The sequence below is a fragment of the Pseudomonas sp. B19125 genome, from assembly GCF_044218855.1.
GTDB classification, from domain to species: Bacteria; Pseudomonadota; Gammaproteobacteria; order Pseudomonadales; family Pseudomonadaceae; genus Aquipseudomonas; species Aquipseudomonas edaphica.
On sequence record NZ_CP162589.1, the window covers coordinates 5,321,098 to 5,376,911 of the forward strand.

Genomic DNA, 55,814 nt, shown 5'->3' on the forward strand with positions numbered 1-55,814 from the left:
TCATCGAAGAGGCTAATGGGTGTTGGGTGCTGGCGCCCAAACCGCCTAACAGCAACGCCAATAGCAGCATGATCAGCCCAGTGGCCTGCCCCACCAACAAATAAGCGACGCCAGCAAGCGCCGTGCCGCCCACCAGCATCGGCATGCGCCCCCATCGTCGGGCGGCGCGGCTGGCCATCAGCTGAAACACGGCCATCATCCCGGAATAGGCACCGCGCAACAGCCCGATCTGCGCGTAGGAAAGAGCGAACTGTGCCTGCCAGATCGGCAGCAGCACGTAGATCACATCCGTGAGGCCATCGTGTACGGCATGGGCGCCGCACCCGGCGATCAGCGAGCGGCGGCGGTTTGAGGTTTCGCGGGCAGGCACAGCGCTGGTGTCGGTCATGATGCTTGGATCAACTCAGGTTTAAGGGGCTTCCAGCCCGTCAGGGCGATCAGCAACGTCAGCAGTTGAAAGCCGATAATCAGCGCTACACACCCAGCCCAGCCCCAGCGCTCCCACATCAAGGCGGGGACGATGGCACCACAACTGCCGCCCAGGTAATAACAGGTGAGGTAAACGCCCACGGCGCCTGCCTTGTTGGCCTGCGCGGTGGCACTGATGAACGCGTTGGCGGCGGCCTGGGCGAGAAAGACACCGGTCGAACTGAGCGCCAGGCCCGCCACGATGCACCCCAGCGACGGCGCCAGGGTCAGTGCCGAGCCACTGATGCCCAGCACGGCAGCCACAGCCAGCAGCTCGGCGTGGGGCCGCGCTTTGCTGAGGCGGCCGGCGATAGGGATCACGATCAAGGCCAGCAGAAACACCATGTACAGCGTGCCCAAGGCCGCAGGCCCGAGGTTGAAAGGCGGTAGGCCAAGGTAGAGTCCCGCGTAGGTAAATGCCGCAACCTGGGAGAACAACACACAAAACCCTACGGCGTAGGCAGCTACCAATGGCTTGCGAAAAACGCCTGACGAAGCAGCCTTGACCGGTGCGACTCGCGGCGGGTTATCGGGCAGCAAAAACTGAATGAACCCACCGACCATCAAACTCAATACGGCCAACAATTCAAAGGCCTCGCGCCAGCCGACATATTCGGTCATCACGCCGGTGACGAAGCGCCCGGCGAACCCGCCCAGTACGGTGCCCGCCACATAGAGGCTGGTGACTTCGGTCACCGTGGCGCCGTGCCAGCGGTCGCCGATGTAAGCCACGCTGGTGGCAAACACCACCGGGATCAACATGCCTTCCACAAAGCGCCACACCAACACTTCGGCAAAGCTGCCGGCGTAGGCGGTCATCAGCGCGGGCAAGGCCAGTAACAGCGCGGTCACAGCGATGACCGTACGCTGCTGGAAACGCCCGGTCAGCCGGCCGACAAATGGCGCGGTCACTGCCACGGCCAGGGTGGTGACCGTGATACTCCAGCCCGCCGCCTTGGCGCTGATATGAAACTGCTCGGCGAACGTGGTCAGGATGCTCTGGGTGGCATACAGGTTTAGAAACGCCGCGCAGCCACACAGGAACAGGGCAAGACGGGCACAATGCAGGCGCGGTTTCATGAAACCTCTCGTTTTATTTTGTGAGGTCTTTATAGAATGGCCAGCGGGTCTTAAACCAATACCGAATTCGAACCGATCAATACCCAGGGATCAGGATGCTCGACCTACGCAAGCTGCGTTACTTTCTGACGGTCGCCGAAGAACTGCACTTCGGCCGCGCAGCCCTTCGCCTGCACCTGGCCCAGCCGCCGTTGACCCGGCAGATCTCGGCGCTGGAAACGGAGTTGGGCTTCAAGTTGTTTGATCGCACCAGCCGCACGGTTTCCCTCACCGCTCAGGGCCGTTCGTTCTTGCCCTATGCGCGTGGCGTGTTGGAACAGGTGGAGCTGGCACAGGTAATCGCCGGTAAATTGGCCGCCGGGACCGCTGGGCAACTGACCTTGGGTTACGTCAGTTCGATCGCGCTGTCGGACCTGTTTAGCCAGGCGATCCAGGCCTTCGCCCAGGGTTTTCCCGATGTGCAGTTGACCTTGGTGGAGTGCGCTTCCGGCAGCCTGGGCGCACAGGTGGCAGATGGGCGCCTGGATGTCGGCCTGAGTCGTCTGCTGCCGCAAAGCCAGGCCGTGCAAGCGCTGTCGCTGGGTGAGGAGCGCTTGTGGGCGGCGGTTTCCAGTGAAAGTCCGTTAGCCGACCAAACGCAGGTGAGCCTGGCGCAGCTCAGTGCTTACCCGCTGATTCTGTTTCCGCCCGATTACGGGTCGGGGTTGAACCAGTCGATCGAGCAGTTGTACCGACATCACGGCGTGCCCCTGCGCGCCGGGCCGACCGGGCGGCAGATCACTTCGATCATTGCGTTGGTGGCCGCCGGGCAAGGCGTGGCATTGGTACCCGAATGCACCCGGAGCTTGATGAACAAGGGTATCACCTATAAGCCCATGGTCGAGGTGGATGCCTGTGCGCAGCTGTTGGTGCTGACGCCTGCGACCAGAAAAAGCCTGTTGGCTGACGCATTTCTCGCCGTTCTCGCCCATGTCTTAAACAACGAGTAACACTTCGAAAATCCCCGCAATACCTCTCTAAGACGCCGTTTTCAAAGGCTCATACACTTCATTCAGCACTTACCGAAACGCCGGTCGTCAGCCGTCGGTAGGTAGAGTGTTGATAATTTATTTTCAGTGGTTATAGTCACCACCAACACACACCACAAGGAGGTGCTGTGGATAGCCGATATTTGATAGGTCACATTGTTGCGGATGGCTGGTACCTGGTACGCACCCGAGGCAGTCACCACCACTTCAAACACCCGACCAAACCGGGGCTGGTGACGATTCCTCATCCAAAGAAAGACCTGTTGGACAAGACCGCCAAGAGTATTTTGAAACAGGCGCTGCTGAGCTGAGCGCCCCTGGAGAGCAATAGACATGCTTTACCCCATCGCAATTTCAACCGGTGACGAGGACCACGCCTGGGGTGTGGAAGTGCCGGATATTCCTGGCTGCTACTCCGCCGGCGACGACCTGGACGACGCCATGGCCATGGCCCGCGAAGCGATCGAAGGGCACTTTGAAATCCTTGCAGAGGATGGCGCGCCGATTCCCACCGCTCAGAAAGTCACCCTGCACGCGGCCAACCAGGCATATGCCGGCTGCATTTGGGCCGTGGTTGATATTGATGTCACTAAATATCTGGGCAAAGCGCAGAAGCTCAATATCACCCTGCCGGGTTACCTGCTGAATCGAATTGATGAATACGTGTTGCATCATCCTGAAGAAAAAAGCCGTTCCGGCTTTCTGGCATCGGCAGCACTAAAGGTTCTGCAGCAGGAACATTGACTTAAGCAAATTCCTAAAGCGACGAAGACGACCTTCGTTAAAAATGCGCACATATCTTACCCATGAGCAGAGCCAATGCGCGTGCCTGTACAAAAAACTGAGAGCCAAGTCGTTAGAAAGGTGGTGGGGCTGGTATTGATCATTCCACTGCTGTTACCGCTGACGCCAATCCCTTTCGGCCTGAGGAGCCTGGCGTCGATAGCGGCTCTGGCGGGATCCATCTATGGCGTCTGGTATTCAAGGCAGAACGCCAGCCGAGGCATCACACTCTGCGCAACCGCACTTGCGCTACTTAACCTCGGTTCATGGGTAGCACTGTCGACGCCCTCGATCGTCTGGTTCATCTATTTCGTCGCTTGGGCCTATGGTTCCGGTAACTGGATTCACTGGAGCATTTAGTCCCAGTAGAATTTGACCGCAAGAAACTGGGTTTCCCAACCGCCCACAAGGTGGATAGTGGCCCCCTACATCTTCAAGGAGCCCGCTCATGCCCTACCAATACAAGCTCATGCCTTCCCCCGTCGGCCAGCTCACCCTGGTGGCGCGCAACGGCAAACTCAGCGCCATCCTGTGGGAAAAAGAACGCGCCAATCGCGTGCGTCTGGGCGAGTTGCATCTAGCCGACGACAGCCCGGTGTTATTGGAAGCCGAGCGCCAGCTACGGGAATACTTTACCGGCACCCGCAATCAGTTCGATCTGGCGTTGGACTTCGACGGCACCGATTTCCAAAAACAAGTCTGGCAGGCACTGCTGACCATCCCCTTCGGCGAAACCCGCAGCTACAGCCAGATTGCCCAGCAGATCGGCAACCCCAAGGCCGTGCGCGCGGTAGGCGCAGCCAATGGCCGCAACCCCATCTCGATCGTCGCGCCCTGCCACCGGGTGATCGGTGCTTCGGGCGGGCTGACCGGGTTTGCCGGTGGGCTTGAGGCCAAGCAGTATTTGCTGGCGCTTGAGGATCGCGGCCAGGCAAAGCTGGCCCTCTGATTACGCGTCTGCAAGGGCGTCACGGGTAAAGGCCTGGCACTCGTACAAAGGTTCGAAACCTAGTTGCCGGTACAGCGCGAAGGCACCCTGCGAGGCTTCTAGAAAGCATCGCAGGGCCCCGAGGCTCGACGCGTGCAGCAGAGCGGCATGGATCAATCGAGTGGCGTACCCTCTGCCACGCAAGCCCATGAGTGTGCCGATATCGCTAAGCCGGGCCTCACCATCACACAGGGACAGCACCAGCGAAGACCTTACCTGCCCCTCATCGGACAAGATGAAGTGGTAAAGCGCCTCACCCGCGTCCAGGGCCCGCTGGTGGCGGACCTGATAACGCGCAACCTCCTCGGGCAGCCTCATGAACGCACTGCCAAAGGGCTCAGCCCAATCGTTCATGTTCCGCGTGAGCTGGACCTGCACACCGCTCTCGCCCACCCATGGCGCCAGGCACGCCAGGTCACCCACCATCGCGGTGGTCTTTTCGACCGGCTTAAAGCCGTGTGCCAAAAACACCTCACCCAGCGCTTCGACCTGTTCCTCATGGATCACCACGCGTATTGCCTGCGTGGTACGCCGGATAAGCTCCAGCGGTGCGGCCAAAGCGTTATCCAGCAAAGTGCTGCCAACCCGGATAAACAACAAATTGAACGGGCTGAAATACTCATCCGTGAAATAAGCATTGATGCCGCCGCTGTATCGACGATGCGTTGGGCACACCGCGGCAAAAAAATGCTCTTCGGTTTTACCGTAGAGCGTGGGCAAATCGCAGGCGGCGTTAGCGTGCATGGGAGAACATCCGGATAAAAAAACCAGTCTTGCTCCCGCCACTCAAAGGCGCAGTAGGCCAATTCCTAAGATAGCCGGAGGAAAAAGCACGACATTGTTCTAACCCTAAAATGTAAAAAGAAATTTCGAAGCGGGCCTGCGGTCCATAATTTCATCACCCTCCGGTCAAGGAAAAACGGTCATGAAATTCTCTGCAGTCTCCCAATCTCTGTCCCGCTGGGCAGGCAGTGCCCGCACGTTCTACGTGGCTGTCGCACTGATTTTCCTGTGGAGCCTCAGCGGGCCATATTTCCACTACAACGACACCTGGCAACTGATCATCAATACCTCGACCACCATCATCACCTTCCTGATGGTGTTCCTGATCCAGAACACGCAAAACCGCGACAACGACATCCTGCATATCAAGATCGACGAGTTGCTGCGCGTCTCCAAGGATGCGCAAAACGCCGTGCTGAGCCTCGATGGCCTGGACCGTAAGGAACTGGAAAAACTGCGCAGCGAATACCGCAGCATCGGCGCCGCAGGCAATGTCAGCCTCAACAGCAGTTGCGGCGAAGTAGTCGACGATGCGGTGACCAACAAAACCGATCTGAACCAGGCATAAAAAAACGGCGGTTGGAGAAAAACCAACCGCCGTTTTCTATCTCAAGTGACGGACTCAACCGTCGCCTTGATGACCTTTGCCATAGGTCGACGCCAAGGCACGGGCCTTTTGCAGGCGCTCTTCCAGCTTGGGCAGCGTTTCATCCACCAGCGCTTTGATTTCCGGCACATCCGACGCCGTGCCTTCCTGTTTGAACAGGGCAATGGCGTCTTCGTTTTCCTTGACCTGTTGCGCGGTGTAGGCCGCGTCGAAGGAGTCGCCGTCCTTGAGTTCGGGCATCAAGGTTTCGGCTTTATCGACGATCTTCTCGCGCGGGGCCACCGGCAAGTCAAGTTTCTTGGCGATGGCTGCCAGGTGCTGGTTGGCCTGGGTGCGTTCGTTGATCACCTCGATGGTGTAGTCCTTGATTTCCTGGGACGAGGTTCTGGCGTGGGCCATGCGACTGGTTTCGATATCGGCCATCCCTTTGGCCGAAGCCTGCTCGATGAATTCAGCAGGCGACTGGGCGAAAGCATTGCTGGCGCCGAGGCCCAGCAGCATCGCGAAACTGGCGGTGCGTAACCGGATAGCCATGCGGCTCATGATGGGTTCCTCCAGGTCAAAAATAGGTGCGGGAACAGACGCCCCGCCCTGAATTCGAATTTTCAGGGCAGCAAAGGTTTAGAAAAAACTCGCCAGTGCGACGAACGGTCGTCGCTGTATCAGGCCGGTTTGCTGCCAAACAGGCCCGGCAACGCATGCGCCAGGGCATTGATGGCGAAGCCGATAAACATCACGCCACAGAGTTTGGTGATAAGGATTTCATGGCGCTGATACACGGTGCGCACACGTCGGGCGCCGACCACGCCGATCAGAATGGCATAGGCCAGCAGGCCACCGATAAAGCTCAGGAAGATCAACGACGGCAGCATCGCCCACGTCAGCAACTCGGCACGGCTGGACAACAACGCGGTGAAGGTCGCCACGGCCACCGGGTAAGCCTTGGGGTTGGTGAGACCGAACACAATGCCGTGCCAGAACGGGTGCCGCGCCGCGCCCTGAGGTACATCGCTGCTGCGCCGCTGGGTACGGATCGCACGCCAGCCGAGCCAGAACAGGTATAAACCGCTGAGCACGCCCAGTGCATCAAAGGCTGTGCTGCCCACTTCCCGCGCGCCCACGATGGCAATCAGCGCCGTGCTGCACCACACCACGTCACCCAGCAAATGCCCGCACAAAAAACCCGCCCCGGCACGGCGACCACGGGCAGCGCCGATACCGAATACGGCGAGCACGCCCGGACCGGGCGTAATGCCATAGATAAAACCCGAAGCAAGCACGGCGAACAGCAGGGATAGGGTCATGGGCGCGACTCAGATAGACGGTGATGAGGTGGATCGATTCTGCACGTTCCGCCGCTACGGGTAAAACTTCATTCCTGCATAAGGTTTGGCGCGACAGGCTTGCAAACGTGAGGCCAGATCGCCGACGTGGGCTTCGAGCTTGTGGCCATCGGGGTCGAGAAAGTAGAACGACGCGCCTTCACTGCGGTTGTCGCGCCATTCCCGCACCTGCGCAGCGCGTAGGCGCGCCACCAGCGCCGCAAAATCACCGGTATCGGCGGTAAACGCGTAGTGCGTGTAATCAGCCGCAGGCTCTGGCGAGCGCAATGGGTCGAGGGACAAGCACAGCCATAAACCGGGTAGGGACAAATAGGCGCCGCCGTCCCAGGTCGCATCAAGCCGAAGTTGCAACAATTGATGGTAGAAGCTGATGCTGCGGTGCAGGTCGGTGACGGCAAGGGTCAGGTGGTTAAGGCTGCAGAGCATGGAATGTCCTTTTATCTATTCACCCAGTGACGAACGGGGCAAACCGTTTTTGCGATGACGATGTAGTATGTTGCACTACACATCACTACATCGAGGCTCTTATGTCTGTTATGTCTCTACGCATACCGGAAGACGTCGCCGACACGCTTGCCAGTCTCGCCAAGGCGACAGGGCGCAGCAAATCCTTTCTAGCCGTAGATGCATTACGCGAATACCTGACGCGTGAGGCCTGGCAAATAGAGGAAATTCAAAAAGCATTGAAAGAAGCTGATGCGGGCGACTTTGCGACAGCGGCCGAAGTAAAAGCAGTCGCCGATAAATGGCGTAACAATGCAGGTTGATTGGCTGAGGGCTGCCCTCAGGAATCTTGACGATGAAGCGGCCTACATTGCCGAAGAAAACCCGAAAGCTGCCCATGAGTTCGTGCAGGCGATCTTGACCGGGCTTGAACATGTCGCTGAATTTCCGGCAATGGGCAAAGAAGGCAGAGTGCCCGGCACGCGCGAATGGGTAGTGCCCCGATGGCCCTATATCGTTCCCTACCGTATTCGAGATGGCCGGTTACAGGTGATGCGAATTTTTCATACACGCCGCCAGCCACCCGCTTCCTGGTAGCCACGGTTCAGACGGACAATACACCCTGCACCTGCCCAATCAACCACTGCAACCCCGAATCCCCGCCCCGCCGCGCATGCCACGCCAACTCAAACGCAAACGAAGGGATATGAAACGGCGGCGGCACAGCCAGCAGGTGCTGCTGATCGATGTTGAGCAAGCCTCTGGATGACACCGTCAAAACCAGGTCTGTGCCCTGGATCAACTGCGGCGCCACGCCCCAGTGCGGCAGACTGATCGCCACATGCCGGCGCTCACGAATCGCCGTCAACGCCCGTTCGATTTCCGGGGTGCCGCTGCCGCGCATTTCCAGCAACACATGCGGACGCGACAGGTAAGCGGGCAGGTCGAGCACGCCGTTTTTCGGCAGGCTTTCGCGGTCAATCAGGCAGGTGTAATGCTCTTCGAATAACGGCGTGGTGCGCAGTTCGGCGGGCATGTCGGGGAACACCCCGGCGGCCAGGTCGAGGTCACCATTGAGCACGCCGTCGACCATGCCTTCGCGGCTGGCCTGGACGATTTGCAGGTCGATGCCAGGCGCTTCACGGCGCAAGGTGCGGACCAGCCCCGGCAGGAAAATCGCCGCGCTGTAGTCCGACATCGCCACACGAAACCGGCGCTTGGCCGATGCCGGATCAAACCGGTTGGGCGCCAGCAACGCCTGCACCTGGGCCAGGGCTTCGGCCAGTGGCGCGGCCAGCTCCAGGGCGCGGGCGGTCGGCACCAAGGCACCGCCCTGGCGCACCAGCAATGGGTCACCAAGCAGATCACGCAAGCGCGCCAGCGCATGGCTGACCGCCGGCTGGCTCAGGTGCAGGCGCTCGGCGGCGCGGGTGACGTGTTGCTCGCTGAGCAAGGCGTCGAGGATCACCAGCAGGTTGAGGTCGATGCGACGCAGGTCATTCATCAGCTGCATGCTCAGCATAAGAACTTGGAATTTAAATTTGCGCGACGAATAGCCTAGAGTCCAGCAAAACCTCTGGGAGAACTGAGATGACGACGTTGCATTGGGCTGGTCTGTTGGCACTGGCGGTGATCGCCGGCGCGGTAGTGCCGTTTCAAAGTGCGATCAACGCAAGCCTCGGGCGTGGGCTGGGGCACCCGTTGTGGGCCACGCTGGCGTCACTGCTGGTGAGCATTATTGTGTTGCTGCCGGTCATCATCGCGCTGCGCCTGCCCTTGCCGAGCCTGGCCTTTATCACCAAGGCGCCGCTGTGGATATGGGCCGGAGGCGCGTTTGGCGTGTGCTTTATTTCGCTGGCGCTGATGTTGCTGCCCAAGCTCGGCGCGTCGGGGTTTATTGCGCTGGCCATGGCCGGGCAGATTCTCGCTTCGCTGCTGCTCGATCACTTTGGCCTGTTCGGCCTGATGGAACGCCAACTGACAACGCCCCGCGTGCTGGGGGCGTTGTTGTTGATTGGCGGGGTGGTGTTGATTCAGTTCAGCGCCACACCGGCCCGCGCCCTTGCCACGGCAGGCTGATCAGCCCTTGTCGAGCGTGCGCAGTTTTTGTGGCAAGCCCCACAACAGCAGCGCCGCCGCCAACAGCGCACACACGCCGATCACATACAGCGCCGGCGTGGTGCTGCCGGTGAGGTCCTTGATGCGCCCCACCATCACCGGGCTGACAATACCGCCGAACTGCCCGAGGGTGTTGATCACCGCAATGCCACCGGCCGCACCCGCACCGGCGCCAGCCAGCAATTTGGGCGGCAGCGTCCAGAAGGTGGGGATCGAGGCAATGATGCCCGCGCCCAACAGGCCCAGGGCGATGATCAGGAAGGTGGTGTGGTCGGCAAAGATCCCGGCGCAGAAGAAGCCAATGGCGCCCAGTACCACCAGGCCGCAGACAAACTTGCGGCGCTCACCGGTGGCGTCCGACAGTCGCCCGATCACCACCATGCTGATCGCCCCGCACACATAGGGAATGGCGGTGAGCAGGCCGATCATCACCGGGCTCTGGGTGCCGGCACTGCGGATCAACTGTGGCGCCCAGAAGTTGAGGCCGTAAGACGCCACCTGGATCAGAAAGTAGATAAACCCAAGCATCAAAAACCCTGGAATGCGGATCGCCGAGAGCAACGAGCCACCGTGCGCGTTCGGCTCATGCTTGGCGATGCGGCTCGACAGCAGGGTTTTCTCGGCAGGCGTCAGCCAATGCGCGTCTTCAATGCGGTCCTTGAGCAAGGTCAGCACCAGAAAACCCAGGCCGATGCAGGGCAAGCCGCCGAGCAGGAACAGCCAGTGCCAGCCGCGCATTTGCAGTACGCCGTCGAGGTGTTCCAGCACCAGGCCGGAAAATGGCGCGCCGACTAAACCGGCGAAGGCCGAGGCCAGGAACAGCATCGAGGTGATGCGCCCACGAAAGTGCTGCGGGAACCACAGCGTCAGGTAATACAGCACGCCAGGCGCAAACCCCGCCTCCATTGCGCCGATGATGAAGCGCAGGCCATAGAACTGCCATTCGGCGGTGACAAACACCATGGCCGCCGTGGCCAGGCCCCACGACATCATGATGCGCGCGATCCAACGGCGGGCACCGACCTTGTAGAGCATCATGTTGCTCGGCACTTCGAACAGCACATAACCCACCACAAACAAGCCGGCGCCCAGGCCATAGGCGGTGTCGCTCAGGCTCAGGTCGGTTTGCAGCTGGAACTTGGCGAAGCTGATGTTGATGCGGTCAAAAAACGCGAACAGGTAGCACACCATGATCAGCGGCATCAGGCGCCAGGCGACCTTGCTGACCAGGGCTTTTTCGGCATCGATTTCAGCGGCCGGGCGCACGCCGGCCTCTAACGTATTAGTGCTCATGGTTTCTCTCCAGCGGGCTGCTCACAGGCGCCCGATTGTTTTTGTTGTCTGGTAGCGCGTTACTGCGTGGCGATGTAAGCCGGTGGCGGGTGCAGGTCGCCATTGCGCCCGGCCTTGGCCACTTGGCCGGGCAGTTCATGCCCAAGCAAGGCCGGCAAGCGACGGGACATTTGCAACAGGTGCGGCAGGTCGATGCCGGTGTGAATGCCGACCTCTTCGCAGAGGTTGACCAAATCTTCGGTGCAGATATTGCCTGACGCGCCCGGTGCAAACGGGCAACCGCCGAGGCCACCCAATGCCGCGTCAAACCGGCGGGCTCCAGCCTCGTAAGCGGCCAGCACATTGCACAAACCCAGGCCACGGGTATTGTGAAAATGCAGGGTCAGATCGCTGGCCGGCACCTGTTGCAGCACGCGCTTGACCAAACGTTCGACCTGTCGCGGATTGGCCATGCCGGTGGTGTCGGCCAACGTGATGCCCTGAATGCCCAACTCGCGATAGGCGTCGACTATTTGCAGCACGCGGTCTTCATCGATCTTGCCTTCGAACGGGCAGCCAAAGGTGGTGGCAATGCTGCCGTTGAGCCGCACCGGGTGGTCGGCGGCAAAGCTGACGATATCGCCAAACGCCGCCAACGATGCCTCGCAACGCATGCGCATATTCGCCAGGTTGTGGGTCTGGCTGGCGGACATCACCAGGTTCAGCTCATCGGCGCGCGACTCGATGGCGCGCTGGGCGCCCTTGAGGTTGGGGATCAGCGCCACATAAATCACACCGGCCCGGCGCTCAATGCCCTGGAACACCTGCTCGCCATCACGCAACGCGGGAATGGCCTTGGGCGACACGAACGAGCCCGCCTCGATCCGCGAAAAACCGGCCTGCGCCAGCGCGTTGATCAGCGTGATCTTGTCGGCGGTTTCAACCCACGTCGGTTCGATCTGCAAGCCATCGCGCGGGGACACTTCCTGCACGATCAGCGCGTCAGAATAATCAGTGATCATTGCACCACTCCCGCGGTCTTCAGGCGTTGGATATCGGCGCCGGTGAGGCCCAGGCTGCCGAGGATGTCATCGGTATGCTGGCCCAGGGTCGGGCCTTGCCAGTTCACACCGCCAGGGGTTTCGGAAAGTTTGGGCACAATGCCAGGCATCTTCACCGACACGCCGCCGGGCAATTGGGCATTGAGCAGCATGTCACGCGCCTGGTAGTGCGGGTCGCTGACGATATCGGCCACCGAGTAAATGCGCCCGGCCGGCACCTCGGCGGCTTCGAGCGCGCTGAGCACCTGGTCGATAGGCAGGCTGCTGGTCCAGTGGGTAATGGCCGCATCGAGCAGGCCACTTTTGGCGGCGCGGCCGTCGTTGTGGGCAAACTCCGGCGCTTCAGCCAGGTCGGCACGGCCGATGGTGTGCATCAGACGCTTGTAGATCGGGTCACTGTTGCCGGCGATCACCACATAGGCGCCGTCGGCAGTCAGGTAGGTGTTGGACGGCGCAATACCCGGCAAGGCGCCGCCGCTGCGCTCACGCACATGGCCGAGCATGTCGTATTCGGGCACCAGGCTTTCCATCAGGTTGAACACACTTTCGGCCAGTGACACATCGACAACCTGCCCCTCGCCCTGCCCGGTCTTGACCCGCAGCAGCGACATCAGCGCGCCGATCACCGCGTGCAACGAGGCGAGAGAGTCACCCAGGCTGACGCCAACCCGCGCCGGCGGAGAGTCGGGGTTGCCGGTGGTGTAGCGAATGCCGCCCATGGCCTCACCGATCGCACCAAACCCTGGGCGATCGCGGTAAGGCCCGGTCTGGCCGTAGCCGGAGATACGCACCAGAGTCAGCTTGGGGTTCAGCGCATGCAGCACGTCCCAACCCAGGCCAAGTTTCTCCAGGCCGCCGGGGCGCAGGTTTTCGATCAGCACGTCGGCGTCGCCCAGCAATTGCTTGATCAACCCCAGGCCTTCCGGGGACTTGAGGTCCAGGGCGAGCGACTTTTTGTTACGCGATTGCAGGTACCACCACAGCGATGTGCCTTCGTGCAGCTTTCGCCATTTACGAAGCGGGTCGCCTTGGCCCATGGCTTCGATCTTGATCACCTCGGCGCCAAACTCGGCCAGCATCCGCGCGGCGAACGGCGCGGCAATCAGCGTGCCGATTTCAATCACCTTGATACCGCTCAATGGCGCTGTCATGGGATGGTCCTCTTGTTCTTGGAATATGCAGCCAAGGCTAGAGGACAGAGGGAAGATAAATCCAACCGTCAGTTGGCAAGGAGCGTTCGCGAAATGCGAACGGCTATTGGCTGCCGGCGTCAGTCAGATCGCTATCGCGGGCAAGCCCGGCTCCCACAGGAGGAATGCGGCCCCTTGTGGGAGCCGGGCTTGCCCGCGATGAGGCCCACAGGGTTTCCTCACGTCAGTGGCGTGCGCAGGTAGTCAAACAACAACCGGCTCACCGGCGACAACTGCGCTTCATCACGCACCACCACAATCAAGCTGCGATCCGACCACGTGTCGGTCAGCGGCACCGCATGCAACCCCAGCGCGCGACCAAACAGCTCATAGGCCTTTTGCGGCAGGATGCCGATGCCCATATTCGCCTGGACCATCCGGCACATCGCATCAAACCCCGGCACATGGATACGCAGGCGCAGCATCTTGCCGGCCTCACGCGCAGCGGCATGGGTACGCATGTTGATCGAACTGGCGGCGTGCAGGCCCACGTAATCGCTGCCCAGGGTTTCCTCGAAGGCCAGGGTTTGGCGTGCGGCCAAGAGATGCTCCGCCGGCATCAACACCACCAGCTTGTCATGGCGATACAGCACACTGGGCAAGCCTTTGGTGTCAGTGTCGCTGGAGCAGATGCCCAGGTCTGCCACCCCGTCCAGCACGCCCTGGACCACGCCGTTGCTGGGGCGCTCTTCCAGATCAGTCTTGACCTCGGGGTGCCGTTGGGAAAAGTCGCGCAGGTCTTCCGGAAGGAACTGAATGATCGCCGACAGATTCGCCAGCATGCGCACATAACCGCGCACACCGTGGCTGTGTTCACCCAGTTCAAGGCCCATTTTCTCGACGTTGAACAGCATCTGCCGCGCATGGTGCAGCAATGTTTCGCCCGCCGCAGTCAGGTCCATGCCCTTGGCACGGCGCACGAACAGGCTCACGCCCAATACCTGCTCCAGCTCCATCAGGCGCTTGCTGGCTGCCGACACGGCGATGGCCTCACGGGCCGCAGCACGGGTCAGCGTGCCTTCTTCAAACACTGCAACGAACAGTTGCAGAGTGATCAGGTCAAGGCGACGCACCAGGCTTTTGTGCAGCATCAGCGCGGCTCGCTGGCCAGGCGATTGATCTCGGCCTGCTCCACCACGGCTTGCGGCGCGCCATGACGCGCCGCCGCCAACATCGCCAGGCCGACGGTCTCGGTGCTCACCACCCAGCTCGGTTTGACCCGACGAAAAAACGACAACAGCGGCCCGAGCACGGTATAGAACGATTGATACAGCGGCGTTTTCGAGCGCACGCCATGCAACGGCTGAATCACCCCGGGCCGAAACAGGTACACCGCCTTGAACGGCAAGCGCAGCAAGGCGTTTTCGGTCTTGCCCTTGACCCGCGCCCACATCGACTTGCCCGCCTCGGAGCTGTTGGTGCCGGCGCCGGACACATAGATAAAGGTCATCTGCGGATTGAGCCGCGCCAAGGTGCTGGCGGCGACCAGGGTGAGGTCATAGGTGAGGTGGGTGTACTTGGCTTCATTCATGCCCGCCGACGACACGCCGAGGCAGAAGAAGCATGCATCAAAGCCTTGCAGCAGGTTTTCCAGCGGCTGGAAGTCCAGCATGTCGCTGTGCAACACCTGGTGCAGCTTGCCGTGTTCCTGGGTCAGCGGCGTGCGGCCCACGGCGACCACTTCCTGCACGTCAGCGGCCAGCAGGCACTCGCGCAGCACGCCTTGGCCGACCATGCCGGTGGCGCCGAATAATAGAACTCTCATCAGGTGACCTCAGCGGCAAGCCGCAAGCTTCATGCTCAAGTTAAATACCGTTCAACTTGTAGCTTAACGCTTGCGGCGTGCAGCTGCCGCCTTTAGAACGCGCTGCGAAATATCTCCTCAATTTGTCGCTGATCCGCCCGGCGCGGGTTGGTCAGACCGCAGGCATCCTTCAACGCATTGGTGGCCAGCAGCGGAATGTCCTGCAACTTGGCGCCCAATTCGCGCAAACCGGCCGGGATCTCAACGTCATGGGCCAAGGCGCGAATAGCGACGATGGCCGCCTGGGCGCCCTCTTCCGGGGTAATGCCCTTGATATCGGCGCCCAAGGCGCGCGCCACGTCGCTCAAGCGTTTGGCGCACACGCTGGCGTTGAAGCTTTGCACATGGGGCAGCAACACCGCGTTGCACACGCCGTGGGGCAGGTCGTAGAGGCCGCCGAGTTGGTGGGCCATGGCGTGCACAAACCCCAGCGAGGCATTGTTGAAGGCCATCCCGGCGAGGAACTGCGCATACGCCATGTTTTCCCGCGCGGCTTTGTCGCTGCCATCACGTACCGCCAGACGCAGGTTGGCGCTGATCAGCTCCATGGCCTTGATCGCACAGGCATCGGTGATTGGCGTGGCGGCCGTGGACACATAGGCTTCGATCGCATGGGTCAGCGCATCCATGCCAGTGGCCGCCGTCAGCCCCTTGGGCATGCCGACCATCAGCGTCGGGTCGTTGACCGACAGCAGCGGCGTGACATTGCGGTCGACGATGGCCATTTTCACATGGCGGGTTTCATCGGTGATGATGCAGAAACGGGTCATCTCGCTGGCCGTGCCGGCGGTGGTGTTGATCGCCACCAGCGGTAATTGCGGCTTGCTCGACTGATCGACACCTTCATAGTCGCCGATGTGCCCGCCGTTGGTGGCGCACAACGCGATGCCCTTGGCGCAGTCATGGGGCGAACCGCCGCCCAGGGACACCACAAAATCACAGGCGGTGGCCTCCAGCATCGCCAGGCCTTTCTCGACGTTCTCCACATTGGGGTTGGGCTTGGCGCCGTCGTAGATCACCGAGTCAATGTCCTGCATCGCCAGCTTTTCGGCGATCATGCTGGCCACGCCGGCCTTGGCCAGCCCGGCGTCGGTGACGATCAGCGCCTTGCGAAAACCGTAGTTGCGGATGGCTGTCATGGCTTCGTCGAGGCAGTCGGTGCCCATGATGTTGACGGCGGGAATAAAAAAGGTGCTGCTCATGGTCAATCCTCGGAGGCGGTATGCCGACAGAATCAACCGCTAACGCGTGGCGCATCTTGATCAGGATCAACGCCCGCTCATGATAAAGTCACCACCCAGCCGATTTCGAGTAGACCCGCCGCAATGAAGGATTTCCAGGATATTGACGCCCACCTTGAAGACTGGAGCGCACTGCGCAGCGCCATCGACTTCAATGGGATTCTGATCGGCAATGGCGCCAGCCGTGCGATTTGGGAAGACTTTGCCTACGACTCGCTGTTCGAAAACGCCCGCACCGTCGAAGAAAAGCCCCTGAGCCCATCCGAACTCAGCGTGTTCGACGCCCTGCAAACCCGCAGTTTCGAGCAAGCGCTGGGCGCCTTGAAGACCACCAGCCGGGTCAACAAGGCACTGGCGGTCAGCTCGGCGGCGCCGCGCAACCGCTACTACGCAATCAAGGAAGCGCTGATCAACACCATCCACGCCGTGCACATTCCGTGGCGCCTGGTGCAGCCGTCGACACTGGCGACGATCAACACTGAACTGAAGCGCTACGCGACGGTGTTCACCAGCAATTACGATTTGCTCAACTACTGGGCGATTTTGCACACGCCGGGCATCGATGACCTGTTCCGCAGCGCCGACGCCAGCTTCGACCTGCGCAACACCCGCACCGACGCCACGCGCATCCTCTACCTGCACGGCGGCCTGCACCTGGTGCGCAACCTCGACGGCACCGCGCGCAAATTGCCGACCACCGAGAGCACCTTGCTCAGCAGCTTTGCAATAAACAACACGATCAAGACGTTGGACGATGTGCCGTTGTTTGTCAGCGAGGGCAAGGTGGAGGAGAAGCTCAAGACCATTCGCAGCTCGGATTACTTGTCGTTCTGCTACGAGCAATTGCTGAGTCATGAAGGCGCGTTGTGCATCTTCGGCCATGACTTGGGGGCTCAGGACAGCCACTTGGTGGACGCGATTCGCCAGGCCAGACTGACGACACTGGCAATCTCGGTGTCGGGCCGCAGTGACGGGTTTATCCGCCAGCAGAAGCGCCGGTATTCGCAGTTGTTTGACGGCAGTGGCGTGGAGCTGAAGTTCTTTGCGGCGCGTACGCATCCGTTGGGTAATGCCGCGTTGTCTGTGCCGGTCGAACGCTGATCCACTGAACAACGAAGATCAACTGTGGGAGCTGGCTTGCCTGCGATAGCGGTGTGTCAGTTAAGGCAATACTGACTGGCCCACCGCAATCGCAGGCAAGCCAGCTCCCACAGTGACTGTGTTCCAACCTGGGAACACGGTCACTCGTCGCTGCTGTGCACCACCACCAGCAACTGCGCCTGCACCTCTCCCACCGAGCGAATTCGGTGAGGTTTCTGTGCATTGAAGTGCAGCGCGTCGCCCCGCTCCAGAATCACCCGCTCATTCAAGAAGTCCACTTCCACCTGGCCTTCGTGCACGAACAAAAACTCCTCGCCCAGATGCTCCTTGAAGGTCTTGTCGGTGAATTCTGCCGGCGGGTAGATGATGAACGGCAGCAGGCTGCGCTCGCTGACCTGATGAGCCAGCACGGCATAACCCGGCGCGGTGTCGGGACGTTCGTGGCTGCGCACCAGGCTGTAGCTGTCGAGGCTGACGTTGTCTTCGCTGAACAGTTCTTCGACCTTCACGTTCAACGCCTTGGCCAGTTTCAGCGCGGCAGCAATCGACGGTGTGTTGAGCCCACGCTCGACCTTGGACAGATAACTCTTGGTCATCCCGGACTTTTCGGCCAGGGATTCCAGGGTTACGCCAAGTTTTTTTCTCAATAGTTTCAAACGGATAGACATGTGCTGCGGTTAATCCCTGCAGAAAAGGCAGAATCACGCTTGCCAATGACACAAAGTGTCATATAGCATCTTTAGTGTCATTTGCTCTAACCCAAAGGACACCGATATGGCCAAGACATTAGCACTTCCCAAAGACCAACTGGTCAAGCAAGCACTGATCCAGATGCAAAACAGCCTGGCGGATAATACGTGGACCGACCGGCAAAAGCTGGCGCTCACTTGCCGCATCCTGTTCGAACACGGACACGACTTCGGCCTGGCCGGGCAGATCACCGCACGTGGACCAACGCCTGGCACCTATTACACTCAGCAACTGGGCCTGGGTTTCGATGAAATCACCGCCAGCAATCTGTTACTGGTCAACGAAGACCTTGAAGTACTCGAGGGGCATGGCATTCCCAACCCGGCCAACCGTTTTCACACCTGGGTCTACCGTGGGCGGCCGGATGTGAACTGCATCATCCATACGCATCCCACGCATATTGCCGCGCTGTCGATGCTCGAAGTGCCGCTGCAGGTGTCGCATATGGACCTGTGCCCGCTGTACGAAGATTGCGCCTTCCTGGAAGCCTGGCCGGGCGTGCCGGTGGGCAATGAAGAAGGCGAAATCATCACAGCAGCTTTGGGCGACAAGCGCGCAATTCTGCTCTCGCACCACGGTCAGCTGTCCACCGGCGCAAGCATCGAGGAAGCCTGCGTGATCGCGCAGTTGATCGAACGGGCGGCCAAGTTGCAGTTGCTGGCAATGTCGGCGGGCACTATCAAGCCGATCCTGCCGGAACTGGGTCGCGAGGCCCATGACTGGATCTCCAAGCCCAAGCGCCATGGCGCCGCATTCAACTACTACGCCCGGCAGAACCTGCGCAAACACGCCGATTGCCTGAACTGATTGCCCTTTTTCAAGCGGAGACCTCCCATGTCCAACCCCACTATTCACGGCATCATCGGCTACACCATCACCCCGTTCAGCGCCGACGGCCAGCGCATTGACCTCGACGCCCTCGGCCGTTCCATCGACCGCCTGATCGACAGCGGCGTACACGCCATCGCGCCTTTGGGCAGTACCGGTGAAGGCGCGTATTTGAGCGATGCGGAGTGGGATGAGGTCAGCGCCTACAGCCTTGCGAAAATCGCCAGGCGCGTACCCACTGTTGTCAGCGTGTCTGACTTGACCACCGCCAAGGCCGTGCGTCGCGCCCGTTATGCCGAAGCCAATGGCGCCGATGTGGTGATGGTGCTGCCGGCCTCGTACTGGAAACTCAGCGAAGCGGAAATCCTCGCCCACTACGCCGCGATTGGCGACAGCGTCGGCGTGCCGATCATGCTTTACAACAACCCGGCTACCAGTGGCACGGACATGTCGGTGGACTTGATCCTGCGCATCGTCAAGCAGGTGGCGAACGTGACCATGGTCAAGGAAAGCACCGGCGATATTCAGCGCATGCACCAGTTGCGCCGCCACAGCGACGTGCCGTTTTACAACGGCTGCAACCCGCTGGCGCTGGAAGCCTTCGCGGCGGGTGCCAAGGGGTGGTGCACGGCCGCGCCGAACCTGATCCCGCAGCTGAACCTGGAGTTGTATGACGCGGTGCTGGCCAATGACCTGACACTGGCGCGGGAGCTGTTCTATCGCCAGTTGCCGTTGCTGGAGTTCATCCTCAAGGGCGGTTTGCCGGCGACGATCAAGGCCGGGTTGCGGCTGACCGGCCTGGAGGCGGGCGATCCACGCTTGCCGGTGTTCCCGTTGGGTGAGGCTGGGATCGAACAGCTCAAAGCATTACTGCGCTAAAACCGCGGTCCTCTGTGGGAGCTGGCTTGCATCGCTATCGCAGGCAAGCCAGCTCCCACATTTTTGAACCCATGAACCCGTTACATAGAGACAAATGACAATAGTTCTCGATATCATTCGCGACTTATCTACGTCGTGCTTCCTCAAGAAGGATATCCATGTCTCGTCCCAAGCCCGACCCGTTGTCGGCCGATGCCTTTCGCGGGTTTTATGCAGATATCCTGCATTTCCTGCGCAAGCGCACGGACAACGCCAACGACGCGGCGGACATGACCCAGGATGTCTTCACCCAGTGGCTGGACTACCGCGACCGCGCCAAGGTCGAGCAGCCACGGGCGTTTCTGTTCCAGATGGCGCGCAACCTGTTGCGCGATCACTGGCGTAAACAGAAGGTACGCCAAAGCGCTCACTCCGACCCGGCCGACGCTGACACGGAGCCGGTCACCGACGCACAAAACGACCCCATGGCCGCCGCGCAGCGCCTGCAACGCCTGGAACAGTTGAAAGAAGTCCTTGCCGAACTCTCGCCCCGCAGGCGAGAAGCCCTTATGCTGCACCGCTTCGAAGGCTTGAGCCAGGCGCAGATCGCCGAACGCATGGGCATTTCGACCAGCATGGTCGAAAAGCACATCGCTTTTGCCCTGCTGCATTGCAAGCGACGCCTTCAACCAGAACCCGGCACGGAGCAGCCAGAATGAACCGCCTGAGCGACATCGACGCCCTGGACATCGAAGCGAGCGACTCCATCGATGCCCAAGCCGCCAGCTGGTTTGCCCGCAACCGTAATGGCGCAGCACGGGCCGAGCGCAAAGCCTTTGCCGCCTGGCAGGCAACGCCCGCCCACGCCCGTGCCTATGCCGAATTCGAACAACTGTGGGACGACCTCGCCCAGTTGCAGCAACTGAATAAACCCGTACCGCTGCCCAAGCGTAAACCCTCGATAATGCGCCCGGCTCTGGCCGTGGCCGCCGCACTGGTCTGCGCCGTGCTGACGACAAATATCGGTGCACCCCGCGCGCTGTTCCACAGCCAGATTGCCGGGCACGCCAAAGGCATGCGCACCCTCGCCTTGCCCGACGGCAGCACGCTGTATGTGAATGCCAACACCCACCTGCGCGTGGACTTCAATGCGCATCAACGCATCCTGCACCTGGACAAGGGCCAGGTCTTTATCGAAGTTGCCGCCGACAAAGAGCGCCCGCTCTACGTGCAAGCCGGCGAGGCCAATGTGCGGGTGGTCGGCACCGGGTTTGACGTGCGACGCAGCCAGCAACAACTGGTGGTCAGCGTCGCCCACGGCCAGGTCGCCTTCGAGCCGGACGCCAAAAGCCCGGTGGCGTTGCTTAGCGCCCAGCAACGTGCCACGTACAGCTACGCCAAGGGCACCGTGCAGCAACAGACACTCACCACCGAAGAAGTGGCCGACTGGCGCAGTGGGCACCTGTCGTTTCGCAATCGGGAGTTGGCCAGCCTGATCGATGAACTGAGCCTCTACCGGCCTCAAGCGCCCTTGCAGGTCAACAAAGCCGTGGCGCAACTGAAGGTCTCGGGCAATCTGGATGTGAATGACCCGGATGCCCTGCTCAGCGCCCTGCCCGCGCTGCTGCCGGTTAAAACCGTGGCCTCGGCCGATGGCATTGTCCGCATCGAACCACTCAAGTAAGGCCTGCAAGCATCACACTTGAGAATATTTTGCATTCGCATGTGTGGTTTTTTGCAGCTGCCCCGTCTTCCTCCCGACTGTGTTGGATACGCACACCTTTTGGCTATTTAGCCACCCCGGGGGATTTCATGTTTCGCGCGCCTTGCCACGCTCCGCACCTGTTTCTTCGACCGACCCTTATTGCCAGCTGCATGGCCTTGAGCCTCAACGCCCAGGCCGAGTCGCTCAGGCTGCAACTGCCCGCCCAATCGCTGGCCACGTCCCTGAGCTTTGTCGCGCAGCAGGCGAAAATCCAGCTGTTGTTCGATGAGACACTGCTCAAACATGTGCAGGCGCCGGCGCTCAACGGTGAATTCAGCCCGGAAGTGGCGATTCGCAGCCTGCTGAAAAACGGCGAGTTCACCCTGATCAAAGTCGGCAGCACCTACGTGGTGCGCCCCGACGAGGGCAAGACCACCCACAGCGGCGCCATCCAGCTGGATGCCCTCAGCGTGATCGGCACCGGTAACGAAGTCGACTCCAGCACCGTCAACCGCTCGACCATGACCCAGGCCGACATTGACCGCTACCAGTCCAACAACATCCCCAGCCTGTTGCAGACCTTGCCCGGCGTGAGCCAGGGCGGCTCACTGAAACCTGGTGGCCAGACCATCAATATTCGAGGTTTCGGCGATGCCGAAGACGTGCCGATGACCGTCGACGGCGCCACCAAAACCGGCTTTGAGCGCTACCAGCAAGGCACCGTGTTTATCGAGCCGGAGCTGATCAAGAGCATCGAGGTCGAGAAAGGCCCCAACTCACCGTTCACCGGCAACGGCGGTTTTGGCGGTACGGTCAACATGACCACCAAGGACGCCCCGGACCTGCTGCAAGACGGTCGCAACAGCGGCGCGATGCTCAAATACGGTTACTCCAGCAATGACCACGAACAGATCTACAGCAGTGCCGTGTACGGCCGCACCGACGACGGGCGTTTCGACGCGCTGGCCTACCTGACCCAGCGCGACGGCGGCGACATGAAGGTGGCCGCCAAACTGCCCAACGACAACAACGAATACCCGGTCAACCCGCAGCGCCTGCCCAACAGTGCCCAGGATGTGGACGGCAAACTGTTCAAGGTCAACGCCCACTTCACCGAGGAGCACAGCGTTGGTCTGTCTTACTCGCGCTCCCACAGCAACCGCTGGACACCATTCTCCGCCGCCAGCTACCCGACGCCGCCGACCCAGGCCAACATCGACCGCTACGGTTACGAAAACGCGCTGAAGCGTTTTTTAGCCCAGCGTGACACCACTGACACCACCTGGTCAGGCAAGTACGAATACACGCCGGTGAATAACCCGCTGATCGACCTGACCGTCAAATATTCCCAGTCCAATACCGACCAGACCGACGAACGCGACGCCACCGCGTTTTTCCAACTGGCCACCGGCGGGCGCAAGATGGACACCGCCTACACCGACAAGAACCTCGACATCCGCAACGTCAGCCTGTTTGACACCGGCCCCTTGCAGCATGCGGTGACCGTCGGCGGGCAAATCCGCAAGCACATCCGCGAAACCGAAATGTGGATGCCCGGCACCACCTACAACACCGCGCGCTACAACTACGGGCACTTCCAGCCGGGTTTCATGCCCCACGGCAAGGTCGACACCAACAGTTTCTTTGTCCAGGACGCAGTCACCGTGGGCGATTTGACCATCACCCCGTCGCTGCGCTACGACCATGTGCGCAACCGTGGCGAAGGCAATGACGCGCCGTACTACAACAACCCGAATCCGTCCTTCGGCCACGATTACAGCGACCGCACTTACACCGGCTGGTCGCCGCGCCTGGCGCTGTTCTGGAACGTCACGCCGAACCTGGGGCTGTTCGCCAACTGGAGCAAGACTTGGCGTGCGCCGGTGATCGACGAGCAATATGAAGTGCAAGGCCTGGGCAGCCGCACCGCCACCAGTGTCGACCTCGACCCGGAACGCATCACCTCGATCACGTTGGGCGGCGTCACCAGCTTCGACCACCTGATCGCCCAGAACGACAACCTGCAAGTGCGCGCCACACTGTTCCACAACAAAGTCGAAGACGAAATCTTCAAGGCCACTGGTGTTGGTTGCCAAAACCAGGCCATCAACGGCGGCACCATTGCCAACGCTTGCCCGCCTGGGGCGATGTCCAACTACCGCAACATCGGCGGCCTGACCATCAAGGGTTTTGAGCTGGAGTCTTTCTACAACTCCACCTACCTGTTCGGCTCGGTGTCGTTCGCCTACGCCAAGGGTGAACACGAAGGCGCGTACACCAACCCGTGGGGGCCGGATGTACCGGCACGTGACATTCCACCGACCAAATGGGTGCTGGTAGTGGGCACCAACATCCCGGCCTGGGATGCCCAGGTGGGCTGGATGGGCCAGTTCATTGGCGCGACCGATCGCTTGCCGAGTGACAAATATTCCGGCGGCCCGGGCAGCAGTTTGGGCGACCTGTTCTACGACCAGTACGGCAACAAGGCCTACAACACCCAAGGCCTGTTCGCCAAATGGAAACCGCAACAGGCCTACCTCAAAGGCACCGAGGTGAACTTCACCGTGGACAACCTGTTCAACAACAACTTCCGCCCGGCCTTGAGCGGTGATCGTGCCTACACCAAGGGCCGCGATGCGAAGGTCAGCATTACGCGGTTCTTCTAAAGACCAGGGTGACGCCATCGCAGGCAAGCCAGCTCCCACAGAAGATCTCGGTCAACCAGGCAATAGAGATCAACCCCAGGCAAGCCAGCTCCCACAGGAGATCTCGGTCCATCAGACGATAGAGATCAACTGTGGGAGCCGGGCTTGCCCGCGATGGCGCCGTGCCTGCCAGCTTAAAGATTGAAACTGTACGGATAAATCTGCGACCAGCTGTAGGCCCTTAATCAGCGAGGGTTGTGGCTAGATGGGCTTCCCTTGAAGCCCTCCAGATTCTGGTCCCCACTCATGAGCTCGCGCGAAAACACCGGCATGGCCCTCGGCCTGCTGGGCGTCGTCATCTTCAGCCTGACTTTGCCCTTCACCCGTATCGTGGTGCAGGAAATCCACCCCTTGCTCAATGGCCTCGGGCGCGCCTTGTTCGCGGCGATCCCGGCAGCAGCGCTGTTGTTGTGGCGACGCGAGCGCTGGCCAACCTGGCGCCAGGTGCGCGGACTGTGCCTGGTGATTGCCGGGGTGATCCTGGGTTTCCCGGTGTTGTCGGCCTGGGCCATGCAAACCTTGCCGGCGTCCCATGGCGCGCTGGTCAACGGTTTGCAACCGCTGTGCGTGGCACTGTATGCGGCGTGGCTGTCACATGAACGGCCGTCAAAAGCCTTCTGGGCCTGCGCAGCGCTGGGCAGTGCGTTGGTGCTGAGTTATGCGTTGATCACCGGCGCGGGCAGTATCCAGGCCGGCGATTTGCTGATGCTCGGCGCGATTGCCGTGGGCGGCCTGGGGTATGCCGAAGGCGGCCGGTTGGCCAAGGAAATGGGCGGCTGGCAGGTGATCTGCTGGGCGCTGGTGCTGTCGACGCCAGTATTGATCGGCCCGGTGTGGTACCTGGCGGCGCAGCATCAAGGCGCGATTTCCATGCGCACCTGGTGGGCGTTTGGGTATGTATCGCTGTTCTCGCAGTTTTTGGGGTTCTTCGCCTGGTACGCCGGGCTGGCCATGGGCGGCATTGCGCGGGTCAGCCAGATTCAGCTGTTGCAGATCTTCTTTACCATCGCGTTTTCGGCGTTGTTCTTTGGTGAACATATCGAGCCGATTACCTGGGTGTTTGCGTGTGGCGTGATCATTACGGTGATGCTCGGGCGCAAGACGGCGGTGCAGCCTGCACCGGCTTGTGTGGGAGCTGGCTTGTCGAATCGTCGCACCGCTGCGATGCAGACACCTCGGTCTATCAGCAAACCCAGGTGATGCCATCGCAGGCAAGCCAGCTCCCACAGGAGACCGCATTCAGTTCAAGAAGCCATCCGCGCGCAGCAGGGTTTCCAGGCAGTGTTCGCTGATGTGATAGAACGCCTTCAGCTCCTGGATTTTTTCCAACAGTTGCGCATTGTCCACAGGCTCGGTGCGCTTGACCGCCAGAATCATCTTGTTCTTGTTGGTGTGTTCCAACGAAATGAACTCGAACACCTTGGTCTCGTAGCCACAGGCTTCCAGGAACAACGCACGCAAGCTGTCGGTGACCATTTCCGCTTGCTGGCCCAGGTGCAGGCCGTACTGCAGCATCGGCTTGAGCAGCACCGGGCTCTGGATCTGCAGGCGGATCTGTTTGTGGCAGCACGGCGAGCACATGATGATCGACGCACCGGAACGGATGCCGGTGTGGATCGCGTAGTCGGTGGCGATATCGCAGGCATGCAGGGCGATCATCACATCCAGTTCGCTGGGCGCCACACTGCGCACATCACCACACTTGAACACCAGCCCCGGATGCTCCAGGCGTGCGGCGGCGGTGTTGCACAGGGTTACCATGTCTTCACGCAATTCCACACCCGTCACTTCGCCCTCGGCCTTGAGGGTGTTGCGCAGGTAATCGTGAATGGCGAACGTCAGGTAGCCCTTGCCCGAACCGAAATCCGCCACGCGCACCGGCTGGTCAAGCTTCAACGGCGATGAGGTCAGCGCATGGCTGAACACTTCGATGAACTTGTTGATCTGCTTCCATTTGCGCGACATCGATGGGATCAGCGCCTGCTTGGCGTCGGTGACGCCCAGGTCCGCGAGGAAGGGTCGGCTCAAGTCGAGGAAGCGGTTTTTCTCGCGGTTATGCTCAGCAGAAGGCGCCTCGCGCAATTGCTGCGGCTTGCTTTTGAACAGCGAGCTTTTGTTCTTTTTGCTGTATTCCAGCTGGGCTTCGTCGGTCAGCGACAACAGGTGCGCATTCTTGAACGACGCCGGCAGCAGCGCGGCAATTGCCGCCACGCCTTCGGCCAGCGGGAAGTTCTTGGTAATGTCGCGGGTCTTGTAGCGATAAACAAAGGACAGGCACGCCTGCTCCTTGACCACGACCTGCTTGATGATCAGCCGCTGCAACTCGGCTTCTTCGCCGACGTACTTGGCCAGCACCAGCTTGATAAACGCGTTCTGCGCGAGGCTTGCGCTCAGCAGTTCGATGAACTGGGCGTGATGATCCGGCGCAGGGCTGGCAGGTTGAGCGGTGACAGACATGAACAAAAACGCCTCGGGCAAAGAATGCCGGGCATTTTAGGGGGGATGAAGGTTTAGAGCACGGGGTTATTTGATCAACGGTCGCTCAGCCGCCGCAAATCAAATGCGGGAACCACTTTTCTCTGGAAACTGACTTATGTGGAGGGCTGGCTTGTGTGGGAGCTGGCTTGCCTGCGATGGCATCACCTGGGTTTTCTGATGGGCCGAGGTGTCTGCATCGCAGGCAAGCCAGCTCCCACACAAGCCCGGCTCCCACAGAAAAGCAGCTATTCCAGCACTATCAGGCGGTTAGGCAGCTCATTACGCGTCTGCGTCACCGGCACATGCACCTTCAGCAATTCACCACACGCCTCGATGCAGGCAATAAACCCCGCCAGCGTCTGCCCCTGCTTCACCTGCTGGGTGAATGCCTTGACGATCTCATCCCAACTGCTGTCATCCAGGTGCCTGGAAATACCATCGTCCACCAGAATCTCCACATACCGCTCCGCCTCGCTGACAAAAATCAGCACGCCGGTGCTGCCCAGCGTGTGGTGCAGGTTTTGCTCCAGGAACTGTCGACGGGCCAGGTTCGATGCACGCCAGTGGCGTACCGAACGCGGAATCAGGCGGGTGGTGACCTTGGGCAGGCGAAACACCAGGCACAACACAATGAAGGTCGCCCATTGCGCCAACAGCAAGGTGTACATGGTCAGGTAGCCCGACAGGTAGTGCACGATGCCAGGCACCACCAAGGCGATCAGGCTGGCCCACAGCAGCGGGATATAGGCGTAATCATCCGCGCGCGCGGCCAGCACGGTGACCAGCTCGGCGTCGGTGGTTTTTTCGACGCGTGCGATCGCTTCGGCGACTTGGCGCTGCTCGTGTTCAGTCAGTAATGCCATGGTTGTAGATGCTCTGTTCTAGTTATTGTCATTACCAGCCACCTGAGGCACCACCGCCGCCAAAACCACCGCCGCCGCCTCTGAAGCCACCACCGCCGCCCCCGCCACCGCCGCCGCGTCCACTGCTGCTGAGAATCGCCAGCAGGATAGCGCCAACGGGCAGCCCCAGCCGATTACACAGCCACAACACGCCGATCAGCAGGATGAACAAACCGATGGAAAACCCCGGATTATCCTTGGCAAAATTCGCATCCGCCACATGCGCCGGCACGGCCAGCGGCTCGCCGCCCACCACCTGAATCATGGCCGCAACGCCGTCGCTGATGCCCTGGCTGTAATTACCGGCCTTGAACTTGGGCGCGATCACCTGGTTGATGATCACCCACGACTGCGCATCGGTCAGCACGCCTTCGAGGCCATAGCCGACTTCGATGCGCAATTTGCGCTCATCGCGGGCGACGATCAACAGCGCGCCGTTGTCCTTGCCCTTTTGGCCGATGCCCCACTGGCGGCCCAATTGATAACCGTAGTCCTCAATGGGCACGCCCTGCAGGTCAGGCACAGTGACCACCACGATCTGGTCACCCGAAGTTTGCTCCAGCGCCTGCAATTGCTGGGTCAGCTGCGCACGTACCGCCGGGTCGATCATCTGCGCGGTGTCCACCACCCGCCCGGTCAAGGCCGGGAAGGTCAGCGCCGCCTGGGCCACGCCCACGCAGGCCAGCAGCCACAGCGCCAAGCCTATCCGTAATAAACGCATCGACACCTCAGAGAAGCCTTATTTGAACTTCACTTGCGGCGCTTTATCGGCGTCGGCACTGGTGGCTTCAAACGTGGCGCGGATCGGCAAGTCGCTGTACATCACGCTATGCCACAGGCGGCCGGGGAAGGTGCGGATCTCGGTGTTGTAAGCCTGCACCGCCTGGATAAAGTCGCGACGGGCCACGGCAATACGGTTTTCGGTGCCTTCAAGCTGAGACTGCAACGCCAGGAAGTTCTGGTTGGCTTTGAGGTCCGGGTAACGCTCGGACACCACCATCAGACGGCTGAGTGCGCCGCTCAAACCGTCTTGAGCCTGTTGGAACTGCTTGAGTTTCTCGGGGTTGTCGAGGGTGCTGGCATCCACTTGGATCGAGGTGGCCTTGGCCCGCGCCTCAATCACAGCGGTGAGGGTGTCTTGCTCATGGGCCGCATAGCCCTTGACCACTTCCACCAGGTTGGGAATCAGGTCGGCGCGGCGTTGGTATTGGTTTTGCACCTGGCCCCAGGCCGCCTTGGCCTGTTCGTCCAGGGTCGGAATGGTGTTGATGCCGCAACCGCTCAGCACCGTGCTGATCAGTAGCAAAGCCGCGGCCTTGAAGCCCCAGCGGTAATGTTGTGCTGCTTGCATAGTGTTTCTCCTGCCCAATCTGGATGGAATGTGACGACTAACCCTATAAACCGCGCGCTTGGGGCATAATCCGCCACCACTGGATTGCGTCGAGCCAATCAGCTAAAAAGATGCCCAGCGCGAATAAGAGTTCACAAGTGTGGTGCATTTACTGCAATAACACTCGAACAACAACATAGGTTCCCCCACATTTTGGCAGACCAGCGCATTTTCGCTGTGCAGTAGCCGAAAAAGGATATTCATGAAAAAGCTGTGTTTGCTCGGCCTTGTTGCCACTCTGGCCACCCACCCCGTCTGGGCAGAAACAAAGCCTGCTGCGCTTAAAGACAAGGACGCCTTCGTCAGCGACCTGCTCAAGCAGATGACCCTGGATGAAAAGATCGGCCAATTGCGTCTGATCAGCATCGGCCCGGAAATGCCCCGCGAGCTGATCCGCAAGGAAATCGCCGCCGGCCGCATCGGCGGCACGTTCAACTCGATCACCCGCCCGGAAAACCGTCCGATGCAGGACGCGGCCATGCGCAGCCGGTTGAAGATCCCGATGTTCTTCGCCTATGACGTGATCCACGGCCACCGCACCATCTTCCCGATCAGCCTGGCCCTGGCCTCCAGCTGGGACATGGACGCCATCGGCCGCTCCGGGCGCATCGCCGCCCAGGAAGCCGCCGCCGACAGCCTCGACATCACCTTTGCGCCGATGGTCGACATCTCCCGCGACCCGCGCTGGGGCCGCACCTCCGAAGGTTTTGGTGAAGACACCTACCTGGTCTCACGCATTGCCGAAGTGATGGTCAAGGCGTTCCAGGGCGTAAGCCCGGCAAATGCCGACAGCATCATGGCCAGCGTCAAGCACTTCGCCCTGTATGGCGCGGTGGAAGGCGGTCGCGACTACAACGTGGTCGACATGAGCCCGGTCAAGATGTACCAGGACTACCTGCCGCCGTACCATGCGGCGATCAAGGCCGGTTCCGGCGGCGTGATGGTGGCGCTCAACTCGATCAACGGCGTACCGGCCACCGCCAACACCTGGCTGATGAACGACCTGCTGCGCAAGGACTGGGGCTTCAAAGGTTTGGCCGTGAGCGACCATGGCGCGATCTTCGAGCTGATCAAGCACGGCGTGGCCAAGGACGGGCGTGAGGCTGCCAAGCTGGCGATCAAGGCCGGCATCGACATGAGCATGAACGACTCGCTGTACGGCAAGGAATTGCCCGGCCTGCTCAAATCCGGCGAAATCGAGCAAAGCGACATCGACAATGCGGTGCGCGAAGTGCTCGGCGCCAAGTACGACATGGGCCTGTTCAAAGACCCGTACCTGCGCATCGGCAAGGCTGAAGATGACCCGGCCGACACCTATGCCGACAGCCGCCTGCACCGCAGCGATGCGCGCGATATTGCACGCCGCAGCCAGGTCTTGCTGAAAAACCACAACAACACCCTGCCGCTGAAAAAATCCGCGACCATCGCGCTGGTAGGCCCGCTGGCCAAGGCCCCGATCGACATGATGGGCAGTTGGGCCGCCGCCGGTAAGCCTGAACAATCCGTCACGCTGCTGGACGGCATGAACGCTGTAATCGGCGACAAAGGCAAAATCATCTACGCCCGTGGCGCCAACATCACCAATGACAAGGCCGTGGTCGACTACCTCAACTTCCTCAACTTCGATGCGCCGGAAGTGGTCGATGACACCCGCCCAGCCCAGGTGATGATCGACGAAGCGGTCAAGGCCGCCAAGGCAGCCGACGTAGTGGTCGCGGCCGTGGGCGAGTCCCGTGGCATGTCCCACGAGTCTTCCAGCCGCACCGACCTGAACATCCCGCAAAGCCAGCGCGACCTGATCAAGGCGCTCAAAGCCACCGGCAAACCGCTGGTATTGGTGCTGATGAACGGCCGCCCGCTGTCGATTGTGGATGAAAACAAAGAGGCTGACGCGATCCTGGAAACCTGGTTTGCCGGCACTGAAGGCGGCAACGCCATCGCCGACGTGCTGTTCGGTGACTACAACCCATCGGGCAAGCTGCCGATCACCTTCCCACGTTCGGTGGGGCAGATTCCTACCTACTACAACCACCTGAGCATCGGCCGGCCGTTCACCCCAGGCAAGCCGGGCAACTACACCTCGCAGTACTTCGATGACGTTACCGGGCCGCTGTTCCCGTTCGGTTATGGCTTGAGCTACACCACGTTCAGCCTGTCGGACATGGCGCTGTCGTCCACCACCCTGAACAAGACCGGCAAGCTTGATGCCAGCGTCACCGTGAAGAACACCGGTAAAGTCGATGGCGAAACCGTAGTGCAGTTGTACATCCAGGACGTGGCCGGCTCGATGATCCGCCCGGTTAAAGAGCTGAAGAACTTCCAGAAAGTCATGCTCAAGGCCGGTGAAGAGCGCACTTTGCACTTCACCATCAGCGAGGAAGACTTGAAGTTCTACAACACTCAACTCAAGTTCGCGGCAGAACCGGGCGAGTTCAATGTGCAGATCGGGTTGGACTCCCAGGATGTGCAGCAGCAGACGTTCGAGTTGTTGTAATGATCGTTCCCACGCTCCGCGTGGGAATGCAGCTCGGGACGCTCCGCGTCCCACAGCGTGACGCGGAGCGTCACATGAGGCATTCCCACGCAGAGCGTGGGAATGATCACGTGTCAGCCCCGCCGATCCAGCAGGTTGACCACCAACCGATCAATCCAGCCCCACACCCGCTGCTTCACCCGCCGCCACAGTGGCCGCGCCTTCCAGGCCGCCAGGCTCACCGCCTGGCTCTTGGCAAAATCACCCTCGAAACTGCCCACCACCGCTGCCGTCAATTCTGGGTCGAGCGCTTCCAGGTTGGCCTCCAGGTTGAAGCGCAAATTCCAGTGGTCGAAATTGCACGAGCCAACGCTCACCCAGTCGTCCACCAGCACCATTTTCAGGTGCAAAAAACACGGCTGGTATTCAAAGATCTGCACGCCTGCGCGCAACAACCGTGGGTAATAACGGTGCCCGGCGTAGCGCACTGAAGGGTGATCGGTGCGCGGGCCGGTCAGCAATAAACGCACATCCACGCCACGCCCGGCTGCGCGGCGCAACGCACGGCGCACGCTCCAGGTCGGTAGAAAATACGGGGTGGCCAGCCAGATGCGCGTCTTGCTGCTGTTCAGCGCGCGGATCAGCGACTGCAAAATATCGCGGTGCTGACGAGCATCGGCATACGCCACGCGCCCCAGGCCAGGCCCGGTGGCCGGCACCTTGGGCAAGCGCGGCAAACCGAAATGGGTGGCGGGTTTCCACTCACGGCGCGCCGCGTTGGCATGCCATTGGCGGTCGAACAACGCCTGCCAGTCCAGCACCAACGGGCCGCTGATCTGCACCATCACTTCATGCCAGTCGGCGGTGTCTTGCCCTGGCGTCCAGAACTCATCGGTAACGCCCGTGCCGCCGACCACGGCGATGCCCTGATCAATCAGCAACAGTTTGCGATGGTCGCGGTACAGGTTACGCATCCAACGGCGCCAGCTCAGGCGATTGTAGAAGCGCAGTTGCACGCCCGCGTCGGTGAGGCGCTTACGCAGGCCCAGCGTGAAGGCCAGGCTGCCGTAATCATCAAACAGGCAGCGCACCTGCACGCCGCGCTCGGCGGCTTGCACCAACGCTTGCACCATGGCTTCAGCGCAAGCACCCGCCTCCACCAGGTACAACTCCAGATCGACCTGGCGCTCGGCCCGGGCAATACCCACCAGCATCTGCGGGAAGAAACTCGGGCCGTCGATCAGCAACTCGAAGCGGTTGGCGCTGCGCCATGGGAACACTGCGCCGCTCACGTCAGCGCGCCGTGAAAATCAGCACCGCACCGACCGGCACCGACAAACTGATCGACGCCAAGCCGGCCGCCTTGCGCAGTGCCGCCACACCCGGCACCAAATCGAAATCCTCGGCATGCAGCACCACAGGTTCCAGGGTCACCACCTGAAAGCGCCGGTCATCCAGACGTGTGGCGAGCAGTTCGGCGCTGTAGGTTTGAGTCTTGCCGTGCAACGTCACCGACAGTGGCAGGCGCAACTCAATTTGCGCGCCTGGGGCCAGGTCATTGATCGGTTGCAGATTAATCTGCGCGCTGATCAGCGCTTCGGGGAAGGCCTTGATCTGGAACAGGTCATTGCGCATGCGCTCATCGCGCAGCGGGATGCCGCTGTTGATCGACTCCATCTCGACCTCAAGCTGCGCCGCGCCTTTGCTGTCGACCTTGCCGTGCAACACCAGGAAACGATGCACCTCGGCAATCTCGGTGTTCTTGGTGGTGACGAACGACAGGCGCGAGGATTCGTTATCCAGGTACCAGTCGGCGTGGGCAGGCAAGGCGGCGCACGTCAACAGCGTGAAGGCCAGGGGTTTGAGATTGAACATAGAAACTCATGGGGCAAAAAACCTGCACGAACCTTAAGCGCAATCTCACAAGCGGCGCAAATCCAATGTGGGAGCCGGGTATCTGCACAATTTTTCAAGGCAGCCAAACCCCTGTGGCGAGCAGGCTTGCCCTGCGTTGGGCTGCGCAGCAGCCCCATGAGAGCATTGGAATTTTTACTGAAAAAACTCAGCGCTTGATTTTGGGGCTGCTTCGCAGCCCAACGCAGGGCAAGCCTGCTCGCCACAGGCAACAGTGAAGGTGACTGACCTGCCGCTATCGCAGGCAAGCCAGCTCCCACAGGGTTCGGTGGTTGCCTTCAGATCAGCGCCCGCTGCACATCGCGCACCGTCGCTTCGAGGCTGGCCATGTGCAGGTTTAATACGCGTTCCACCGGCGCCTGATGCATCGGCCAGTGCAGCGCCATGCTGCCCACCAGCCGCCCATTGGCCTGCACCGGCAGGGCCACCGCGCGAATCAGAAACGGCAGGCGCACCGGGTATTCCCAATAGCCTTCAGTGCGCTGGCCAAACCCCTGGTGCTGGGTTTGCTCGCAGGTATGCACCTGCTCGTCCGCGGCGACATGATCACGGCCCGCCAGACGCTGCACCTCCTCAACCGGCAATTGTGTCAGGCATGCCTTGCCCATCGCCGAGTGAAACAGGCTGGCGTGCTGGCCGACGATCTGGCAGTTGTTGGGGTACAGCTTGCGCAACACACTGGGGATCGCGCTTTCCATGACTTCCAGGCGCTCACCATCAAAGCAGGATAAATCCACCACCAGCCCGGTGCGCTCGCTGAGTTCCAGCAGCCAGGGCGCGGCGCTTTCCACTACTTGGCGCTTGAAACGTTGCTGGGTGTCGCCGAACAAGCGCTGGGCGCGCAGGCGGTAACGACGGTCGCTGAGGCCGCGATAGACCCACCCCTGTTCCTGCAAGGTCAGCAACATGCGCGACACCGTCGCCTTGGGCAGTCGTGTGAGGTAGTGCAACTCCTCCAACCCCAAGGCCTGGTGTTCGCCGAGCAGTTCGACGATGGCGAGTGCGCGCTCAACCGACCGTACCGTGCCTGTCTCCATGTTCGATCTCCCTGTTGCCGGTGGATGATCATTTTTCACAGCAAGATACAGGCCCGATCGCAGGTCAACTCATCGATTCAAGGCACGCAGGCGGGCGGCGTTGTACCCATTGCGTCAGCTGTTCATGAGCATAGGCCAGCTGCAAGACAGCGCGGTCCGCCTGGGCCGGGCCGATGATCTGCAAGCCCATGGGCAAGCCTTGAGGATTGAACCCCACCGGAATGCTCATGCTCGGCAAGCCCGCCAATGTAGGGCCGATCACCACTTCCATCCACCGGTGATAGGTGTCCATTTCACGCCCACCCACCCTGCGCGGCCACGCCTGTTGTGCATCAAAAGGGAACACTTGGGCGCTGGGCAACAGCAGGAAATCGTAACGTTCAAACAGCTTGGCCAAGGCGCGATACCACTCGCTGCGGTCCACCGACGCCTGGTACACCTGCTGCGCACTCAAGCCCAGCCCGCCCTCCACTTCCCATTGCGCCTCAGGCTTGAGCAACGCGCGTTTTTGCGGGTTGGCGTAGGCCGCACCGAGGTTGCCGTGCACCAGCCAGTGGCGATGCACCAACCAGCAGCGCCATAGCCGCGCCAGGGAAAACGCCGGCTGGCAGCTTTCCACCTCGCAGCCCAATGCGGCGAAATCGCCGAGGGCCGACTCGCACAGGCTCATCACACCCTCGTCCATCGGCAAGTAGCCGTTGTAGTCACCCAACCAGCCCAGGCGCGCGCCTTTGAAATCGCGCTGCAACGGCAAGCCGAACACCGACGGATCGTCCTTGGATGAGAGCGGCACCCGAGGGTCGTAACCGGCCTGGATGCTCAATAACTTCGCCACATCCGTGACGCTGCGGCCCATTGGGCCTTCGGTGCCCAGTTGCTGCACAAACAATTCCGGCACCGGCCCGTGGGGCACGCGCCCCTGTGAAGGGCGCAAACCAAACACATTATTGAACGCCGCCGGGTTGCGCAGCGAACCCATCATGTCGCTGCCATCGGCCACCGGCAACATGCGCAACGCCAGCGCCACCGCCGCCCCGCCGCTGCTGCCTCCGGCCACCAAACGTGGGTCATAGGCATTGCCGGTGGTGCCGAACAGCGTGTTGTAGGTCTGCGAACCGAGGCCGAATTCCGGCACGTTGGTCTTGCCGATGATGATCGCGCCGCTGGCCCGTACGCGCGACACGCTGATCGCATCTTCGGCGGGCACATGCTCGGCGAACAGCGGCGAGCCCAAGGTGGTGCGCAAGCCCTTGGTGGCCGCCAAATCCTTGATCGCCTGGGGCATGCCGTGCATCCAGCCTCGCGATTGGCCCTGGTCCAACTCACGATCACAGGCACGCGCTTCGGCCAGCACTTCATCGGCATCACGTAACGACACCAGCGCATTCACACTCGGGTTAAAACGCTGGATCTGCGCCAGGTAATCGCCCATCACGTCTTCACACGACACCTGCCGCGCATGGATCGCTTGCGACAGCTGCGTGGCATCCCAATCAACACGGCTCAAGGCTTCACCTCATTGGAAAAGGGCAGCGGTTTTTTCGCCCGTGGGGCTTCGTGCATGCAGTAAGTGCCCATCAACGTCAGCACGCAAGCGAACAGTACATAAAACGACGGCGCCACTGGCGTACCCAGTACTTTGGTCAGCCAGGTCACGATCAACGGTGCGAAACCGCCGAACACCATGACCGCGACGTTATAAGCCACCGACACACCCGTTGACCTCACCTCAATCGGAAACTGCTCGGCCAGGGCCGTCGGTGCCGGGCCGAAAAAGCCGCCGATGACCGTGCACAGCAGCACTTGCATCACCAGCAAGCGCTCGATGGACGGTGCCGCGGCCACCCACACATACAACGGGTAAACCATCACAAAGAATGCCAGGGTGAAAGCCATCAACACCGGCCGCCGCCCCAGCCGGTCCGAGAGCATGCCGGACAGCGGAATCACCACGGTCATCAGCGCCACTGCGAACATCTGCACCATCAGCACCTGGTCCAGCGGCAAACCGAGGCTCTTGTGCGCGAAGGTCGGCATATTCACCAGCACCACGTAGAACGACACCGTCGCGCCGCAGGCCAAGCCCATGGACACGAGGATACTGCGCCGATGCTCACGCAGCACATCCATCAGGCTCGGCGCCGGGCCGGTGGCCTGCTTGCGCGCCTGGATAAATTCTTCCGGGTCTTCCAGGTTCCTGCGAATCCACAACCCCACCGGGCCGATCAGCAAGCCCAGCACAAACGGCACGCGCCAGCCCCACAGGTCGAGGGTTTGCGGCGAAAAGAAGTGCGTGACCAACGCCACCATCGCCGCCCCACCAAATACCGCCAGGCATTGCCCCACCAACTGCCAGGAGCCATACAAGCCCTTGCGATGGGCCGGCGCACTTTCCACCAGAAACGCCGTGGCACTCGCGTACTCACCGCCGGTGGCAAAGCCCTGGAGCATGCGCGCCACCACAATCAGCAGCGGCGCGCCCATGCCGATGGCGGCGTAATTGGGCGCGAAGGCGATCAATGCGATAGACACGGTCATCAGCCGGATAATCAACTGCATCGCGGCTTTGCGGCCTTTGCGGTCGGCATAAATGCCGAGCAGGATGCCGCCCACCGGGCGCATGAAAAAGCCCACGCCGAAGGTGGCCAGGGCCATCAGCAGCGAGGCGTATTCATCCTGCGACGGAAAGAATTGCCGGGCAATGATGCTGGCCAGAAAGCCGTAAACGATAAAGTCATACCATTCCAGCGCATTGCCGATCACAGCCGCCACCACCTGGCGGGTGCGCGATACGCCTGTGTTTGAAGTCTGCATGAGGAACACTCCATTCAACCGATAAGGGCAAGGGTCCAGCGGCAGAAAAAAAGAGGTCGTCAGGCAGGCTTGAGCCAGCTCTCGGCCAGCGCGCCCCAGTAGGCGGCGCCGGTCAGCAGGATGTCGTCGTTGAAGTCATAGGCAGGGTTATGCACCATCGGCCGCGACACGCCGTTGCCGATAAACAGGTAACTGCCGGGGCAGCGTTGCAGCATCCAGGCGAAGTCTTCACTGCCCATCAGCGTGCGGGTGTTGCCGTCCACCGCGTCGGCGCCGAGCAAGGCAATGCCGACCTGGCGAGCGAACTCGGTTTCTTCGGCGTGGTTGACCAGCACCGGGTAGGCCGGGCGGTGTTCGACCTGCACCGTGCAGCCGAAGCTCGCGGCTTGGGTCTGGATGATGGCGTTGACGCGCTCGAGCATCTGTTCCCTGACCTTGGGGTTCAGTGCGCGCAGGCTCAGGCGCAACAGCGCTTGCTGAGGAATCACGTTGGCGGCCTGCCCCGCTTGCAGCGCACCGACCGTGACCACGGCGGCTTCCTGGGTGTCGATATTGCGCGCCACCACCGTTTGCAACGCCATGACCATACTCGCCGCCGCCACCAGCGGATCCACCGTCAGATGCGGCATGGAACCGTGGCCACCGACGCCTTCCAGCGTCACCGTGAGCAAGTCCTGCGAGGCCATCATCGGCCCGACCCGCAAGCCCAGATGCCCCGCCGGCAAGCCCGGCATATTGTGCATGCCGAACAGGCCATCGCACGGGAAGCGCTCGAGCAAACCATCGGCCAGCATCGCCTCGGCGCCGCCCTGGCCTTCTTCGGCGGGTTGGAAAATCAGGTTCAAGGTGCCGTCAAATTGCCGCGTCGCCGCCAAGTAACGCGCGGCGCCGAGCAGCATGGTGGTGTGGCCGTCATGCCCGCAGGCGTGCATGCAACCAGCGTGCTGGCTGGTGTAGGCCGCGCCGGTGTTCTCGATGATGGGCAAGGCGTCCATGTCGGCGCGAATCCCCAGCGTGCGCGAGCTGCTGCCATTGCGCAGCACGCCGACCACACCGGTTTTGCCGATGCAGGTGTGCACCTCGTAGCCCCATTCTTTCAAGGACTGCGCAACGAGCGCGCTGGTGCGGTTTTCTTCAAAGCCGAGTTCGGGATGGGCGTGGATATCGTGGCGCACAGCGTGCAAGTCGCTGGCGACGTCGCTGAGCCAATCCAGAATGTGCTGGTGTGGGCGCATGGTGATTCTCCTCACAGGCGGGTGGTCCCGTTCTTGTTGGCGGCACATCGACAGCTAAGCGCGATGTGGGCGCGAGGACAATCAAAGGTGGTTCCACTGGGTGGAACCTAAGGCCGACACCTAATAACCCTGTGGCGAGCAAGCTTGCTTGCGCCGGGGTGCGAAGCGCGCCCAAAAAGCTGATAACTGCTGCGCAGTCAAACGGAAGCTAACGCCGTTAACTCAACAGATATTGCGACCGCCCAACCCTACTCGCAGCCAGGAAATAACAGTTCCTAATTAAACCTTAACTTATGTAACAAGATACACACCCAAGCATAATGTTTATTGTTTAAAAAAACCAAACGCACTTACAGTTCTTAACCACACGCCCTCTACCAATTAACCAATACCCAAAACGCAAAACTTCACAAAACCTAAAAACAAAAACCAATTCAGACAAAAAGACAAACCCGCATTGAGCCTAATATAAGGATATAGACAATGAACACGTCAAAAAACGCTTCCATCGTTATGGCAAAGACCTCTCCTGACAGTTCAGGCGCTTTACTAAACAGTTTGTCCAGGACGAACCGACGGCCTGCAAATACGATGCTCAGGCGACAAAACACCATGCCGGCAAATATGAAAAAAGGGGCTTCGCTATGAGCGATCGTATTACGATCTATCTCGGCCTGACCGAAATCAGAGCTTATGAGCCAACGGTCTTTGGCTCTGGCCCAGTGGGCGGCGGTGGCTACGGTGATGATTTTGGTAACAGCACCATAGGAAGAAAGGTCGCAGCGAATGCCCGCAAAGAAGTCAGTGAAAACTACAAAGTACCGATCAATAACGCAGTCGCGGCGCAAGAAGCTGATTACGCAGCTAAACGTCAATTGATACCGGAGGAAATTCAAAGAAAAATTGAAGAAGACAAGCTCAAAAGTGATGTAAAAGCAGACGACCGTGTCGCTAACCTGTGGAGTGAAATCGGGTCTATGGACACGATTATTTCACAAACAGCTCTGGAGACCATTTCACTTCAAGCAGTAGCAAACAGTTTTTATAAACGTGACTTTTTCGACCAGCCCATCAATGCGTTTATTACAGAAGCTGCCGCGCGATTGGCGTACCGTATCGCCGACTCCAAAAAAAGCTTTGAAGATTGGCAAAAATCGCTTAAGGCAGCTTATGAGATCAAACGGCTTAATGATTTAGCTGAACTGGCGAACAAACAAAAAGCGTGGTCGAAATTGCAAGCTGAAGAAGCACGCATTAACGCAGAAGCAGCTACAAAGCTTGCTAACATAGACGACGCCATAAAATTCACCATTGCCTTTAGTGGCGAAGTGGCTAGAAAATTCGGCGATAACGCATCAAAGCTCGCAGTTGAGTTAGCAGAAAGCGCGAAAGGTAACAAGATCCGTAGTGCAGATGAAGCTTTTAATGCTTTCGACAAGTACAAAGATGCTCTGGATAAAAAATTCAGCGCCAAGGACAGAGCCGCAGCAGCAAAATACATAGACTCAATGGACTTTGAGGCTATCGGTAGGGCTTCAGCTAAATTCAGCAAAGGTTTTGGATATGCTGGGTACGCGATAGACTTTAAAGATGCTTATATTGAATTTAAAAAAGCTAGCAAAACAGATAACTGGAAGCCTTTTTTTGTAAAGGTCGAAGCGATTGCTCTTGGCATTTCAGCAACAGCATTGGTTAGCGCCATGTTTGGATTCATCGCGGTCACTCCGCTAGGGATACTGGCATTTGCTTTGCTGATCGCTGCAACCAGTGTATTAATTAATGACGCAAGCGTAGAAAGCCTGAACAATTTCATCATACAATTATAACGCTGGGCCGCCTACATGGCGGCCTTTTTTTTAACGTACAAGTTTATTAAAAAAAGCAAACCAATGGGAATCGCAAATGCAAAATAAAACCCATACACCAGTGCATAACCACCATTTGCCGCGCCAGTCAATACTGGCCCCGAACTCAAAAAACCCTTGCGAATATAACGAAAAACTATATTTTCTACTGCGCGCTTTGCAAAGGGAAACAATAGTGCATTTACGCCTGCGACAATAAAAACCACCGCAGCATTATCGTCCGACCTGGAATAAAACGCACAGATGAAAAACATAAACAAACCAAATATTAGGTTTTTAAAATAATATTTATTTTCCATACTTACCAACCTTTACCGACTATATGGGTGAGAGCCAGACGCATCCTTTATGCTTGAGGCTGACCTACAGAGCACTCCGACCGTCTTCGAGATTACTACATGACGATGGCATTCACTCCATCCACAGTACTTGGGCCAGCACGTCTGTTTTGTGCTGAAAATACCCTGCACGCCCCCGCAGAATCCGTACTGTGCGCCCTGCAGCTTGCATGCAAGGACGTCCGAATGGGTCAATCATGCAACATTAAGTTGCTAAAAAGCGCTCGATGACCGCGTGATAAAGACTCGAAAACAGTGAAACACAAGGTAAACAACTTTATTGCGCAGGGGTGCGAAGGCCCCAAAACGCGAGGCCCAACAACTAGAGGTTCCGTCCTCAGAAAACAGAGGCCGCGCGAACAGGCACTATTTTTTCAGCCACAACCACAGCAAATAGAACGCGCCAAGCGGAATGGCAAAAACGAAATAAAACATCCACAGCAGTACGTGACCGCCATAAGATGCGGCGGCCCGAAGGGGATGTGTCGCCCAAAATTCTTTCCCAGTAAAACGAAAGACAACGTTTTCGACTGCACGCCTGGCCAGCGGGAACAGCAGCGCATTAACCCCGCAGATCAAGATAATGATCACGGCCTTATCGCTGGATTTAAAAACGGAGACGCTCATGCAAAAAATAAACAACGCAATAATGAAGCTTTTTAAATAATAGTTTTTCTCCAGGCCCATTCGCGTTCTTATCATCCTGAAGTATTTTTCGGCCTTGCGCCCCAGCGTCATAAGTCTCCTTTTATGCCTGTTAACGGCCGACGTGTGTGGGGTCGGCCGCGGGCAAGGTTACTACAGGGGCGCGCGCTGGAAACACAGCACCCGGCAAGTTTCAAGGCAACAACCGACACTTCTGCCGCTGCGCATAACCCTGTGGCGAGCAAGCTTGCTTGCGCTGGGGTGCGAAGCGCCCCCAAAAAGCCGGTGACTGCTGCGCAGTCAAACGGGACGGTGCAGCGATCCGACAAGCGCCCTCGCCACACAACGCAGATTGCGGACAGCTATTGGCCACCGGTTGCGACGGCGCGTGCATAGGGTTAACCTCGCCTCCGTCGCTGCTCATCAGCGACCGGGCCTGGAAACCCGATGCTTAAGGACGCTACAGCGTCGTCAAACAATCAGCAGGCGCTTTTTTTATGCCTGCAGATTGTGCTTTTTGGCGGCTGTACGTGGGAGACCTTCGGGTCTGCCGGGTTCCTTTTGCCTCGGTTTCCAGCCCGCGTACAGTTGCCACCCTTCGCCTGGAAACGTTAGTGGCAGCTCTTTTTGTTCATGCAAAAGGAATCAGTTATGACTAACGCCACATCAGCCGAAACCCTCGGCGCCGCCACCTTCGCAGACTGCGGAGAAAACAAAAGCCACCTGAAACTCTTCCGCGTCAACGCCGGGGTTCCGCTCGTAGAAGCCCTCGAACACGCATCCCATGTGCTCTATTACGCAAAAATGCTCTCCCTTGAAGCTGCCATGGACCCCAAGGCGGAGAAGTTTGCATTCGCCTCGCATTACCTGGGGGAAATGGGCAAGGCGATCATCGATGACCTGCTGCTGGCCTTGCAGCCTGGCAGCCCAACCCCGCAGTAAGTCGTTCGCGCCCGGTGCAGTGCATCGGGCGCCTGTCCGGACTGCCTCATTTCCCAAGATCAGCACAAATCCATGTGGGAGCTGGCTTGCCTGCGATAGCGGCCGGTCAGTCAACATCACTGTTGCCTGTGACGCCGTCATCGCAGGCAAGCCAGCTCCCACAGAAAATCTTTGGTGTGTCAGGGGCTGAGGCGGCAGCCTTGACGGTCGCCTAGCCACCGCGCCGTGTGCGTGCGCCCTAAACCGCTTGCCGTGACTTCACTGCGTTCCGGCGAGTCAGTGAACGCGCTGGTTGGCACGTACTGCTTTACATAACCGAGGCAATACTCCGCCGGGTTGTTTTCCACATACCGGCACGAGCAATATTCCTTGGCCGTGTACGCCGCGATGATGTCGGGGAAGGCTTGCAGGTTGACGCGTTCGTGCCACACCCAGCCCGACAGGGCGAGCAACAGCAGCAAAAACACGCTGATAAACGGATGACGACGGATCATGGTTGCACCGCCGCCAGTACGCGCTTGAGCAGTTCGTTGTGACGGTAAGTGCCGTCACGGTCATCGCCGTAGCGCACGATCACCAGGTGTTCGTCGGGCAGCACATAGAGCGCCTGGCCCCAGTGGCCGAGGGCGGCGAAGGTGTCGGCAGGCGCATCGGGCCAGGGTCTTGGGGCACCTCGTACGTCGAGGTTGAGCCACCATTGCCCGCCGGGGACGGCGTCGTCCTGGCCGGCCTTGTATTTATCGAATGGCTGGCGGTTGAAGGCGACCCACTCTTTAGGCAGCAACTGCTGCTCTCCCCAACGACCGTCGCGCGCCATCAGTAGGCCGACCCGCGCCAAATCGCGAGCGGTGAGGTAGGCATAGGACGAGGCGACGAAGGTTTCGTCGGCGTCGGTTTCCCAGGTGGCGTTGTGAATGCCCAGCGGCTTGAACAGCGCGTCCCACGGGTAACTCATATAGGCCTTGTGGCCGAGCATGCCTTTGAGGGCGGCGGACAAAATATTGCTGTCGCCGCTGGAATAACGAAAGGCCTGGCCCGGTGCGGCGGCGGCCTCGGTGCCTGCGGCAAACTCGGCCATATCGCTGCGGCCACGGGTGTAGAGCATCGCCACCACCGAGGAATTGAGTGGGGCGTATTCGTAGTCTTCCTGCCAGTCCAGGCCCGAGGCCCAGTGCAGCAGGTCGGCCATGGTGACTTTGGGGTGCTGTTTCATCGGCGGGTAAAAACGCGCGGCCGGGTCATTCAGTTTGAAGCGATTTTCGCCGTAGGCCACGCCGAGCACAGTGGCCATCAGGCTTTTGCTCACTGACCAGGTCAGGTGCGGCGTGCTGGCGGTGTTAGGCGCGCCGTAGCGTTCATAGATGATCACGCCATCGCGGATCACCAGCAGCGCGTCGGTGCGGATGCCTTTACGAGTGGCGTCGTCACGGGGTGGAAAAGCATAGGCATTCAGTGCATCGACCGCCGGGCCTTCGAGCGGCGCGCCCTTGGCCCATTCCTTGTCCGGCCAGGTGTCGGCGTGGGCGGCAGCGGTGACTAACAGCAGGGCAACGCACAACAGGCCTCGGACCATGGACGCAAACTCAAGGGGGCTTTCAAGCCCGCGAGCCTAGCCCAGGCGCATGACAGATTTGCGACAGGAAGGCCTGTCATCCAAGCGTCACCATAACTTCATGGAGCTGACACCGAGCCTACATAGCCTGAGTTTGGACAAACAAGTCGACCGGCCGGTAAGTGGCCGGCACTCGGAGATTCGCCATGACTCAGATCGCCCGCATCAGCGACACCGGCAATGAACGCCGTCTGCAAGCCGAACGCCTGGTTGGCGCCAAGGCTTTGCAGGAAGCCCAGGCCCTGCGTTTCAACGTGTTCAGCGGCGAGTTCAACGCCAAGCTGAAAGGCGCGGAACAGGGTCTGGACATGGATGACTATGATGTTCACTGCAGCCATATAGGCGTGCGGGATTTGAACAGCGGTCGACTGGTGGCCACCACCCGTTTGCTCGACCACCAGGCCGCCAGCACCTTGGGCCGGTTCTACAGCGAAGAAGAATTCAGCCTGCATGGCTTGCTGCATTTGCAAGGCCCGATCCTGGAGATCGGCCGCACCTGCGTCGACCCGGCCTATCGCAATGGCGGCACCATCGCGGTGTTGTGGGGCGAGTTGGCCGAAGTCCTCAACCAGGGCGGTTACAGCTATCTGATGGGTTGCGCGAGCATCCCGATGCACGACGGCGGCATCCAGGCTCACGCGATCATGCAGCGCCTGCGCGAACGCTACCTGTGCAACGAGCACCTGCGCGCCGAACCGAAAAAACCACTGCCGGCGCTGGACCTGCCGTCCAACGTCATCGCGGAAATGCCGCCGCTGCTCAAAGCCTATATGCGCCTGGGTGCGAAGATCTGCGGCGAGCCGTGCTGGGATGAAGACTTCCAGGTGGCCGATGTGTTCATCCTGCTCAAGCGCGATGAGTTGTGCCCGCGCTACGCCCGCCACTTCAAGGCGGCCATGTGATGAGCCGCCTGCGCGTGTACGGGCGCATTGCCCGGGTGCTGCTGGTGGTGGCGCTGGGGTTGAGCATGGCCAGTGTGTTTGGTGTATTCGAACGCATGGGCATTGCCAACTCGATGGTGCGGCGCCAGCGTTGGTCGCGTTTTTTTATGGCACGGCTGACTAACGCCCTGCCCTTTCGCGTGACGGTACACGGTGAGTTGCCGACGCAGCCGATGCTGTGGGTAAGCAATCACGTGTCCTGGACCGACATTCCGCTGCTCGGCGCGGTGGCGCCGATGTCGTTTTTGTCCAAGGCCGAAGTGCGCACCTGGCCGGTGGCTGGCTGGTTGGCGGCCAAGGCCGGCAGCTTGTTTATTCGCCGCGGCTCAGGCGACAGCCAGTTGATCCGCAAGCAGATGACTCGCCATCTTGAGCAACAGCATCCGCTGCTGATGTTCCCCGAAGGCACCACCACTGATGGGCGCAGCCTGCGTACGTTCCACGGGCGTTTGCTGGCCAGTGCGATTGATGCGGATGTGTCCCTGCAACCGGTAGCGATTCGTTATTTGCGTGATGGGCAGGTGGATGCGTTGGCACCGTTTATTGGCGATGACGATTTGCTCTCGCACCTGATGCGTCTGTTCAGTAATGACCAGGGTGATGTGGAGATTCATGTGCTCCAGCCGATTGCCTGTGCCGGGCAGGAACGTGCGGCGCTGGCGTATCAGGCGCAGCAGGCGGTGCAGAAAGCGTTGTTTGGGCCGTTGCCGGAAGTTGAGCAGGTGGCGGCTCGACCTGCATTTGCGGCCTGAGATGAACTGAACACCAGCTCCCACATTTAGATCTCAGTAGTCAGTTGGAGCTGTGCAAACTTCTGTAGCTCTGGATAAAACAACCGAAAATCTTCACTCAACGGCTCATACAAAACCCGCAACTCCTGCATCGCATGGCCCAGCTCCTGAGGCTGGGTCAGCCGCCGCGAAATCCCCCGCAACACCTGCTCCATCACCGCAAACTCGCGGTACGAACCCAGCCAATCATCCGCCGCCATATACGGCGCAATCTGCGCCAGCCGCCCCGGCAGTTGCGGCTCGGCCGCCAGCACGCGGTACACCTGCGCAGTGAAGCGTTCCAGCGGCTGCTCGGCGTACAGCGCCCAATCCCGCGCCAGGCAGTGGTCGAAAAACACATCGAGGACAATCCCGGCGTAGCGCTTGCGGGTCAGGCTGAAGCGTGACAACGCCTCATCCACCAGCGGGTGGCTGTCGGTAAAGCGGTCGATCGAGCGATGCAACTGAATCGCCGACTCGATTTGCGGGCTGAACTGGCCTTGCAGGCGGCCTTTTACAAAGTCGCCATACAGGCTGCCGAGCAATTGAGCAGGAAGTTGGCCGCCCAGGTGCAGATGTGCGAGATAATTCATGCCGCGCAGTCTACCACTGCCGATTACGTATCGTTATAACCCGATATACCGAAATAGCCTGATCTCAGATCAAAATCATATTGGTATATCGGGATAGACCGATTTAAAGTTCGCCTCATCGCGATATAACGCTGTACGAAACCGAGCAACCGCCATGTCCATTGACCTCGACGAAATAATAAAAGCCCTGGCACACCCAGTACGACGAGACATCCTCACCTGGCTGAAAGACCCGAAGGTGCAGTTTCCCGAGCAAGTGCACAACCACGAATACGGGATCTGTGCCGGGCAGATCGACCAGCGCTGCGGCTTGTCCCAGTCGACCGTGTCGGCCCATTTGGCCACCTTGCAACGCGCCGGGTTGATCAGCAGCCAGAAGGCCGGGCAGTGGCATTTTTTCAAACGCGACGAGGCAACCATCCAGGCCTTCCTCGCGGCGCTCATCACCGAACTCAGTGCTGACGAAAACGCAGCGCTGTAACAAGGAAACGCCAATGCCCCTCTCGCTACTCATACTGGCCCTCAGCGCCTTCGCCATCGGCACCACCGAGTTCGTCATCATGGGCTTGCTGCCCGATGTGGCGGCGGACCTGGGCGTGTCGATCCCCGGCGCCGGCTGGCTGGTCACCGGCTACGCCCTGGGCGTGGCCATCGGCGCGCCGTTCATGGCACTGGCCACCGCCAAGCTGCCACGCAAGGCCGCCCTGGTAGCGTTGATGGGCATCTTTATTGTCGGCAACCTGCTCTGCGCCCTGGCCAGTGACTACAACGTGCTGATGTTTGCCCGTGTGGTCACCGCGCTGTGCCACGGTGCGTTCTTCGGGATCGGTTCGGTGGTAGCGGCCAACCTGGTGCCGGCCAACAAACGGGCTTCGGCCGTGGCCTTGATGTTCACCGGTTTGACCCTGGCCAACGTGCTCGGCGTGCCGCTGGGTACCGCACTGGGACAGGAAGCCGGCTGGCGCTCGACCTTTTGGGCGGTGACGGTGATTGGCGTAGTCGCCTTGATCGGTCTGATCCGCTTCCTGCCGGCCAAGCGTGACGAAGAAAAACTCGACATGCGCGCCGAACTGGCCGCGCTCAAGGGCGCCGGCATCTGGCTGTCGCTGACCATGACTGCGTTGTTCGCCGCGTCCATGTTCACCCTCTTTACTTACGTCGCACCGCTGCTCGGCGATGTCACCGGCGTGTCGCCCAAAGGCGTGACCTGGACCCTGCTGCTGATCGGCCTGGGGCTTACCGTCGGCAACATCATTGGCGGCAAGCTGGCGGACAAACGCCTGGCCGCCACCCTGATCGGCGTGTTCATCAGCATGGCAGTGGTCTCCACGGTGCTGACCTGGACCAGCGTCGCGGTGATCCCGACGGAAATCACCCTGTTCCTGTGGGCCACCGCTTCGTTCGCCGCCGTACCGGCGCTGCAAATCAACGTGGTGACCTTCGGCAAGGCCGCTCCAAACTTGGTGTCCACCTTGAATATCGGCGCCTTCAACATCGGCAACGCGCTCGGCGCCTGGGTCGGCGGCAGCGTGATTGCCCACGGTTTCGGCCTGACCAGCGTGCCTTTGGCCGCGGCGGCCCTGGCGATTCTGGCCCTGCTGGTGACCCTGATTACTTTTCGTCAGAGCGGCGATGCCGACCTGGCCCCTGCGACCAACTGATCAATCCACTTAAAGAGAAGGGTGTTTTCCCATGACGACTATTTTCGATCCGATCAAACTGGGCGACCTGCAATTGTCCAACCGCATCATCATGGCGCCGCTGACCCGCTGCCGCGCCGATGAAGGCCGCGTACCCAACGCGCTGATGGCCGAGTACTACGTGCAACGCGCTTCCGCCGGGCTGATCTTAAGCGAAGCCACCTCCGTGACGCCGCTGGGCGTTGGCTACCCGGACACACCGGGTATCTGGTCCAACGACCAGGTTCGCGGCTGGGCCAATGTAACCAAGGCTATACACGGCGCGGGCGGCAAGATTTTCCTGCAATTGTGGCACGTGGGCCGTATCTCCCATGAGTCGTACCTCAACGGCGAAACCCCGGTGGCACCAAGCGCCATCCAGCCTAAAGGCCACGTCAGCCTGGTTCGCCCGCTGGCCGACTACCCGACGCCACGCGCCCTGGAAACCGCTGAAATCGCCGACATCGTTGACGCTTACCGCGTCGGCGCTGAAAACGCCAAGGCCGCAGGCTTTGACGGCGTGGAGATCCATGGCGCCAACGGCTACCTGCTCGACCAGTTCCTGCAAAGCAGCACCAACCAGCGCACCGACAACTACGGTGGCTCCCTGGAAAACCGTGCTCGCCTGCTGCTGGAAGTGACCGACGCCGCCATTGAAGTCTGGGGCGCCGGCCGTGTGGGTGTGCACTTGGCACCACGCGCCGACTCCCACGACATGGGCGACGACAATTTGGCGGAAACCTTCACCTACGTCGCCAGCGAGCTGGGCAAGCGTGGCATCGCCTTCATCTGCTCCCGTGAAAAAGAAGCCGGCGACAGCCTCGGTCCACAACTGAAAAAAGCCTTCGGTGGCCCGTACATCGCCAACGAACGCTTCACCAAAGACAGCGCCAACGCCTGGCTGGCGGCCGGCAAGGCCGATGCAGTAGCCTTCGGCGTGCCATTCATTGCCAACCCGGACCTGCCGGCACGCCTGAAGGCCGATGCGCCGTTGAACGAACCGCACCCGGAAACCTTCTACGGCAAAGGCCCAGTGGGTTACATCGACTACCCCACGCTGGCGCTGTAATGTAATTCGCTGAAACGAAAAAGCCCCGGTTCGCAGGAACCGGGGCTTTTTTTCGGCTGATTGATCGTTCCCACGCTCTGCGTGGGAATGCCGCCCTGGACGCTCTGCGTCTGCCCCTAAAGCGTAACGCGGAGCGTCACAGGATGCATTCCCACGCGGAGCGTGGGAACGATCGCACAGTAGCTGGGAAACACTCCTTCACAGCCTTGCAACAAAATCGCTACAAAATACTTAGGCGGCTACCTATCAACCGCCCGCCAGCCCGTATATAAAGTCACCCCGCAAATCCTGCGAAGGGACGATTGACTGTCTCTGGACTTTACTGTTGACACAACTGGATGCAATTACGCATTTTGTCTTAATTGCGTAGGCTAGGGCTCAAGCGCAGCATGTCCAGCCCTGCGTCAACCCAGCGTTCGGCGTCCTGATGCAACTGGAAGCTGTCGGGGACTAGTAGCCATTGGCCAATCAGGCCGTGAATATAGGCATGAATGCACACCGCGCCACGCGTGGTGTCGAGGTTTTCCGGAAGTTGCCCGCGATGGACCGCGTTGCGCAGTGTCAGGCTGATACGCAGGTTGCACTCCAGGCTATGGGTCTGGCGTTGGCGCCGCATGTCGCACATTTCATCGGTGAACTCGCACTTATGAAACAGGATTTCGTTGATGCGCCGGGTTTTCGGGTCCAGGGCCACTTGATGATAAAGATGGATCAACAGCTTGCGCATACAGCCCAGCGGGTCGACTTCATCCTCGCTTTCACTGGCCCGGGCCAATTCGTCCAGGGGTTCGTGCAGCGTGTCGAGCAGTGCCTGGAGCAAATCGGACTTGTTACTGAAATGCCAATAGATAGCCCCGCGCGTCACCCCGGCCAACGCGGCGATGTCCGCCAGCGTGGTGCGCGCCACACCGCGTTGATAAAAGGCTTGCTCGGCGGCGTCGAGAATCTGGCTGCGCGTTTCCTGAGCTTCCTCTTTGGTGCGACGAACCATGGCAGTAAAACCTCAATCAGGACACTGTGGATGGTGCTTGAGCAACATCTGAATAATTGTGGGACGACGTCGTCTTGGACGCCGAACGTACTAAAATCGAGGCTTTGGCGCTTGCTTTGTCAACAATCCGCGAAGCCTGTCAAGAGTTTACAAACAACCGTGAACGTAAGTATATTGCGTAGCAAGCTACTTATCCACTCACGGCTTGTTTTTTACCCTTCCACACTTCTTGTGCGCATTTTGCGCGCCTGACCCGAGGATCTTCATGCAACTTAAGCCAGCTGTTACCGCTCTGGTCACTGCCGTCGCCCTGGCATCGCTGCTCAGCGGATGTAAAAAGGAAGAAGCGGCTCCGCCCGCTCAAACCCCTCAGGTCGGCGTGGTCACTATTCAACCGCAAGCCTTTACCCTGACATCCGAGCTGCCAGGCCGCACCACTGCCTACCGCATCGCGGAAGTTCGTCCCCAGGTGAACGGCATCATTCTCAAGCGCCTGTTCAAGGAAGGCGGCGACGTGAAGGAAGGGCAACAGCTCTACCAGATCGACCCGTCGGTGTATGACGCCACCCTCAAAAGCGCTCAAGCGAAACTGACCCAGACCAAGTCCATCACCGACCGCTACAAGCAACTTGTCGATGAGCAAGCCGTCAGCCGTCAGGAATACGACACCGCCGTGGCCAACCGCATGACGGCTGAAGCCGACGTGCAAACCGCCCAGATCAACGTGCGCTACACCAAAGTGTTCGCGCCGATCTCCGGGCGTATCGGTCGTTCTTCGGTCACCGAAGGCGCGCTGGTCAGCAATGGCCAGGCCGATGCCATGGCCGTGATCCAGCAACTGGACCCGATCTACGTCGACGTCACCCAGTCTTCGGCAGAAATGCTGAAACTGCGCCGCGACCTCGAAAGCGGCCAGCTGGAAAAAGCCGGCGACAACGCTGCCAAGGTCAAGCTGACCCTGGAAGACGGCACCGCCTACGCCCAGGACGGCAAGCTGGAGTTCTCCGAAGTGTCGGTGGACCAGACTACTGGCTCCGTGACCCTGCGCGCGGTGTTCCCCAACCCTGAGCACACCCTGTTGCCGGGCATGTTCGTCCACGCCCAGCTGCAAGCCGGTGTGAACAGCAAGGCCATCCTGGCACCTCAGCAAGGCGTGACCCGTGACCTCAAGGGCATCCCGACTGCGCTGATCGTGAACAAGGACAACAAGGTCGAGCAGCGTCAACTGGTTGCCAACCGCACTGCCGGCGCCTACTGGCTGGTGGAAAAGGGCCTGGATGCCGGTGACCGCGTGATCACCGAAGGCCTGCAGTTCATCAAGCCGGGCATCGAAGTCAAGGTTAAAGACGCTGACAACGCCAAACCCGCCGGCACTGCCGCAGCGCCTGCTGCCGATGCTGGTAAAGGGGAGTAATCCATGTCGAAATTTTTTATCGACCGTCCCATTTTCGCCTGGGTAATTGCCCTGGTGATCATGCTGGTCGGGGCACTCTCGATCCTGAAGTTGCCCATCAACCAATACCCGGCCATTGCGCCGACCGCCATCGACATCCAGGTGACCTACCCAGGCGCGTCCGCACAAACCGTGCAGGACACCGTGGTGCAGGTGATCGAACAACAGCTCAACGGTATCGACAACCTGCGTTATGTCTCCTCGGACAGTAACTCCGACGGCAGCATGACCATCACCGTGACGTTCAACCAGGGTACCAACCCGGATATCGCCCAGGTCCAGGTGCAGAACAAGCTGAACCTGGCGACCCCACTGCTGCCGCAAGAAGTGCAGCAGCAGGGTATCCGCGTGACCAAGTCGGTGAAGAACTTCCTGATGGTGATCGGTCTGGTGTCGGAAGACGGCAGCATGACCAAGGACGACCTCTCCAACTACATCGTGTCCAACATCCAGGACCCGATCTCCCGTACCGCGGGGGTGGGTGACTTCCAGGTGTTCGGTTCGCAGTACGCCATGCGTATCTGGCTCGACCCGGCCAAGCTGAACAACTACCAGCTCACGCCAGTGGACGTCAGCAATGCCATCAAGGCCCAGAACGTGCAGGTGGCCACCGGCCAATTGGGCGGCCTGCCTGCCCTGCCCGGCACCCAGCTGAACGCCACGATCATCGGCAAGACGCGCCTGCAAAGCACCGAGGAATTCGCCAAGATCCTGATGAAGGTGAACACCGACGGCTCGCAGGTTCGCCTGGGTGACCTCGCACGCATCGAACTGGGCGGCCAGAACTACAGCATCAGTGCGCAGTTCAACGGCAAGCCGGCTTCGGGTATGGCGATCAAGCTGGCGGCCGGTGCCAACGCACTGGACACCGGCAAGGCCATCCGCGAAACAGTGAAGTCCCTGGAGCCGTTCTTCCCGCCTGGCATGAAGGCGGTGGTGCCATATGACACCACCCCGGTAGTGACCGAATCGATCTCCGGTGTGGTTCACACCCTGGTCGAAGCGATCGTGCTGGTGTTCCTGGTGATGTTCCTGTTCCTGCAGAACTTCCGTGCCACCATCATCACCACCATGACCGTACCGGTGGTATTGCTGGGTACCTTCGGGATCCTGGCGGCGTGCGGTTTCACCATCAACACCCTGACCATGTTCGGCATGATCCTGGCCATCGGCTTGCTGGTGGACGATGCCATCGTCGTGGTGGAAAACGTCGAACGGGTGATGGCCGAGGAGCACCTGTCGCCCAAGGAAGCGACGATCAAGTCCATGGGCCAGATCCAGGGCGCCCTGGTGGGTATTGCCCTGGTACTGTCGGCGGTACTGCTGCCGATGGCGTTTTTCGGTGGTTCCACTGGTGTGATCTACCGGCAGTTCTCCATCACCATCGTTTCGGCGATGGCCTTGTCGGTAATGGTTGCCCTGATCTTCACCCCGGCTTTGTGCGCCACCATGCTCAAGCCGATTGATCCGGAAAAACACGGCCAGCCCAAGCGCGGCTTCTTCGGCTGGTTCAACCGCACCTTCGACCGTGGCGTACTCAAGTACGAGCGCGGCGTGGGCGGCATGATCAAGCACAAGATTCCGGCATTCCTGGTGTATGCGCTGATCCTGGCCGGCATGATCTGGATGTTCACCCGTATTCCAAGCGCGTTCCTGCCTGAGGAAGACCAGGGTGTGATCTTCGCCCAGGTGCAGACTCCGGTCGGTGCTTCGGCTGAGCGCACACAAAAAGTCGTCGACGACATGCGCGCCTTCCTGCTGAACGACAAGGAAGGCGAGCCAGGCGAAGGCAAGGCGGTGAAGTCGGTGTTTACCGTGAACGGCTTTAACTTCGCCGGTCGTGGCCAGAGCTCGGGGCTTGCATTCGTGATGCTCAAGCCGTGGGATGAGCGTGACTCTACCCAATCGGTGTTCGAAGTGGCCAAGCGTGCCCAGGGTTACTTCTTCGGGGCCTTCAAGGACGCCATGGTCTTCGCCATCGTGCCGCCTTCGGTACTGGAGCTGGGTAACGCCACTGGTTTCGACGTGTTCCTGCAAGACCAGGGTGGCGTCGGCCACGACAAGCTGATGGCTGCACGTAACCAGTTCCTGGGTGCGGCGGCACAAAGCAAGGTGCTGGCCGGCGTACGTCCTAACGGCGTGAACGACGAGCCGCAGTACGAGCTGACCGTTGACGACGAGAAGGCCAGTGCCCAGGGCATCAGCCTAGCGGATATCCAGCAGACACTGGCCATTGCCTTGGGTGGCAGCTACATCAACGACTTCATCGACCGTGGTCGCGTGAAAAAGGTGTATGTACAAGGTGACGCCGCCAGCCGCATGTCGCCGGAAGACCTGGACAAATGGTACGTGCGCAGCAACGACGGGAAAATGGTGCCGCTGTCGGCCATCTCGTCGGGCAAGTGGATCTACGGTTCGCCCAAGCTTTCGCGCTACAACGGTGTAGCGGCGATGGAAATCCTCGGTACCCCGGCACCTGGCTACAGTACCGGTGATGCAATGGCCGAAGTCGAACGCATTGCCAAAGAACTGCCGGCCGGTGTTGGTTATGCCTGGACAGGCCTGTCGTACGAAGAGCGCCTTTCCGGCTCCCAGGCGCCAGCGCTGTACGCACTGTCGCTGCTGGTAGTGTTCCTGTGCCTGGCGGCACTGTACGAAAGCTGGTCGATCCCGATCGCGGTGATTCTGGTGGTACCTTTAGGGGTGATCGGTGCGTTGATCGCCACCAGCCTGCGCGGCTTGTCCAACGACGTGTTCTTCCAGGTGGGCCTGTTGGTGACGGTGGGCCTGGCGGCGAAAAACGCCATCCTCATCGTGGAGTTCGCCAAAGAGCTGCATGAGCAAGGCAAAGGCATCGTCGAGGCGGCTATTGAAGCGTCCCGCATGCGTCTGCGCCCGATCATCATGACCTCGTTGGCGTTCATGCTCGGCGTATTGCCGCTGGCGATCTCCACGGGCGCCGGCTCAGGCAGCCAGCATGCGATCGGTACCGGCGTGATCGGCGGTATGATCACGGCCACTGTGCTGGCGATCTTCTGGGTGCCGCTGTTCTACGCAACCGTATCCGCCGCTGGCGAACGCAAAAAGAAAGACACTACTGAAACTCCTAAAGAGGCTGGCCAATGAGCAAGTCGCTACTTTCCTTAGCCGTCACCGCATTCGTGCTCAGTGGCTGCTCGCTGATCCCTGACTACCAGCGCCCTGAAGCGCCGGTAGCAGCCCAGTTCCCGCAGGGGCCGGCGTACTCGTCGGCCCAGGCGCCGAGCCAGGCCGCTGCCGAGCAAGGCTGGAAGCAGTTTTTCCATGACCCTGCCCTGCAACAGCTGATCCAGACCGCGTTGGTCAACAACCGTGACCTGCGTGTCGCTGCCCTGAACATCGACGCTTATGCGGCGCAGTATCAGATCCAGCGTGCCGACCTGTTCCCGGCAGTTTCGGCCACCGGCAGCGGCAGCCGCTCGCGCACCCCGGCCAAGTTGTCACAGACCGGCGAATCGAGCATCTCCAGCCAGTACTCGGCCGGCCTGGGTATCAGTTCGTATGAGCTGGACCTGTTCGGCCGCGTGCGCAGCCTGAGTGAAGAAGCGCTGCAAAAGTACTTCGCCACTGAAGAAGCGCGGCGCAGCACCCAGATCAGCCTGGTGGCCAGTGTGGCGAATGCCTACCTGACCTGGCAGGCCGACAAGGAACTGCTCAAACTGACCCAGGACACCCTCGGCGCGTTTGAGCAGAGCTTCAAGCTGACCTCGCGCAGCAACGAAGTCGGCGTGGCCTCGGCGCTCGACCTCAGCCAGGCACGCACCTCGGTGGAAAACGCCCGTGTTCAATTGGCGCGCTATACGCGTCAGGTGGCACAGGACGAAAACAGCCTGACCCTGTTGCTGGGCACTGGCCTGCCAGCCAATATCACCAGCAAGCCGCTGTCGGATGACCTGCTCAGCGAAGTGCCTGCCGGGTTGCCCTCGGACCTGCTGCAACGTCGTCCCGACATTGTGCAGGCCGAGTACAACCTCAAGGCCGCCAACGCCAATATCGGCGCGGCCCGTGCTGCGTTCTTCCCGAGCATCAGCCTGACTGCCAGCGCCGGTACCGCCAGCCCTACCCTGGGTGGCCTGTTCAAAGGCGGTTCGGGCACCTGGTCGTTTGCCCCGCAGATCAACATCCCGATCTTCAACGCCGGTAGCCTGCGCGCAAGCCTGGACTACTCGAAGATCCAGAAAGAGATCAACGTGGCCAACTACGAGAAGGCGATCCAGACCGGCTTCCAGGAAGTCTCCGACGGCCTCGCCGCCCGCGAGACCTACAAGCAGCAGCTGGATGCTCAGCGCGGCTTCGTTGCGGCCAACCAGGATTACTACCGCCTGGCCGAGCGTCGCTACCGCATTGGTGTCGACAGCAACCTGACCTTCCTCGACGCCCAGCGCCAACTGTTCAGTGCCCAGCAATCGCTGATCACCGACCGCCTGGCGCAGCTCAACAGCGAGGTCAACCTGTACAAGGCCCTCGGCGGCGGCTG

Annotated in this window: 57 protein-coding genes (2 of these 57 only partly in view); 27 read left to right on the plus strand and 30 right to left on the minus strand. The window is 60.1% G+C overall.

The features are described 5' to 3' along the window. Together AB4P96_RS24200 and AB4P96_RS24205 are read right to left on the minus strand one after the other, a co-directional pair. A protein-coding gene (locus tag AB4P96_RS24200) for an MFS transporter (protein WP_236472918.1) crosses the window boundary here: on the minus strand, positions 1-388 show its beginning. Its footprint begins 812 nt before the window's first position; 388 of the gene's 1,200 nt are visible here — the first part of the coding sequence; the start codon lies at positions 386-388; its stop codon lies off the left edge, out of view. Beyond that, complete coding sequence (locus AB4P96_RS24205) at positions 385-1,548, minus strand: MFS transporter (RefSeq protein ID WP_236458983.1); 1,164 nt, start codon at positions 1,546-1,548, stop codon at positions 385-387. The genes AB4P96_RS24200 and AB4P96_RS24205 overlap by 4 nt, the downstream gene beginning before the upstream one ends. Positions 1,549-1,643: 95 nt before the next feature. On the opposite strand from AB4P96_RS24205, the gene AB4P96_RS24210 reads away from it, so the two are divergent. From AB4P96_RS24210 to AB4P96_RS24230, 5 genes are all read left to right on the plus strand, one after another. Next, complete coding sequence (locus AB4P96_RS24210) at positions 1,644-2,537, plus strand: LysR family transcriptional regulator (RefSeq protein WP_236447681.1); 894 nt, start codon at positions 1,644-1,646, stop codon at positions 2,535-2,537. Positions 2,538-2,704: 167 nt separating this feature from the next. Further along, a complete protein-coding gene (locus tag AB4P96_RS24215) occupies positions 2,705-2,887 on the plus strand; it encodes a type II toxin-antitoxin system HicA family toxin (protein ID WP_017736377.1) in 183 nt (60 codons plus the stop codon). A 22-nt stretch (positions 2,888-2,909) separates the two neighbouring features. Beyond that, complete coding sequence (locus tag AB4P96_RS24220) at positions 2,910-3,320, plus strand: type II toxin-antitoxin system HicB family antitoxin (RefSeq protein WP_169985481.1); 411 nt, start codon at positions 2,910-2,912, stop codon at positions 3,318-3,320. A 75-nt stretch (positions 3,321-3,395) separates the two neighbouring features. Beyond that, positions 3,396-3,719, plus strand: coding sequence for a hypothetical protein (locus AB4P96_RS24225; RefSeq protein ID WP_017137294.1), 324 nt, complete (start codon positions 3,396-3,398; stop codon positions 3,717-3,719). Between the two features lie 88 nt (positions 3,720-3,807). Continuing rightward, on the plus strand, positions 3,808-4,308 hold the full coding sequence (locus tag AB4P96_RS24230) for a methylated-DNA--[protein]-cysteine S-methyltransferase (protein WP_017137293.1): 501 nt from the start codon (positions 3,808-3,810) through the stop codon (positions 4,306-4,308). On the opposite strand, the gene AB4P96_RS24235 is transcribed toward AB4P96_RS24230, so the two are convergent. Beyond that, positions 4,309-5,091 (minus strand): GNAT family N-acetyltransferase, encoded by a 783-nt coding sequence (locus AB4P96_RS24235; RefSeq protein WP_138452872.1) that lies wholly within the window; start codon positions 5,089-5,091, stop codon positions 4,309-4,311. It abuts the gene before it with no gap. Between the two features lie 181 nt (positions 5,092-5,272). On the opposite strand from AB4P96_RS24235, the gene AB4P96_RS24240 reads away from it, so the two are divergent. Then, positions 5,273-5,698, plus strand: a complete 426-nt coding sequence (locus AB4P96_RS24240; protein WP_017137291.1) for a low affinity iron permease family protein — start codon at positions 5,273-5,275, stop codon at positions 5,696-5,698. Positions 5,699-5,752: 54 nt separating this feature from the next. On the opposite strand, the gene AB4P96_RS24245 is transcribed toward AB4P96_RS24240, so the two are convergent. The 3 genes from AB4P96_RS24245 to fos form a co-directional block, all read right to left on the minus strand. Next, positions 5,753-6,280, minus strand: a complete 528-nt coding sequence (locus AB4P96_RS24245; RefSeq protein ID WP_395600160.1) for a DUF4142 domain-containing protein — start codon at positions 6,278-6,280, stop codon at positions 5,753-5,755. A 119-nt stretch (positions 6,281-6,399) separates the two neighbouring features. Beyond that, complete coding sequence (locus AB4P96_RS24250; RefSeq protein WP_395600161.1) at positions 6,400-7,041, minus strand: LysE family translocator; 642 nt, start codon at positions 7,039-7,041, stop codon at positions 6,400-6,402. A gap of 54 nt (positions 7,042-7,095) precedes the next feature. Beyond that, entirely contained in the window at positions 7,096-7,506 is a 411-nt protein-coding gene (gene fos / locus AB4P96_RS24255; RefSeq protein ID WP_395600162.1) for a fosfomycin resistance glutathione transferase, read from the minus strand. A 101-nt stretch (positions 7,507-7,607) separates the two neighbouring features. Here fos and AB4P96_RS24260 point away from each other — a divergent pair, with 101 nt between their 5' ends. Next, positions 7,608-7,847 carry a CopG family ribbon-helix-helix protein gene (locus AB4P96_RS24260; protein WP_017137287.1) on the plus strand — a complete coding sequence of 80 codons (240 nt, stop codon included), beginning with the start codon at positions 7,608-7,610 and terminating at the stop codon, positions 7,845-7,847. Then, positions 7,837-8,121 (plus strand): type II toxin-antitoxin system RelE/ParE family toxin, encoded by a 285-nt coding sequence (locus AB4P96_RS24265; RefSeq protein WP_017137286.1) that lies wholly within the window; start codon positions 7,837-7,839, stop codon positions 8,119-8,121. The genes AB4P96_RS24260 and AB4P96_RS24265 overlap by 11 nt, the downstream gene beginning before the upstream one ends. A gap of 7 nt (positions 8,122-8,128) precedes the next feature. Here the strand turns inward: AB4P96_RS24265 and AB4P96_RS24270 are convergent, their stop codons facing one another. Then, on the minus strand, positions 8,129-9,037 hold the full coding sequence (locus AB4P96_RS24270; protein WP_395600163.1) for a LysR family transcriptional regulator: 909 nt from the start codon (positions 9,035-9,037) through the stop codon (positions 8,129-8,131). Between the two features lie 77 nt (positions 9,038-9,114). Between AB4P96_RS24270 and AB4P96_RS24275 the strand changes: the two genes are divergently transcribed. After that, a complete protein-coding gene (locus AB4P96_RS24275; protein WP_138453960.1) occupies positions 9,115-9,603 on the plus strand; it encodes a DMT family transporter in 489 nt (162 codons plus the stop codon). Here AB4P96_RS24275 and AB4P96_RS24280 read toward each other — a convergent pair whose 3' ends face one another. From AB4P96_RS24280 to yiaY, 6 genes are all read right to left on the minus strand, one after another. After that, a complete protein-coding gene (locus AB4P96_RS24280) occupies positions 9,604-10,935 on the minus strand; it encodes an MFS transporter (protein ID WP_017137283.1) in 1,332 nt (443 codons plus the stop codon). A gap of 59 nt (positions 10,936-10,994) precedes the next feature. Continuing rightward, the gene (locus tag AB4P96_RS24285; protein WP_395600164.1) at positions 10,995-11,936 is read right to left on the minus strand and encodes a hydroxymethylglutaryl-CoA lyase; all 942 of its coding nucleotides are present in this window, start codon (positions 11,934-11,936) and stop codon (positions 10,995-10,997) included. After that, positions 11,933-13,126: a CaiB/BaiF CoA-transferase family protein gene (locus AB4P96_RS24290; RefSeq protein ID WP_236463060.1), complete on the minus strand. Its 1,194-nt coding sequence runs from the start codon at positions 13,124-13,126 to the stop codon at positions 11,933-11,935. The genes AB4P96_RS24285 and AB4P96_RS24290 overlap by 4 nt, the downstream gene beginning before the upstream one ends. Before the next feature lie 218 nt (positions 13,127-13,344). After that, positions 13,345-14,256: a LysR family transcriptional regulator gene (locus tag AB4P96_RS24295; RefSeq protein WP_395600165.1), complete on the minus strand. Its 912-nt coding sequence runs from the start codon at positions 14,254-14,256 to the stop codon at positions 13,345-13,347. Beyond that, a complete protein-coding gene (locus AB4P96_RS24300) occupies positions 14,256-14,930 on the minus strand; it encodes an NAD(P)H-binding protein (protein ID WP_138453635.1) in 675 nt (224 codons plus the stop codon). The genes AB4P96_RS24295 and AB4P96_RS24300 overlap by 1 nt, the downstream gene beginning before the upstream one ends. Positions 14,931-15,022: 92 nt before the next feature. After that, positions 15,023-16,171, minus strand: coding sequence for an L-threonine dehydrogenase (yiaY, locus tag AB4P96_RS24305; protein ID WP_017137278.1), 1,149 nt, complete (start codon positions 16,169-16,171; stop codon positions 15,023-15,025). Positions 16,172-16,294: 123 nt separating this feature from the next. On the opposite strand from yiaY, the gene AB4P96_RS24310 reads away from it, so the two are divergent. Continuing rightward, complete coding sequence (locus AB4P96_RS24310; RefSeq protein ID WP_099548612.1) at positions 16,295-17,311, plus strand: DUF4917 family protein; 1,017 nt, start codon at positions 16,295-16,297, stop codon at positions 17,309-17,311. Between the two features lie 140 nt (positions 17,312-17,451). Here the strand turns inward: AB4P96_RS24310 and AB4P96_RS24315 are convergent, their stop codons facing one another. After that, a complete protein-coding gene (locus AB4P96_RS24315; RefSeq protein ID WP_395600166.1) occupies positions 17,452-17,979 on the minus strand; it encodes a helix-turn-helix domain-containing protein in 528 nt (175 codons plus the stop codon). Positions 17,980-18,085: 106 nt separating this feature from the next. Between AB4P96_RS24315 and AB4P96_RS24320 the strand changes: the two genes are divergently transcribed. From AB4P96_RS24320 to AB4P96_RS24345, 6 genes are all read left to right on the plus strand, one after another. Next, the gene (locus AB4P96_RS24320) at positions 18,086-18,868 is read left to right on the plus strand and encodes an aldolase (protein ID WP_395600167.1); all 783 of its coding nucleotides are present in this window, start codon (positions 18,086-18,088) and stop codon (positions 18,866-18,868) included. 27 nt (positions 18,869-18,895) lie between these two features. After that, positions 18,896-19,768, plus strand: coding sequence for a dihydrodipicolinate synthase family protein (locus tag AB4P96_RS24325; RefSeq protein WP_017137274.1), 873 nt, complete (start codon positions 18,896-18,898; stop codon positions 19,766-19,768). A gap of 158 nt (positions 19,769-19,926) precedes the next feature. Then, positions 19,927-20,466 carry an RNA polymerase sigma factor gene (locus tag AB4P96_RS24330; protein WP_017137273.1) on the plus strand — a complete coding sequence of 180 codons (540 nt, stop codon included), beginning with the start codon at positions 19,927-19,929 and terminating at the stop codon, positions 20,464-20,466. Then, positions 20,463-21,431: a FecR domain-containing protein gene (locus AB4P96_RS24335; RefSeq protein ID WP_169985460.1), complete on the plus strand. Its 969-nt coding sequence runs from the start codon at positions 20,463-20,465 to the stop codon at positions 21,429-21,431. Before AB4P96_RS24330 ends, AB4P96_RS24335 begins: the two co-directional genes overlap by 4 nt. A 128-nt stretch (positions 21,432-21,559) precedes the next feature. After that, positions 21,560-24,118, plus strand: a complete 2,559-nt coding sequence (locus tag AB4P96_RS24340; protein ID WP_186618410.1) for a TonB-dependent receptor — start codon at positions 21,560-21,562, stop codon at positions 24,116-24,118. Positions 24,119-24,403: 285 nt separating this feature from the next. Next, positions 24,404-25,357 (plus strand): DMT family transporter, encoded by a 954-nt coding sequence (locus tag AB4P96_RS24345; RefSeq protein ID WP_017137270.1) that lies wholly within the window; start codon positions 24,404-24,406, stop codon positions 25,355-25,357. 39 nt (positions 25,358-25,396) lie between these two features. On the opposite strand, the gene AB4P96_RS24350 is transcribed toward AB4P96_RS24345, so the two are convergent. From AB4P96_RS24350 to AB4P96_RS24365, 4 genes are all read right to left on the minus strand, one after another. Next, on the minus strand, positions 25,397-26,614 hold the full coding sequence (locus tag AB4P96_RS24350; RefSeq protein ID WP_017137269.1) for an SAM-dependent methyltransferase: 1,218 nt from the start codon (positions 26,612-26,614) through the stop codon (positions 25,397-25,399). 266 nt (positions 26,615-26,880) lie between these two features. After that, on the minus strand, positions 26,881-27,498 hold the full coding sequence (locus AB4P96_RS24355; protein WP_186618408.1) for a TPM domain-containing protein: 618 nt from the start codon (positions 27,496-27,498) through the stop codon (positions 26,881-26,883). 31 nt (positions 27,499-27,529) lie between these two features. Next, the gene (locus AB4P96_RS24360; RefSeq protein ID WP_026013717.1) at positions 27,530-28,258 is read right to left on the minus strand and encodes a YgcG family protein; all 729 of its coding nucleotides are present in this window, start codon (positions 28,256-28,258) and stop codon (positions 27,530-27,532) included. A gap of 18 nt (positions 28,259-28,276) precedes the next feature. Beyond that, a complete protein-coding gene (locus AB4P96_RS24365) occupies positions 28,277-28,888 on the minus strand; it encodes a LemA family protein (RefSeq protein WP_017137266.1) in 612 nt (203 codons plus the stop codon). Between the two features lie 241 nt (positions 28,889-29,129). On the opposite strand from AB4P96_RS24365, the gene bglX reads away from it, so the two are divergent. After that, a complete protein-coding gene (gene bglX, locus AB4P96_RS24370; protein WP_017137265.1) occupies positions 29,130-31,421 on the plus strand; it encodes a beta-glucosidase BglX in 2,292 nt (763 codons plus the stop codon). Between the two features lie 113 nt (positions 31,422-31,534). On the opposite strand, the gene AB4P96_RS24375 is transcribed toward bglX, so the two are convergent. The 6 genes from AB4P96_RS24375 to AB4P96_RS24400 form a co-directional block, all read right to left on the minus strand. Then, positions 31,535-32,692 (minus strand): phosphatidylserine/phosphatidylglycerophosphate/cardiolipin synthase family protein, encoded by a 1,158-nt coding sequence (locus AB4P96_RS24375; protein WP_099548607.1) that lies wholly within the window; start codon positions 32,690-32,692, stop codon positions 31,535-31,537. 1 nt (position 32,693) lies between these two features. Continuing rightward, positions 32,694-33,275: a YceI family protein gene (locus tag AB4P96_RS24380; protein ID WP_017137264.1), complete on the minus strand. Its 582-nt coding sequence runs from the start codon at positions 33,273-33,275 to the stop codon at positions 32,694-32,696. A gap of 317 nt (positions 33,276-33,592) precedes the next feature. Further along, the gene (locus AB4P96_RS24385) at positions 33,593-34,351 is read right to left on the minus strand and encodes an IclR family transcriptional regulator (RefSeq protein ID WP_017137263.1); all 759 of its coding nucleotides are present in this window, start codon (positions 34,349-34,351) and stop codon (positions 33,593-33,595) included. Between the two features lie 64 nt (positions 34,352-34,415). Next, positions 34,416-35,858, minus strand: a complete 1,443-nt coding sequence (locus tag AB4P96_RS24390; RefSeq protein WP_017137262.1) for an amidase — start codon at positions 35,856-35,858, stop codon at positions 34,416-34,418. After that, complete coding sequence (locus AB4P96_RS24395) at positions 35,855-37,165, minus strand: citrate-proton symporter (RefSeq protein ID WP_099548605.1); 1,311 nt, start codon at positions 37,163-37,165, stop codon at positions 35,855-35,857. Before AB4P96_RS24395 ends, AB4P96_RS24390 begins: the two co-directional genes overlap by 4 nt. Before the next feature lie 59 nt (positions 37,166-37,224). Next, complete coding sequence (locus AB4P96_RS24400) at positions 37,225-38,400, minus strand: M20 aminoacylase family protein (RefSeq protein ID WP_395600168.1); 1,176 nt, start codon at positions 38,398-38,400, stop codon at positions 37,225-37,227. 644 nt (positions 38,401-39,044) lie between these two features. On the opposite strand from AB4P96_RS24400, the gene AB4P96_RS24405 reads away from it, so the two are divergent. Then, positions 39,045-40,226, plus strand: a complete 1,182-nt coding sequence (locus AB4P96_RS24405; protein WP_099485785.1) for a colicin-like pore-forming protein — start codon at positions 39,045-39,047, stop codon at positions 40,224-40,226. Positions 40,227-40,237: 11 nt separating this feature from the next. Here the strand turns inward: AB4P96_RS24405 and AB4P96_RS24410 are convergent, their stop codons facing one another. Both AB4P96_RS24410 and AB4P96_RS24415 read right to left on the minus strand, forming a co-directional pair. Then, positions 40,238-40,564 (minus strand): Cki family colicin immunity protein, encoded by a 327-nt coding sequence (locus AB4P96_RS24410; protein ID WP_395600169.1) that lies wholly within the window; start codon positions 40,562-40,564, stop codon positions 40,238-40,240. Positions 40,565-40,969: 405 nt separating this feature from the next. Further along, a complete protein-coding gene (locus AB4P96_RS24415; RefSeq protein ID WP_395600170.1) occupies positions 40,970-41,341 on the minus strand; it encodes a colicin E1 family microcin immunity protein in 372 nt (123 codons plus the stop codon). 558 nt (positions 41,342-41,899) lie between these two features. Here AB4P96_RS24415 and AB4P96_RS24420 point away from each other — a divergent pair. Next, on the plus strand, positions 41,900-42,190 hold the full coding sequence (locus AB4P96_RS24420) for a DUF3077 domain-containing protein (RefSeq protein ID WP_017137258.1): 291 nt from the start codon (positions 41,900-41,902) through the stop codon (positions 42,188-42,190). Positions 42,191-42,369: 179 nt separating this feature from the next. Here AB4P96_RS24420 and AB4P96_RS24425 read toward each other — a convergent pair whose 3' ends face one another. Both AB4P96_RS24425 and AB4P96_RS24430 read right to left on the minus strand, forming a co-directional pair. Next, entirely contained in the window at positions 42,370-42,684 is a 315-nt protein-coding gene (locus AB4P96_RS24425) for an amidase (protein WP_395600171.1), read from the minus strand. Continuing rightward, positions 42,681-43,763 (minus strand): serine hydrolase domain-containing protein, encoded by a 1,083-nt coding sequence (locus tag AB4P96_RS24430; RefSeq protein ID WP_395600172.1) that lies wholly within the window; start codon positions 43,761-43,763, stop codon positions 42,681-42,683. The genes AB4P96_RS24425 and AB4P96_RS24430 overlap by 4 nt, the downstream gene beginning before the upstream one ends. A 185-nt stretch (positions 43,764-43,948) precedes the next feature. Here AB4P96_RS24430 and olsB point away from each other — a divergent pair, with 185 nt between their 5' ends. Then, positions 43,949-44,704, plus strand: a complete 756-nt coding sequence (gene olsB / locus AB4P96_RS24435) for an L-ornithine N(alpha)-acyltransferase (protein ID WP_017137255.1) — start codon at positions 43,949-43,951, stop codon at positions 44,702-44,704. Then, a complete protein-coding gene (locus AB4P96_RS24440) occupies positions 44,704-45,495 on the plus strand; it encodes a lysophospholipid acyltransferase family protein (protein ID WP_017137254.1) in 792 nt (263 codons plus the stop codon). Before olsB ends, AB4P96_RS24440 begins: the two co-directional genes overlap by 1 nt. A 26-nt stretch (positions 45,496-45,521) precedes the next feature. Here AB4P96_RS24440 and AB4P96_RS24445 read toward each other — a convergent pair whose 3' ends face one another. Next, entirely contained in the window at positions 45,522-46,106 is a 585-nt protein-coding gene (locus tag AB4P96_RS24445) for an ACP phosphodiesterase (protein ID WP_017137253.1), read from the minus strand. A gap of 154 nt (positions 46,107-46,260) precedes the next feature. On the opposite strand from AB4P96_RS24445, the gene AB4P96_RS24450 reads away from it, so the two are divergent. Genes AB4P96_RS24450 through AB4P96_RS24460 form a run of 3 tightly spaced genes read left to right on the plus strand, consistent with a single transcriptional unit; the run spans position 46,261 to position 48,854 of the window. Continuing rightward, complete coding sequence (locus tag AB4P96_RS24450; RefSeq protein WP_395600173.1) at positions 46,261-46,587, plus strand: ArsR/SmtB family transcription factor; 327 nt, start codon at positions 46,261-46,263, stop codon at positions 46,585-46,587. 13 nt (positions 46,588-46,600) lie between these two features. Further along, on the plus strand, positions 46,601-47,767 hold the full coding sequence (locus AB4P96_RS24455; protein WP_017137251.1) for an MFS transporter: 1,167 nt from the start codon (positions 46,601-46,603) through the stop codon (positions 47,765-47,767). 31 nt (positions 47,768-47,798) lie between these two features. Beyond that, a complete protein-coding gene (locus AB4P96_RS24460) occupies positions 47,799-48,854 on the plus strand; it encodes an alkene reductase (RefSeq protein ID WP_170040890.1) in 1,056 nt (351 codons plus the stop codon). A gap of 358 nt (positions 48,855-49,212) precedes the next feature. On the opposite strand, the gene AB4P96_RS24465 is transcribed toward AB4P96_RS24460, so the two are convergent. Next, positions 49,213-49,845 carry a TetR family transcriptional regulator gene (locus AB4P96_RS24465; protein WP_017137249.1) on the minus strand — a complete coding sequence of 211 codons (633 nt, stop codon included), beginning with the start codon at positions 49,843-49,845 and terminating at the stop codon, positions 49,213-49,215. A 265-nt stretch (positions 49,846-50,110) separates the two neighbouring features. On the opposite strand from AB4P96_RS24465, the gene AB4P96_RS24470 reads away from it, so the two are divergent. The 3 genes in view from AB4P96_RS24470 to adeC are tightly spaced (at most 3 nt apart) and all read left to right on the plus strand, a layout consistent with a single transcriptional unit that may run on beyond the window. After that, positions 50,111-51,259 carry an efflux RND transporter periplasmic adaptor subunit gene (locus AB4P96_RS24470; RefSeq protein ID WP_138452460.1) on the plus strand — a complete coding sequence of 383 codons (1,149 nt, stop codon included), beginning with the start codon at positions 50,111-50,113 and terminating at the stop codon, positions 51,257-51,259. Between the two features lie 3 nt (positions 51,260-51,262). Next, the gene (locus tag AB4P96_RS24475) at positions 51,263-54,424 is read left to right on the plus strand and encodes an efflux RND transporter permease subunit (RefSeq protein ID WP_017137247.1); all 3,162 of its coding nucleotides are present in this window, start codon (positions 51,263-51,265) and stop codon (positions 54,422-54,424) included. After that, positions 54,421-55,814: the 5' portion of an AdeC/AdeK/OprM family multidrug efflux complex outer membrane factor gene (gene adeC, locus AB4P96_RS24480; RefSeq protein ID WP_017137246.1), read on the plus strand. It continues 64 nt past the right edge of the window; the window shows 1,394 of its 1,458 coding nt (coding positions 1-1,394); the start codon lies at positions 54,421-54,423; the stop codon falls past the right edge of the window. Before AB4P96_RS24475 ends, adeC begins: the two co-directional genes overlap by 4 nt.

Bases quoted from the DNA above. Each gene is read 5' to 3' on its own strand.
- AB4P96_RS24205 (WP_236458983.1), bottom strand. From the start codon at position 1,548: ATGAAACCGCGCCTGCATTGTGCCCGTCTTGCCCTGTTCCTGTGTGGC.
- AB4P96_RS24210 (WP_236447681.1), top strand. From the start codon at position 1,644: ATGCTCGACCTACGCAAGCTGCGTTACTTTCTGACGGTCGCCGAAGAA.
- AB4P96_RS24220 (WP_169985481.1), top strand. From the start codon at position 2,910: ATGCTTTACCCCATCGCAATTTCAACCGGTGACGAGGACCACGCCTGG.
- AB4P96_RS24225 (WP_017137294.1), top strand. From the start codon at position 3,396: ATGCGCGTGCCTGTACAAAAAACTGAGAGCCAAGTCGTTAGAAAGGTG.
- AB4P96_RS24230 (WP_017137293.1), top strand. From the start codon at position 3,808: ATGCCCTACCAATACAAGCTCATGCCTTCCCCCGTCGGCCAGCTCACC.
- AB4P96_RS24235 (WP_138452872.1), bottom strand. From the start codon at position 5,091: ATGCACGCTAACGCCGCCTGCGATTTGCCCACGCTCTACGGTAAAACC.
- AB4P96_RS24240 (WP_017137291.1), top strand. From the start codon at position 5,273: ATGAAATTCTCTGCAGTCTCCCAATCTCTGTCCCGCTGGGCAGGCAGT.
- AB4P96_RS24245 (WP_395600160.1), bottom strand. From the start codon at position 6,280: ATGAGCCGCATGGCTATCCGGTTACGCACCGCCAGTTTCGCGATGCTG.
- AB4P96_RS24250 (WP_395600161.1), bottom strand. From the start codon at position 7,041: ATGACCCTATCCCTGCTGTTCGCCGTGCTTGCTTCGGGTTTTATCTAT.
- fos (WP_395600162.1), bottom strand. From the start codon at position 7,506: ATGCTCTGCAGCCTTAACCACCTGACCCTTGCCGTCACCGACCTGCAC.
- AB4P96_RS24260 (WP_017137287.1), top strand. From the start codon at position 7,608: ATGTCTGTTATGTCTCTACGCATACCGGAAGACGTCGCCGACACGCTT.
- AB4P96_RS24265 (WP_017137286.1), top strand. From the start codon at position 7,837: ATGCAGGTTGATTGGCTGAGGGCTGCCCTCAGGAATCTTGACGATGAA.
- AB4P96_RS24270 (WP_395600163.1), bottom strand. From the start codon at position 9,037: ATGCAGCTGATGAATGACCTGCGTCGCATCGACCTCAACCTGCTGGTG.
- AB4P96_RS24275 (WP_138453960.1), top strand. From the start codon at position 9,115: ATGACGACGTTGCATTGGGCTGGTCTGTTGGCACTGGCGGTGATCGCC.
- AB4P96_RS24280 (WP_017137283.1), bottom strand. From the start codon at position 10,935: ATGAGCACTAATACGTTAGAGGCCGGCGTGCGCCCGGCCGCTGAAATC.
- AB4P96_RS24285 (WP_395600164.1), bottom strand. From the start codon at position 11,936: ATGATCACTGATTATTCTGACGCGCTGATCGTGCAGGAAGTGTCCCCG.
- AB4P96_RS24290 (WP_236463060.1), bottom strand. From the start codon at position 13,126: ATGACAGCGCCATTGAGCGGTATCAAGGTGATTGAAATCGGCACGCTG.
- AB4P96_RS24295 (WP_395600165.1), bottom strand. From the start codon at position 14,256: ATGCTGCACAAAAGCCTGGTGCGTCGCCTTGACCTGATCACTCTGCAA.
- AB4P96_RS24300 (WP_138453635.1), bottom strand. From the start codon at position 14,930: ATGAGAGTTCTATTATTCGGCGCCACCGGCATGGTCGGCCAAGGCGTG.
- yiaY (WP_017137278.1), bottom strand. From the start codon at position 16,171: ATGAGCAGCACCTTTTTTATTCCCGCCGTCAACATCATGGGCACCGAC.
- AB4P96_RS24310 (WP_099548612.1), top strand. From the start codon at position 16,295: ATGAAGGATTTCCAGGATATTGACGCCCACCTTGAAGACTGGAGCGCA.
- AB4P96_RS24315 (WP_395600166.1), bottom strand. From the start codon at position 17,979: ATGTCTATCCGTTTGAAACTATTGAGAAAAAAACTTGGCGTAACCCTG.
- AB4P96_RS24320 (WP_395600167.1), top strand. From the start codon at position 18,086: ATGGCCAAGACATTAGCACTTCCCAAAGACCAACTGGTCAAGCAAGCA.
- AB4P96_RS24325 (WP_017137274.1), top strand. From the start codon at position 18,896: ATGTCCAACCCCACTATTCACGGCATCATCGGCTACACCATCACCCCG.
- AB4P96_RS24330 (WP_017137273.1), top strand. From the start codon at position 19,927: ATGTCTCGTCCCAAGCCCGACCCGTTGTCGGCCGATGCCTTTCGCGGG.
- AB4P96_RS24335 (WP_169985460.1), top strand. From the start codon at position 20,463: ATGAACCGCCTGAGCGACATCGACGCCCTGGACATCGAAGCGAGCGAC.
- AB4P96_RS24340 (WP_186618410.1), top strand. From the start codon at position 21,560: ATGTTTCGCGCGCCTTGCCACGCTCCGCACCTGTTTCTTCGACCGACC.
- AB4P96_RS24345 (WP_017137270.1), top strand. From the start codon at position 24,404: ATGAGCTCGCGCGAAAACACCGGCATGGCCCTCGGCCTGCTGGGCGTC.
- AB4P96_RS24350 (WP_017137269.1), bottom strand. From the start codon at position 26,614: ATGTCTGTCACCGCTCAACCTGCCAGCCCTGCGCCGGATCATCACGCC.
- AB4P96_RS24355 (WP_186618408.1), bottom strand. From the start codon at position 27,498: ATGGCATTACTGACTGAACACGAGCAGCGCCAAGTCGCCGAAGCGATC.
- AB4P96_RS24360 (WP_026013717.1), bottom strand. From the start codon at position 28,258: ATGCGTTTATTACGGATAGGCTTGGCGCTGTGGCTGCTGGCCTGCGTG.
- AB4P96_RS24365 (WP_017137266.1), bottom strand. From the start codon at position 28,888: ATGCAAGCAGCACAACATTACCGCTGGGGCTTCAAGGCCGCGGCTTTG.
- bglX (WP_017137265.1), top strand. From the start codon at position 29,130: ATGAAAAAGCTGTGTTTGCTCGGCCTTGTTGCCACTCTGGCCACCCAC.
- AB4P96_RS24380 (WP_017137264.1), bottom strand. From the start codon at position 33,275: ATGTTCAATCTCAAACCCCTGGCCTTCACGCTGTTGACGTGCGCCGCC.
- AB4P96_RS24385 (WP_017137263.1), bottom strand. From the start codon at position 34,351: ATGGAGACAGGCACGGTACGGTCGGTTGAGCGCGCACTCGCCATCGTC.
- AB4P96_RS24395 (WP_099548605.1), bottom strand. From the start codon at position 37,165: ATGCAGACTTCAAACACAGGCGTATCGCGCACCCGCCAGGTGGTGGCG.
- AB4P96_RS24400 (WP_395600168.1), bottom strand. From the start codon at position 38,400: ATGCGCCCACACCAGCACATTCTGGATTGGCTCAGCGACGTCGCCAGC.
- AB4P96_RS24405 (WP_099485785.1), top strand. From the start codon at position 39,045: ATGAGCGATCGTATTACGATCTATCTCGGCCTGACCGAAATCAGAGCT.
- AB4P96_RS24410 (WP_395600169.1), bottom strand. From the start codon at position 40,564: ATGGAAAATAAATATTATTTTAAAAACCTAATATTTGGTTTGTTTATG.
- AB4P96_RS24415 (WP_395600170.1), bottom strand. From the start codon at position 41,341: ATGACGCTGGGGCGCAAGGCCGAAAAATACTTCAGGATGATAAGAACG.
- AB4P96_RS24420 (WP_017137258.1), top strand. From the start codon at position 41,900: ATGACTAACGCCACATCAGCCGAAACCCTCGGCGCCGCCACCTTCGCA.
- AB4P96_RS24425 (WP_395600171.1), bottom strand. From the start codon at position 42,684: ATGATCCGTCGTCATCCGTTTATCAGCGTGTTTTTGCTGCTGTTGCTC.
- AB4P96_RS24430 (WP_395600172.1), bottom strand. From the start codon at position 43,763: ATGGTCCGAGGCCTGTTGTGCGTTGCCCTGCTGTTAGTCACCGCTGCC.
- olsB (WP_017137255.1), top strand. From the start codon at position 43,949: ATGACTCAGATCGCCCGCATCAGCGACACCGGCAATGAACGCCGTCTG.
- AB4P96_RS24440 (WP_017137254.1), top strand. From the start codon at position 44,704: ATGAGCCGCCTGCGCGTGTACGGGCGCATTGCCCGGGTGCTGCTGGTG.
- AB4P96_RS24445 (WP_017137253.1), bottom strand. From the start codon at position 46,106: ATGAATTATCTCGCACATCTGCACCTGGGCGGCCAACTTCCTGCTCAA.
- AB4P96_RS24450 (WP_395600173.1), top strand. From the start codon at position 46,261: ATGTCCATTGACCTCGACGAAATAATAAAAGCCCTGGCACACCCAGTA.
- AB4P96_RS24455 (WP_017137251.1), top strand. From the start codon at position 46,601: ATGCCCCTCTCGCTACTCATACTGGCCCTCAGCGCCTTCGCCATCGGC.
- AB4P96_RS24460 (WP_170040890.1), top strand. From the start codon at position 47,799: ATGACGACTATTTTCGATCCGATCAAACTGGGCGACCTGCAATTGTCC.
- AB4P96_RS24465 (WP_017137249.1), bottom strand. From the start codon at position 49,845: ATGGTTCGTCGCACCAAAGAGGAAGCTCAGGAAACGCGCAGCCAGATT.
- AB4P96_RS24470 (WP_138452460.1), top strand. From the start codon at position 50,111: ATGCAACTTAAGCCAGCTGTTACCGCTCTGGTCACTGCCGTCGCCCTG.
- AB4P96_RS24475 (WP_017137247.1), top strand. From the start codon at position 51,263: ATGTCGAAATTTTTTATCGACCGTCCCATTTTCGCCTGGGTAATTGCC.